At 58.6% G+C, this 57,257-nt stretch carries 55 protein-coding genes, 2 rRNA genes and 1 other RNA gene (1 of these 58 running past the window's edge); 13 read left to right on the top strand and 45 right to left on the bottom strand.

Annotated features, from left to right (window positions below):
- Positions 1-364 carry the 5' portion of an HDOD domain-containing protein gene (locus tag BLV11_RS16205; RefSeq protein WP_091816771.1) on the bottom strand. 890 nt of this gene lie to the left of the window's left edge, so the window shows 364 of its 1,254 coding nt (coding positions 1-364); the start codon lies at positions 362-364; its stop codon lies beyond the left edge, outside the window.
- Between the two features lie 159 nt (positions 365-523).
- On the opposite strand from BLV11_RS16205, the gene ilvD reads away from it, so the two are divergent.
- On the top strand, positions 524-2,359 hold the full coding sequence (ilvD, locus tag BLV11_RS16200) for a dihydroxy-acid dehydratase (protein ID WP_091816768.1): 1,836 nt from the start codon (positions 524-526) through the stop codon (positions 2,357-2,359).
- 100 nt (positions 2,360-2,459) lie between these two features.
- On the opposite strand, the gene BLV11_RS16195 is transcribed toward ilvD, so the two are convergent.
- Positions 2,460-3,563: an AI-2E family transporter gene (locus tag BLV11_RS16195; protein ID WP_091816765.1), complete on the bottom strand. Its 1,104-nt coding sequence runs from the start codon at positions 3,561-3,563 to the stop codon at positions 2,460-2,462.
- Positions 3,564-3,710: 147 nt separating this feature from the next.
- Here BLV11_RS16195 and BLV11_RS16190 point away from each other — a divergent pair, with 147 nt between their 5' ends.
- The 4 genes from BLV11_RS16190 (at position 3,711) to BLV11_RS16170 (ending at position 7,339) form a co-directional block, all read left to right on the top strand.
- The gene (locus BLV11_RS16190) at positions 3,711-4,055 is read left to right on the top strand and encodes a hypothetical protein (protein ID WP_091816761.1); all 345 of its coding nucleotides are present in this window, start codon (positions 3,711-3,713) and stop codon (positions 4,053-4,055) included.
- A gap of 88 nt (positions 4,056-4,143) precedes the next feature.
- Positions 4,144-4,392 carry a hypothetical protein gene (locus tag BLV11_RS16185; protein WP_091816758.1) on the top strand — a complete coding sequence of 83 codons (249 nt, stop codon included), beginning with the start codon at positions 4,144-4,146 and terminating at the stop codon, positions 4,390-4,392.
- A gap of 126 nt (positions 4,393-4,518) precedes the next feature.
- Positions 4,519-5,430: a haloalkane dehalogenase gene (locus BLV11_RS16180; protein WP_091816755.1), complete on the top strand. Its 912-nt coding sequence runs from the start codon at positions 4,519-4,521 to the stop codon at positions 5,428-5,430.
- A 391-nt stretch (positions 5,431-5,821) separates the two neighbouring features.
- Complete coding sequence (locus BLV11_RS16170) at positions 5,822-7,339, top strand: DEAD/DEAH box helicase (RefSeq protein WP_091816749.1); 1,518 nt, start codon at positions 5,822-5,824, stop codon at positions 7,337-7,339.
- On the opposite strand, the gene BLV11_RS16165 is transcribed toward BLV11_RS16170, so the two are convergent.
- The 4 genes from BLV11_RS16165 to BLV11_RS16150 are packed head-to-tail and all read right to left on the bottom strand — an operon-like array spanning position 7,318 to position 10,282.
- Positions 7,318-7,833 carry a dihydrofolate reductase gene (locus BLV11_RS16165; RefSeq protein ID WP_091816746.1) on the bottom strand — a complete coding sequence of 172 codons (516 nt, stop codon included), beginning with the start codon at positions 7,831-7,833 and terminating at the stop codon, positions 7,318-7,320. The two genes, BLV11_RS16170 and BLV11_RS16165, sit on opposite strands and share 22 nt — an antisense overlap.
- A gap of 13 nt (positions 7,834-7,846) precedes the next feature.
- Positions 7,847-8,686, bottom strand: coding sequence for a thymidylate synthase (locus tag BLV11_RS16160; protein ID WP_091816743.1), 840 nt, complete (start codon positions 8,684-8,686; stop codon positions 7,847-7,849).
- Positions 8,683-9,471 (bottom strand): prolipoprotein diacylglyceryl transferase, encoded by a 789-nt coding sequence (lgt, locus tag BLV11_RS16155; RefSeq protein ID WP_091816740.1) that lies wholly within the window; start codon positions 9,469-9,471, stop codon positions 8,683-8,685. The genes BLV11_RS16160 and lgt overlap by 4 nt, the downstream gene beginning before the upstream one ends.
- 16 nt (positions 9,472-9,487) lie before the next feature.
- The gene (locus BLV11_RS16150; RefSeq protein ID WP_091816737.1) at positions 9,488-10,282 is read right to left on the bottom strand and encodes a sulfite exporter TauE/SafE family protein; all 795 of its coding nucleotides are present in this window, start codon (positions 10,280-10,282) and stop codon (positions 9,488-9,490) included.
- A 113-nt stretch (positions 10,283-10,395) separates the two neighbouring features.
- Here BLV11_RS16150 and BLV11_RS16145 point away from each other — a divergent pair, with 113 nt between their 5' ends.
- From BLV11_RS16145 to dxs, 4 genes are all read left to right on the top strand, one after another.
- The gene (locus BLV11_RS16145; protein WP_091816733.1) at positions 10,396-11,175 is read left to right on the top strand and encodes an NRDE family protein; all 780 of its coding nucleotides are present in this window, start codon (positions 10,396-10,398) and stop codon (positions 11,173-11,175) included.
- A 38-nt stretch (positions 11,176-11,213) separates the two neighbouring features.
- A complete protein-coding gene (locus BLV11_RS16140) occupies positions 11,214-11,468 on the top strand; it encodes an exodeoxyribonuclease VII small subunit (protein WP_091816730.1) in 255 nt (84 codons plus the stop codon).
- Entirely contained in the window at positions 11,468-12,367 is a 900-nt protein-coding gene (ispA, locus tag BLV11_RS16135; RefSeq protein ID WP_091816727.1) for a (2E,6E)-farnesyl diphosphate synthase, read from the top strand. Before BLV11_RS16140 ends, ispA begins: the two co-directional genes overlap by 1 nt.
- A 120-nt stretch (positions 12,368-12,487) precedes the next feature.
- Positions 12,488-14,425: a 1-deoxy-D-xylulose-5-phosphate synthase gene (gene dxs / locus BLV11_RS16130; RefSeq protein ID WP_091816724.1), complete on the top strand. Its 1,938-nt coding sequence runs from the start codon at positions 12,488-12,490 to the stop codon at positions 14,423-14,425.
- Positions 14,426-14,449: 24 nt separating this feature from the next.
- Here the strand turns inward: dxs and ribA are convergent, their stop codons facing one another.
- The 7 genes from ribA to BLV11_RS16095 form a co-directional block, all read right to left on the bottom strand.
- A complete protein-coding gene (ribA, locus tag BLV11_RS16125) occupies positions 14,450-15,061 on the bottom strand; it encodes a GTP cyclohydrolase II (RefSeq protein WP_091816721.1) in 612 nt (203 codons plus the stop codon).
- A gap of 109 nt (positions 15,062-15,170) precedes the next feature.
- A complete protein-coding gene (gene moaA, locus BLV11_RS16120; protein WP_091816718.1) occupies positions 15,171-16,181 on the bottom strand; it encodes a GTP 3',8-cyclase MoaA in 1,011 nt (336 codons plus the stop codon).
- Positions 16,182-16,194: 13 nt separating this feature from the next.
- On the bottom strand, positions 16,195-16,713 hold the full coding sequence (moaC, locus tag BLV11_RS16115) for a cyclic pyranopterin monophosphate synthase MoaC (protein WP_091816715.1): 519 nt from the start codon (positions 16,711-16,713) through the stop codon (positions 16,195-16,197).
- 25 nt (positions 16,714-16,738) lie between these two features.
- Entirely contained in the window at positions 16,739-17,677 is a 939-nt protein-coding gene (locus BLV11_RS16110) for a Nudix family hydrolase (RefSeq protein WP_091816712.1), read from the bottom strand.
- Positions 17,678-17,680: 3 nt separating this feature from the next.
- Complete coding sequence (gene argJ, locus BLV11_RS16105) at positions 17,681-18,898, bottom strand: bifunctional glutamate N-acetyltransferase/amino-acid acetyltransferase ArgJ (RefSeq protein ID WP_091816708.1); 1,218 nt, start codon at positions 18,896-18,898, stop codon at positions 17,681-17,683.
- A 102-nt stretch (positions 18,899-19,000) separates the two neighbouring features.
- Positions 19,001-21,742, bottom strand: coding sequence for a preprotein translocase subunit SecA (gene secA, locus BLV11_RS16100; RefSeq protein WP_091816705.1), 2,742 nt, complete (start codon positions 21,740-21,742; stop codon positions 19,001-19,003).
- 124 nt (positions 21,743-21,866) lie between these two features.
- Complete coding sequence (locus BLV11_RS16095) at positions 21,867-22,805, bottom strand: M23 family metallopeptidase (RefSeq protein ID WP_245726055.1); 939 nt, start codon at positions 22,803-22,805, stop codon at positions 21,867-21,869.
- 326 nt (positions 22,806-23,131) lie between these two features.
- Between BLV11_RS16095 and BLV11_RS16090 the strand changes: the two genes are divergently transcribed.
- Positions 23,132-23,578 (top strand): DUF721 domain-containing protein, encoded by a 447-nt coding sequence (locus BLV11_RS16090; protein WP_091816698.1) that lies wholly within the window; start codon positions 23,132-23,134, stop codon positions 23,576-23,578.
- A gap of 13 nt (positions 23,579-23,591) precedes the next feature.
- Here BLV11_RS16090 and lpxC read toward each other — a convergent pair whose 3' ends face one another.
- From lpxC to rsmI, 18 genes are all read right to left on the bottom strand, one after another.
- Positions 23,592-24,509, bottom strand: a complete 918-nt coding sequence (gene lpxC / locus BLV11_RS16085; RefSeq protein ID WP_091816695.1) for a UDP-3-O-acyl-N-acetylglucosamine deacetylase — start codon at positions 24,507-24,509, stop codon at positions 23,592-23,594.
- Between the two features lie 204 nt (positions 24,510-24,713).
- On the bottom strand, positions 24,714-25,871 hold the full coding sequence (gene ftsZ / locus BLV11_RS16080; protein ID WP_091816692.1) for a cell division protein FtsZ: 1,158 nt from the start codon (positions 25,869-25,871) through the stop codon (positions 24,714-24,716).
- 110 nt (positions 25,872-25,981) lie between these two features.
- Complete coding sequence (gene ftsA / locus BLV11_RS16075; RefSeq protein WP_091816689.1) at positions 25,982-27,217, bottom strand: cell division protein FtsA; 1,236 nt, start codon at positions 27,215-27,217, stop codon at positions 25,982-25,984.
- 33 nt (positions 27,218-27,250) lie between these two features.
- Positions 27,251-28,090 (bottom strand): cell division protein FtsQ/DivIB, encoded by an 840-nt coding sequence (locus tag BLV11_RS16070; RefSeq protein WP_091816687.1) that lies wholly within the window; start codon positions 28,088-28,090, stop codon positions 27,251-27,253.
- Positions 28,083-29,039: a D-alanine--D-alanine ligase gene (locus BLV11_RS16065; protein ID WP_091816684.1), complete on the bottom strand. Its 957-nt coding sequence runs from the start codon at positions 29,037-29,039 to the stop codon at positions 28,083-28,085. Before BLV11_RS16065 ends, BLV11_RS16070 begins: the two co-directional genes overlap by 8 nt.
- A 1-nt stretch (position 29,040) precedes the next feature.
- Positions 29,041-30,486, bottom strand: coding sequence for a UDP-N-acetylmuramate--L-alanine ligase (gene murC / locus BLV11_RS16060; RefSeq protein WP_091816679.1), 1,446 nt, complete (start codon positions 30,484-30,486; stop codon positions 29,041-29,043).
- Positions 30,479-31,561 carry an undecaprenyldiphospho-muramoylpentapeptide beta-N-acetylglucosaminyltransferase gene (gene murG, locus BLV11_RS16055; RefSeq protein ID WP_091816675.1) on the bottom strand — a complete coding sequence of 361 codons (1,083 nt, stop codon included), beginning with the start codon at positions 31,559-31,561 and terminating at the stop codon, positions 30,479-30,481. The genes murC and murG overlap by 8 nt, the downstream gene beginning before the upstream one ends.
- Entirely contained in the window at positions 31,551-32,753 is a 1,203-nt protein-coding gene (gene ftsW, locus BLV11_RS16050; RefSeq protein ID WP_091816671.1) for a putative lipid II flippase FtsW, read from the bottom strand. Before ftsW ends, murG begins: the two co-directional genes overlap by 11 nt.
- The gene (gene murD / locus BLV11_RS16045) at positions 32,753-34,093 is read right to left on the bottom strand and encodes a UDP-N-acetylmuramoyl-L-alanine--D-glutamate ligase (protein ID WP_091816668.1); all 1,341 of its coding nucleotides are present in this window, start codon (positions 34,091-34,093) and stop codon (positions 32,753-32,755) included. The genes ftsW and murD overlap by 1 nt, the downstream gene beginning before the upstream one ends.
- A gap of 27 nt (positions 34,094-34,120) precedes the next feature.
- A complete protein-coding gene (mraY, locus tag BLV11_RS16040; protein WP_091816663.1) occupies positions 34,121-35,206 on the bottom strand; it encodes a phospho-N-acetylmuramoyl-pentapeptide-transferase in 1,086 nt (361 codons plus the stop codon).
- Positions 35,191-36,573 (bottom strand): UDP-N-acetylmuramoyl-tripeptide--D-alanyl-D-alanine ligase, encoded by a 1,383-nt coding sequence (locus BLV11_RS16035; protein WP_091816660.1) that lies wholly within the window; start codon positions 36,571-36,573, stop codon positions 35,191-35,193. The genes mraY and BLV11_RS16035 overlap by 16 nt, the downstream gene beginning before the upstream one ends.
- A complete protein-coding gene (locus BLV11_RS16030) occupies positions 36,570-38,054 on the bottom strand; it encodes a UDP-N-acetylmuramoyl-L-alanyl-D-glutamate--2,6-diaminopimelate ligase (protein ID WP_091816657.1) in 1,485 nt (494 codons plus the stop codon). The genes BLV11_RS16035 and BLV11_RS16030 overlap by 4 nt, the downstream gene beginning before the upstream one ends.
- 4 nt (positions 38,055-38,058) lie before the next feature.
- Positions 38,059-39,792: a peptidoglycan D,D-transpeptidase FtsI family protein gene (locus tag BLV11_RS16025; protein ID WP_091816654.1), complete on the bottom strand. Its 1,734-nt coding sequence runs from the start codon at positions 39,790-39,792 to the stop codon at positions 38,059-38,061.
- 19 nt (positions 39,793-39,811) lie between these two features.
- Positions 39,812-40,213, bottom strand: coding sequence for a cell division protein FtsL (gene ftsL, locus BLV11_RS16020; RefSeq protein ID WP_091816651.1), 402 nt, complete (start codon positions 40,211-40,213; stop codon positions 39,812-39,814).
- A 1-nt stretch (position 40,214) separates the two neighbouring features.
- Positions 40,215-41,192 (bottom strand): 16S rRNA (cytosine(1402)-N(4))-methyltransferase RsmH, encoded by a 978-nt coding sequence (gene rsmH, locus BLV11_RS16015; RefSeq protein WP_091816649.1) that lies wholly within the window; start codon positions 41,190-41,192, stop codon positions 40,215-40,217.
- Positions 41,189-41,641: a division/cell wall cluster transcriptional repressor MraZ gene (gene mraZ, locus BLV11_RS16010; protein WP_091816647.1), complete on the bottom strand. Its 453-nt coding sequence runs from the start codon at positions 41,639-41,641 to the stop codon at positions 41,189-41,191. The genes rsmH and mraZ overlap by 4 nt, the downstream gene beginning before the upstream one ends.
- 407 nt (positions 41,642-42,048) lie before the next feature.
- Positions 42,049-42,398: RNase P RNA component class A (gene rnpB, locus BLV11_RS16005), an RNA gene on the bottom strand.
- Positions 42,399-42,450: 52 nt separating this feature from the next.
- Complete coding sequence (rsmI, locus tag BLV11_RS16000) at positions 42,451-43,305, bottom strand: 16S rRNA (cytidine(1402)-2'-O)-methyltransferase (RefSeq protein WP_091816643.1); 855 nt, start codon at positions 43,303-43,305, stop codon at positions 42,451-42,453.
- Between the two features lie 163 nt (positions 43,306-43,468).
- Between rsmI and BLV11_RS15995 the strand changes: the two genes are divergently transcribed.
- The 3 genes from BLV11_RS15995 to BLV11_RS15985 are packed head-to-tail and all read left to right on the top strand — an operon-like array spanning position 43,469 to position 46,343.
- Complete coding sequence (locus BLV11_RS15995) at positions 43,469-45,328, top strand: penicillin-binding protein activator (RefSeq protein ID WP_091817023.1); 1,860 nt, start codon at positions 43,469-43,471, stop codon at positions 45,326-45,328.
- A 59-nt stretch (positions 45,329-45,387) separates the two neighbouring features.
- Entirely contained in the window at positions 45,388-45,756 is a 369-nt protein-coding gene (locus BLV11_RS15990; RefSeq protein ID WP_091816640.1) for a YraN family protein, read from the top strand.
- Positions 45,753-46,343, top strand: a complete 591-nt coding sequence (locus BLV11_RS15985; RefSeq protein ID WP_091816638.1) for a D-sedoheptulose-7-phosphate isomerase — start codon at positions 45,753-45,755, stop codon at positions 46,341-46,343. The genes BLV11_RS15990 and BLV11_RS15985 overlap by 4 nt, the downstream gene beginning before the upstream one ends.
- Before the next feature lie 27 nt (positions 46,344-46,370).
- On the opposite strand, the gene BLV11_RS15980 is transcribed toward BLV11_RS15985, so the two are convergent.
- The 14 genes from BLV11_RS15980 to BLV11_RS15915 all read right to left on the bottom strand — a co-directional run.
- Positions 46,371-46,778 (bottom strand): ClpXP protease specificity-enhancing factor, encoded by a 408-nt coding sequence (locus BLV11_RS15980; RefSeq protein WP_091816635.1) that lies wholly within the window; start codon positions 46,776-46,778, stop codon positions 46,371-46,373.
- A 53-nt stretch (positions 46,779-46,831) separates the two neighbouring features.
- Entirely contained in the window at positions 46,832-47,461 is a 630-nt protein-coding gene (gene sspA / locus BLV11_RS15975; protein ID WP_091816631.1) for a stringent starvation protein SspA, read from the bottom strand.
- A gap of 108 nt (positions 47,462-47,569) precedes the next feature.
- Positions 47,570-48,325 (bottom strand): cytochrome c1, encoded by a 756-nt coding sequence (locus BLV11_RS15970; protein ID WP_091816628.1) that lies wholly within the window; start codon positions 48,323-48,325, stop codon positions 47,570-47,572.
- A complete protein-coding gene (locus BLV11_RS15965; protein WP_091816624.1) occupies positions 48,325-49,557 on the bottom strand; it encodes a cytochrome b in 1,233 nt (410 codons plus the stop codon). Before BLV11_RS15965 ends, BLV11_RS15970 begins: the two co-directional genes overlap by 1 nt.
- Positions 49,557-50,153 (bottom strand): ubiquinol-cytochrome c reductase iron-sulfur subunit, encoded by a 597-nt coding sequence (petA, locus tag BLV11_RS15960; RefSeq protein ID WP_091816620.1) that lies wholly within the window; start codon positions 50,151-50,153, stop codon positions 49,557-49,559. The genes BLV11_RS15965 and petA overlap by 1 nt, the downstream gene beginning before the upstream one ends.
- A gap of 238 nt (positions 50,154-50,391) precedes the next feature.
- A complete protein-coding gene (gene rpsI, locus BLV11_RS15955) occupies positions 50,392-50,784 on the bottom strand; it encodes a 30S ribosomal protein S9 (RefSeq protein ID WP_091816617.1) in 393 nt (130 codons plus the stop codon).
- Between the two features lie 12 nt (positions 50,785-50,796).
- Positions 50,797-51,225 (bottom strand): 50S ribosomal protein L13, encoded by a 429-nt coding sequence (gene rplM / locus BLV11_RS15950; RefSeq protein ID WP_091816614.1) that lies wholly within the window; start codon positions 51,223-51,225, stop codon positions 50,797-50,799.
- A gap of 193 nt (positions 51,226-51,418) precedes the next feature.
- Entirely contained in the window at positions 51,419-52,201 is a 783-nt protein-coding gene (locus BLV11_RS15945) for a TatD family hydrolase (RefSeq protein WP_091816610.1), read from the bottom strand.
- A gap of 14 nt (positions 52,202-52,215) precedes the next feature.
- Entirely contained in the window at positions 52,216-53,796 is a 1,581-nt protein-coding gene (prfC, locus tag BLV11_RS15940) for a peptide chain release factor 3 (RefSeq protein WP_091816607.1), read from the bottom strand.
- A gap of 84 nt (positions 53,797-53,880) precedes the next feature.
- Positions 53,881-54,366 (bottom strand): ribosomal protein S18-alanine N-acetyltransferase, encoded by a 486-nt coding sequence (gene rimI, locus BLV11_RS15935; RefSeq protein WP_245726054.1) that lies wholly within the window; start codon positions 54,364-54,366, stop codon positions 53,881-53,883.
- Positions 54,363-55,175, bottom strand: a complete 813-nt coding sequence (locus BLV11_RS15930; protein WP_091816604.1) for a hypothetical protein — start codon at positions 55,173-55,175, stop codon at positions 54,363-54,365. Before BLV11_RS15930 ends, rimI begins: the two co-directional genes overlap by 4 nt.
- Before the next feature lie 42 nt (positions 55,176-55,217).
- Complete coding sequence (locus tag BLV11_RS15925) at positions 55,218-56,768, bottom strand: 2-isopropylmalate synthase (protein ID WP_091816601.1); 1,551 nt, start codon at positions 56,766-56,768, stop codon at positions 55,218-55,220.
- 186 nt (positions 56,769-56,954) lie between these two features.
- Positions 56,955-57,069: ribosomal RNA gene (gene rrf, locus BLV11_RS15920) — 5S ribosomal RNA — on the bottom strand.
- A gap of 78 nt (positions 57,070-57,147) precedes the next feature.
- Positions 57,148-57,257, bottom strand: a 23S ribosomal RNA gene (locus BLV11_RS15915); the annotation flags it as partial.

The raw sequence follows: 57,257 nt of genomic DNA, 5'->3' as shown, positions 1-57,257 counted from the left end.
GCTCCATCGGCGCGGCCCGAAGCAACTGGTTGAGGATATCCTGATCAACCACGACAAATTCGCAGGTTTCCACCGCCACCACATCGTACATCCGTGGCTGCAACCGGGCGATGGCATTGAAGGACGTTTCAGTGTCTGCGGTCACCGTGGACTTACGACCGTCCGCTGACTCCAGTTCCACCACCCCCGAAAGCAGGAACAGATCCTGACCATCCCGGATGCCGCGTTCAGCCACGCGCTGGCCCGGAGAGAACGACTTGCGCTCGACCCGGCTGGCCAGTATCACCAGCTGTTCATCGGTAAGGCGTCCAAGGGGATTAAATTGCTTGAGACGGCGAACTGGCAGGCTTTCCTGGCCACCCATGAGCATGCTCCTTCAAAAGCGTGAAGTTTTTCACAGTTGCTATTGTAGCGATGCCCAGGCACTTCCACCATCGGCTTTGGTCGAAGGAGCGGTGCTGCAGCGCCTGTGGAATCTGGTATGCTTTGACTTTCGAACCAACGAAGATGAGATCACACCCCGATGCCACAGTATCGCTCCAAGACCTCCACCGCTGGCCGTAACATGGCAGGCGCCCGCGCACTCTGGCGCGCAACCGGCATGAAAAACGAAGATTTCGGCAAACCGATCATTGCGGTCGCCAACTCCTTCACCCAGTTCGTGCCCGGACATGTCCACCTCAAAGACCTCGGCCAACTGGTCTGTCGCGAGATCGAGGCCGCCGGTGGAGTGGCCAAGGAGTTCAACACCATCGCTGTGGATGACGGCATCGCCATGGGTCATGATGGCATGCTCTACTCCCTGCCGTCCCGGGAAATCATTGCCGACTCCGTCGAGTACATGGTGAATGCCCACTGTGCCGACGCCCTGGTCTGTATTTCCAACTGTGACAAGATCACACCGGGCATGCTGATGGCAGCCCTGCGCCTGAACATCCCGACCATCTTTGTCTCCGGCGGCCCGATGGAAGCGGGCAAGACCAAGCTGTCCGAGCACAAGCTCGACCTGGTGGACGCCATGGTTATCGCTGCCGATAGCAACGCCACCGACGAGGAAGTGGCCGAGTATGAGCGCAGCGCCTGTCCGACCTGCGGTTCCTGTTCCGGCATGTTCACCGCAAATTCCATGAACTGCCTGACCGAAGCCATTGGGCTTTCGCTGCCCGGCAACGGTTCTCTGCTCGCCACCCACGCTGACCGTGAAGCGCTGTTCCTCGAGGCCGGTCGCCGCATCGTCGAGAATGCCCGCCGCTATTACGAGCAAGACGATGCCAGTGTGCTGCCGCTGAGCATCGCCTCCATGGCGGCCTTTGAAAATGCGATGGTGCTGGATATCGCCATGGGCGGATCCACCAACACGATCCTGCACCTGCTGGCTGCGGCCCAGGAAGCCGGTGTGCCGTTTACCCTGAACGAGATCGACCAGCTGTCCCGCAAAGTACCCCAGCTGTGTAAGGTGGCCCCCAACTCACCGAAATACCACATGGAAGATGTCCATCGGGCTGGCGGCATCATGGGCATTCTGGGCGAACTGGACCGCGGCGGCCTGATCAGGACCGACGTCCCGACCGTTCACTGCCGCACCCTCGCCGAGGCCCTCGACAAGTGGGACATCATGCGCCAGCCAAGTCCCGACGTTATTGAAATGTACAAGGCCGGACCGGGCGGCGTTCCGACCCAGACCGCCTTCAGCCAGAACACCCGCTGGCCGTCACTGGACGGTGATCGCGCCAATGGCTGCATTCATTCCGTGGAAAACGCCTTTTCGCAGGAAGGCGGACTCGCCGTGCTCTACGGCAACATTGCCCAGGATGGCTGTGTGGTGAAAACCGCCGGCGTGGACGAGAGCATCTATGTCTTCAAGGGCAAGGCCCGGGTGTTTGAGAGCCAGGACGCCGCGGTGCAAGGCATCCTGAACGACGAAGTGCATGAAGGCGACGTTGTGATTATCCGCTACGAAGGCCCGAAAGGCGGCCCCGGCATGCAGGAAATGCTTTATCCCACCAGCTATCTGAAATCCAAGGGGCTGGGCAAGTCCTGTGCGTTGCTGACCGACGGCCGCTTCTCCGGCGGCACGTCTGGCCTCTCCATCGGGCACGCTTCTCCGGAAGCCGCTGCCGGTGGCGCTATCGGTCTGATTGAGGACGGCGACGCCATCGTGATCGACATTCCCAACCGTTCCATCAATGTCGAGCTGGATCAGCGGGAACTGGATAAACGCCGTGAGGAACGTGATGCCAAGGGCTGGAAGCCCGAGCAACCGCGGCCGCGGAAAGTCTCCGCCGCTCTCAAGGCTTACGCTCTGCTGGCCACCAGCGCCGACAAAGGCGCGGTCAGGGACCTGAGCAAGCTGGACTGATCGCTTTGCCAGGCGCCAACAGGCGCCTGGCTTTCTCATCTCAAGCCGGCAATAGTGCAACGCTGAGCCAGCCCCCCCCAAGACGTAATCCCCCCAGCGCTTAATCCGGCACCCGGTCGTCAGCCTCTTCACGTGCCTCCTGAGTCAGAGCCAGATCTGAGTCATGCTCACTGAACTCGCGGATAAAGATACCCCAGAAGGCCATGAACAGCGCCGCCACAAGCGGCCCCATGACAAAGCCGTTAATCCCAAACATGACGATGCCGCCCAGCGTGGACAGCAACACCATGTAGTCAGGCAGCTTGGTATCCCGGCCGACAAAGATCGGCCGCAGAAGGTTATCCGCCAGCCCGATCACGATGACCCCAAACGCGGTCAGCACGGCGGCGGCAACCATGTCACCAATGGCAGCGAGGTAAATCGCCACCGGCACCCAGACAATAGCCGCCCCGACCGCAGGCAGCAGGGAGACAACGGCCATCACCACCCCCCATAGCAGCGCGCCCTTGATACCCAGCACCCAGAAGATCAGCCCACCCAGGGCGCCCTGAATAATGGCAATCAGCAGGTTACCTTTCACCGTAGCCCGGGTAACCTCCGCAAACTTCGCAAACAGCAGACGCTCACGCTCATCCCCCAGGGGCAGCGCCTTGATCAGCAGTTCAACCAGGCGAGAGCCGTCCCTGAGCAGGAAGAAGGCGAGATAGACCATTAACGCCAGGCTCAGGAAAAACTGGAACGTGTTCTGACCGACGCCCAGCGCCTGTTTTGCAAGAAACTGGCTGCCCCCCACGACCGCATTGACCGCCCGCTCCCTCAGCCCGGAAAAATCGATGTCAAACTGCGACAGCAGCGACTGGATCGCGGGAAACGACTGATTGATTTTGTCGAGATACTCACCCGGCTGGAGTTCACCGCTCTGGATCTGCTGATAGAGCGAAACCCCTTCGGCCACCAGGGACGACACCAGCACAATAACCGGAATCACCACAATCACCATGCACAAGGTCAGGGTCATCAACGCCACCGTGTTGGGCCGATCCCCCACCTTGCCCCGCATCCACTGCTGAACCGGGTGAAAAATCAGGGCAATGGCCACCGCCCAGAAAATAGGCCCGGTAAATGGCTTCATCAAAAACACAAAGGCCAGTGATACCAGCACCAGCATGGCGAGAAACGTTCGCCGCTCCAGCTTTTCGTACATTCCGTGCACATCCTTCTCAATCGACGTTTCATGGGGGAAGAGCCGGACTCCGGCCCGGCTCCTAGCCTACCATGGCCCCATGGCAACGGAAGCGTTGTTGAGGGTATAGTGGTGGGTTATTGAGCAACCTCAGAACAGGTCAGGGGTTTGGATACCACAGACTTTACCATCGAGACCGCGCTGGAAGCGGCTATTTCGCTAACGCAGGTGCTGGCGGCGCGACGCCATCGACGCAAGGTCATGGGCCAGGACGTCCTGGTTCCGGGCCAGCTGGGCGAGGCCCTTCACCTGCCGCGCATCATCCGGCGCCTGCAAAGCAAGCAGATTCGCCAACGGGATCTCGGGCTGGAAGACTTCCAGAGCCTGTGGCCGACCCTGTCCGCCAGCACTCGCGACAAGGTACGCCAGAACCTGGGCTGGTACGACCCCAGCAAACTCGACTGGGACGACAAACGATCCAATCGCCGTCCACTGCCTGGCGCCGAAGACTGATCCAGAGTCCCGTCCCTACCAGAAGCCAGGCTGACTACGAATTGTCACATTACCCCCGTACATTGATACATTGCGAGGAGGAAATATCATGACCATACACGAACACTATGAAGCCACGCTGGCCCCCGGCAGTGCGGTACCAACCCTGCTATGCGGGCACTGTCAGTCCACTTTGTCACGAGCCAGAATGTTCGCCAACGACGGCGACAACCGATTTGATATCGCTTGCCAGATTGTGGCGCTGTGCCCAGCCGATGACTGTGGCGCCCTGAATTGCTGCGATGCGGCCATGGCAAAGCTGGACAATCCGCAAAGTGCGATGCAAATCGCGTCCTGAAGCAAACACCCTACGCACTGTTACGCAAACCAAACACTACTGGACGCCATCTGATTTATCCTGAGTACTTTACGACCACTCCTATTTTCATGGTCGCGCTACCACTCAGTCAGGACAGTCGATGGCATGCGAATTCTGAGAACCGACGAGGCCCGTTTTATCGGCCTCCCGGACTACCCTTTCACTCCCAACTATCTGGATGTCGAACCGGACCTGCGAATGCACTACGTCGAGCAGGGTCCCAAAGAGGCAGCCCCGGTAGTCATGCTGCACGGCGAGCCATCCTGGTCGTATCTGTACCGTCACATGATCCCCCTGGTCGCCAATGCCGGTCACCGGGTACTGGCGCCGGATCTGATCGGATTCGGAAAATCCGACAAACCGGCAGAGATGAACGCATACAGCTACGAAAGCCACATGCGCTGGCTGACCTCCTGGCTGGAAGCACTTGAGCTCACCAACATTACCCTCGTGTGCCAGAACTGGGGTTCCTTGCTGGGCCTGCGCCTGGTGGCGGAGCACCCAGACAAATTTGACCGGATCATCGTCGGCAACGGCACCCTGCCCACCGGAGAGACCCGGGTCCCGGCCGCTTTCAGTCTGTGGAAAACCTTTGCTACCTACAGCCCCTGGTTTCCGGTGAGCCGCATCGTGCAGCTGGGTACGGCCCGCGCACTCAGCACAGGGGAACTGGCTGCCTATGAGGCCCCATTCCCCACCAGCGATCACAAAGCCGGCGCACGGGCCTTCCCGAAGCTGGTGCCAAAATCGCCCCACGACCCGGTCAGCGAGGCCAACAGGATCGCCTGGCAGGCGCTGGAGAAGTGGCGCAAACCGTTTATCACCTGTTTCAGCAGTGGCGACCCGATTACCCGTGGCGGTGACCGTCATATGCAAAGACGCATTCCCGGTGCGCATGGGCAGCCCCACATCACACTCCGTGGTGGCCATTTCCTGCAGGAAGATTCCCCAACCGCGTTTGCCCGCATCATCACGGATGCCTGCAAAGCGGAGTTGAACCCGGCATCCGCCGCCTAGCCAAACACCGTCACGGTCTGACAACTGAGCGCCTTGCCATTGAGAACTACTTCGACCTCAATATGTGCAGGCCCCCCGGCATCACAGGGCCAACAAAGGAAACCTGCAGCAGCCGACAGCCCACGGAAGGTCGCACGCCTCCCCCAACTGCCTGGAAACGTGAGAGTATTATCGGCCGTGGCCGCAATCAGCGGCACAAACGCCATAAAAAATCCCGGGGACAAAAACCCCCAGCCAACCCGAACCTGGCCCTCGCCATAAGACTGGCCCGGCATCTACCTATGCCCGCGCGGCCGTTTTACGTATTAAAGCGTCGTTAAAGCGGCTATAATGTCGCCAGCTTGCATCATCCATTGATGCCTTACCTACCTTCCGAATCCCGAGTATTTCGATGTCAACACAATCTTTTGCCGAGCTCGGCCTTGATGCGTCCGTTTTGGAGGCCGTCACTGCCATTGGCTATGAAACCCCTTCTCCAATCCAGGCCCAGGCCATCCCCGTACTGTTAAAAGGCGAAAACCTGCTGGGTATCGCCCAAACCGGTACCGGTAAGACCGCTGCCTTTGCCCTGCCGCTGCTGAGCCGCATCGATGCGACGTCTAACGCGCCGCAAATCCTTGTTCTGACACCGACCCGGGAATTGGCCATTCAGGTTGCGGAGGCATTCAACAGCTACGCCAGCCATTTCCGCAACTTCCATGTTCTGCCCATCTACGGCGGCCAGGACTTCTATCCGCAGCTCAAGGCCCTGAAACGCGGCGCCCAGGTCATCGTTGGCACCCCCGGACGGACACTTGACCATTTGCGTCGTGGCACCCTGAAACTGGATGCCCTGTCGTCGCTTGTTCTCGACGAAGCCGACGAAATGCTGCGCATGGGCTTTATCGACGACGTCGAAGCCATCCTCGCTGCAACGCCGGACGACTGCCAGCGCGCGCTGTTCTCGGCGACCATGCCAGGCCAGATTCGTAAGGTGGCCCAGACTTACCTGAGCAATGCCCAGGAAGTGAAGATTGAAAGCCAGACCCGGACCGTGGATCGCATTTCCCAGTTCATGCTGCCGGTCTACGCCGAGCGCAAGCTGGATGCCCTGACCCGCATCCTTGAGGTGGAGCCCTTCGACGCCGCCATCATCTTCGTTCGAACCAAGGCCGAGACTGCTCTGCTGGCCGATAAGCTCGCCGCTCGCGGCCATGCTGTTGCCCCGCTGAATGGCGATCTTAACCAGCGCCAGCGCGAACAGACCGTGGAAGACCTCAAACGCGGCAAGAAAGACATTGTGATCGCAACCGACGTTGCCGCCCGAGGCCTCGACGTACCGCGGATCACCCACGTCATCAACTATGACGTCCCCTACGACAGCGAAGCCTACATCCACCGGGTTGGTCGTACCGGTCGTGCCGGTCGTACCGGCAAGGCCATCCTGCTGGTGACCCCTCGCGAGCGCAGCTGGCTGCGGACGCTGGAGCGCGCCACCAACTCACCGATGGAAGCCTACGAGCTGCCGTCTCCGGCGGATCTGCAGAAGCTGCGGGAACAGCAGTTTGAAACCCAGCTGCTGGCGTTTGTGGACGATCCCAAGCTGGCCAAAGCCATGGCCCTGCTGGATGAGATTGCCGAGCGCAATGACATGGATATCGCCATGATCGCAGGCGCTCTGGCCTGTGGTATGGAAGCCGCCCAACCTGGCGCTCTGCCGCTGGAGCAGCCAGCAGCGCTGCCGATTCCCAGCGCGGCGCCGAAACAGCGTGAACGTCGGGGCGGACGCCCGGGTGAACATCGCCGGGGCCCGAAGCCTGGTGGCTTCAAGAACAAATCCGGCTATCGCAAAGATGGTAAGAGCCGCCCGCCCCGTCCTGGTGGCAACAAGGGCAAGCCGGCAGCGCGTCAGCCTGACCGCAACCGCTGATAGACGACAAAACTGTAGTCGTATGGATTGTTATCGGACGCGGAGAAATCCTCCCGTCCGATTTCTTCCCACTCATCCCAGTTTATTTCCGGGAAGCAGGCATCTCCTGCCACTTCCGCATGAACCTGGGTGATGTACATCCGGTCGACCAGCGGCAACGCCTCGGCATAAATCTGACTGCCACCGATCACCATCACTTCCTCGATACCATCCAGCTCAGCCTGAGCCTCTGCCTGCACCAGCGCGGCGTCCAGCGAGCCCGCAGCCCGCGTTCCCGGCACTGCCTGCCAGCCTTCATTGCGTGAAATCACCACATTGAGGCGCCCCGGCAGAGGTCGGCCAATGGAATCCCAGGTCTTGCGACCCATAATGATCGGCTTGCCCATGGTTACCTGCTTGAAATAACGCAGGTCCTCCGGCAAATACCACGGCAACGCATTGTTGCGGCCAATGACCCGGTTACGGGCCATGGCGACGATCAGGGCTTTTCTCATAACGCTCTCCGGATCAGATGGCGATGGGCGCGCGAATCAGCGGCCAGGGCTCGTAACCCTCGAATTCAAAATCTTCCAACTCATAGTCAAAGATACTGCCCGGCCGACGACGAATGACCAGTTTCGGCAGTGCCCTTGGCTCACGCCGGAGCTGCTCAAACACAATCTCGTCGGTCAGGTGATTCTGATACAAATGACAGTCACCAAAGGTATGCACAAATTCTCCGACCTCCAGATCACACTGCTGGGCAATCATGTGGGTCAGCAGGCTGTACGAGGCAATATTGAACGGCACGCCGAGAAACAGGTCCGCACTGCGCTGGTAAAGCTGACAGGACAGGCGGCCATCCGCGACGTAGAACTGGAACAGGCAGTGGCAGGGAGCGAGTGCCATTCTCCCCTGCTCCACATTCGCCTGAGGACCAATGGACTCATCCGGCAGTTCCGCAGGGTTCCAGGCCGATACGATCAGGCGACGGGAATTAGGCTTGCTGCGAATCTGCTCAATCAGCTCGCTGATCTGGTCAACAACGGTGCCATCAGGGCACTGCCAGCTGCGCCACTGCTTGCCATAGATCGGCCCCAGCTCGCCATTGTCCAGAGCCCATTCGTTCCAGATCGACACCTTCCGCTCTTTCAGCCAGTTATTGTCCGTGGACCCCTTGAGGAACCACAACAGCTCGTAAATGATGCTGCGCAGGTGAATCTTCTTTGTCGTCACCAACGGAAAGCCCTCAGCCAGATCGAACCGGATCTGGCGACCAAATACCGAGCGGGTACCAACCCCGGTGCGGTCCCCGCGATCGCTTCCGTGATCAACAACGTCCTTCATCAGGTCGAGATAGGCCTTCATTTCGCATCTCTCCGGTAAGCAAACAGTACCAGCGCGAGGCCGGCAATGATCATTGGCAAGGACAGCAGCTGCCCCATGGTGACCCAGTCAAATGCAATGTAGCCCAGCTGGGTATCCGGCTGACGCACAAACTCCACCAGGAAACGGAAGGATCCATACAGCGTCAGGAACAGTCCGGATACCGCCATTCGCGGGCGCGGCCTGGCGGAAAACCACCACAACACCACAAACAGCACGACCCCCTCGAGAGCAAACTGATACAACTGGGATGGGTGACGGGCCAACTGGTCAGGCGCATGGGGAAAGACCATGCCCCAGGGCACATCCGTGGTACGCCCCCACAGCTCGCCGTTTATAAAGTTACCAATGCGGCCCGCACCCAGCCCAACCGGCACCAGCGGCGCAATAAAGTCGGCAAGCTGAAAGAAGGTTCGCCCGATCTTGCGACCGTACCACCACATGGCCGTCATCACCCCCAACAGTCCGCCGTGGAAAGACATCCCGCCTTCCCAGACCCGGAATAGCCAGAGTGGATCCTGCAGAAACTGGTCGAAGTTATAGAACAGCACATAGCCGAAACGACCACCAAAGATCACCCCCAGGGCAATGTAGAACAGCAGGTCACCCATCTGCTCCTCAGTAATCGGCGACCAGGGCTTGCGAGCGCGGATACGGCCAAGCCACCAACCCACCACAAAACCGACCAGGTAGGTCAGTCCGTACCAGTGAATCTTCAGCGGTCCCAGCTGGATGGCGACCGGGTCAAACTGGGGATGACGAAGCATCGAAAACCTCTTTGGTTCAGAACAGGAAGCGAATACCGATAATGATCAGCATGAGCGCAAATATCCGTTTCAGCAGAGCCGCATCCAGGCGGTGCGCCAGATTAGCGCCGAAACGGGCAAACAGGACACTGGTCAGCACAATGCCCACCAGCGCGGGCAAATAGATATAACCCAGACTCATCTCCGGCAGCTGGGCGTTCTGCCAACCGGTCAACACATTGGTGGAAGCGCCGGCAATGGCAATCGGCAAACCACAGGCCGCGGAGGTCCCCACCGCCTGCTGCATGCGGACATTACACCAGCTCAGGAACGGTACCGTCAGTGTGCCTCCGCCGATACCGAAGATGGCGGAAGCCCAGCCAATGCCCGCCCCCGCGCCAACCAGCCCGCCGGTACCCGGGACATCCCGCTCAGGCTTGGGGTCGACGCCGAGCAGCATTTTCAACGCAACCAGAATAACAAACACGCCGATGATCAACTCCAGCGCCCGACCGCTCAGCAAAGAGGCCGTCCAGGCCCCCACCATGGCGCCAACAACAATACCTGCCGTCATTGGCCGAAACACATCCCAGCGCACACCGCCTTTGGCGTGATGGGACCGCACTGAACTGATGGACGTGAACACGATGGTTGCCAGAGACGTACCCACGGCCAGATGGACAGCCACCCCGGGGTCAACGCCCTGCAGCCCGAAACTGAAGATCAGTACCGGCACGATCACCAGACCGCCGCCAATACCGAACAGCCCCGCCAGGGTTCCGGCAAAAGCGCCCAATACCAGATAGATTACAAACAGAGTCACCAGCGTCATTCGACTTCACATCCTGCCAACGTCGGGAAGGCTGGTATGATACACAAGCAAGGCCGTGATTATCATCTCTGGCCTCATTACCAATCTCTTCGCAGCCCCAAGGATTTGCCCAGATGTGCCTGATTGTCTTTTCGCTTGGCCAGCACCCGGACTTCCCCTTGGTGGTCGCCGCCAACCGCGATGAATTCCACCAGCGGCCAACCGCCGCCATGCACTGGTGGCCAGAAGACAATGTTCTTGCCGGGCAGGATTTGCAATCCCGGGGCACCTGGCTCGCGGTTTCCCGTGACGGGGCAGTGGCGGCCGTGACCAATGTCCGGGAAGGCACGCCGGAATCCGGACAGCGCTCCCGGGGCGAACTGCCATTGCGGGCATTGGTTACCGGGCACCACTCGATGCACCATGCACTGGCCAATGAGCCCGGCGCCTACTCCGGTTTCAATCTGATTCATCTTGCCCCTGGCTCAGGCTGGTACTACAGCAACCGCGACGCCCACCCCGGCCGCCACATTCATCGCGGTATCTTTGGCCTCAGCAACCACCTGCTGCAAAGTCCCTGGCCCAAGCTGCTGCGATTGCGCAATTCCGTGGCAACCCGACTGTCGCGGGAGCGCAATCACGATACCCGGGCCCTGCACGAGGACCTGATCACGCTCCTGCAGGACACCACACCCGCGCCAGACTCAGCGCTGCCCGACACAGGGGTCGGCGTAGCCACGGAGCGCTTCCTGTCACCAGCTTTTATCTGTGCACCGACCTACGGCACACGCGCCAGCACCATTGTTACCCTGCGCCGTGACGGCGAGATGACCGTCACTGAGCAGTCGTGGACACCGGAAGGGACCAGTGACGGCCAACGAGTGTTCTGCTGGCAGCGGGAACCTCTGATATAATCCGCGCAATTCCGTCGATCAACCGGAGAACCGGCATTATGGCTGACCAGCCAAGCACAACATCCATCGCCGACTTTGAAAAATCCCTCAACGATCTCGAGCAATTGGTAAGGGATCTGGAACAGGGCGAGCTGTCCCTCGAGCAGTCCCTGAGCGCTTTTGAACGTGGCGTCAAGCTGACCCGAACCTGTCAGCAGGCACTGAAATCCGCCGAGCAGCGGATTGAACAACTGGTACAGCTGGAAGATGGCGGCCTGCAAACCAAACCTTTTACTCCGGACGACACGCTCTGATGCAGGACACGCCCACCCTTGCCCTGACCTTTCTTGAAGGCTGCCAGGCTCAGGTCGACACTGAACTGGAACGACTGCTGAGTGACAGCCCGGCGCCTTCCCTGCGTCTGCAGGAAGCGATGTCCTATAGCCTTCTAGGCGGCGGCAAGCGCATCCGTCCCGCGCTCTGCCTGGCAGCCGCCCAGGCCATGGGCCAGGATGCCGGCAAGGCCCTGGTTCCGGCCTGCGCAGTGGAGGCCATCCACGCCTATTCCCTGGTCCACGACGACCTCCCAGCGATGGATGATGATGACCTTCGGCGTGGACGCGCCACGGTCCATATCGCCTTTGATGAGGCGACGGCCATCCTGGCCGGCGATGCCCTGCAAACCTGCGCGTTTGGCTGGCTGGCCGAGGCACCGGGACTGAGTGACGCTACCCGCCTCCGCATGGTCTCGGAGCTTGCCCGCGCCAGTGGCCAGGCCGGTATGGTTGGCGGTCAGGCCATTGACCTGGCTTCAGTCGGAAAATCCCTGACCATTGACGCCCTCGAAACCATGCACCGCCACAAGACCGGCGCACTGATCGAAGCCAGCGTTCGCCTGGGCGCAATGACCGCAGACCCGGCATCTGCTGACCAGTTGGAACGGCTGACCGACTATGCCCGGGCCCTTGGTCTGGCCTTCCAGGTTCAGGACGACCTGCTGGATATCGAAGGGGACACCGAGATTATCGGCAAACCACAGGGCTCAGACCTTGCCCGTGACAAGCCCACCTATCCGGCCCTGCTGGGCATTGACGGTGCCAGAGCACACCTGACCACCCTGCTGCACCGGGCACTGGAGCAGCTGGATGGCTTTGGTGCGGACGCCGACCCATTGCGGGCCATCGCCAACTACATCGTGGTACGTTCCCACTAAGCGCTTTACAGGCCCAGCACGTCGAACATGCAACATTCGGTATGAAAGTCCCACCCTTCATCCCGTATAATACGACGTTGGCATTGTGTAACAGCTGAACCACCGGAAAAGACCAAGCGAATGCAGGACACTTACACCTTCAAGGAAATCCCGCCCCAGCGCCCCAATACCCCGCTGCTGGACCGGATTGATACGCCCGACCAGCTTCGCCTGCTGTCCGCCGATCAGTTGCCTCAACTGGCCCGGGAACTCCGCTCCTTCCTGCTGTGGTCCGTTGGGCAGACCGGCGGCCACTTCGGAGCCGGGCTGGGGGTTCTCGAGCTGACCGTTGCCCTCCACTATGTGTTTAATACTCCGGAGGACCGGCTGGTCTGGGATGTTGGCCACCAGGCCTACCCCCACAAGATCCTGACCGGCCGTCGTGAGCGTATGGGCAGCATCCGTCAGAAGGGTGGCCTGGCAGGCTTTCCGAAACGGGGTGAGAGCGATTACGACACCTTCGGCGTCGGTCATTCCAGCACCTCCATCAGCGCCGTTCTGGGCATGGCCGTTGCTGCCAAAATGCAGCAGAGCCCCCGCAAGAGCATCGCGGTGATCGGTGACGGCGCGATGACCGCCGGCATGGCCTTTGAGGCCCTGAATCACGCGGGCCATCTGCGCGCCAACATGCTGGTGATCCTGAACGACAACGACATGTCGATTTCCCATAACGTGGGCGGCCTGTCGAACTACTTCGCCAAGCTGCTGGCCAGCCGCACTTACAACCAGATGCGAGATGGCAGCAAACGGGTACTCCAGGGCGCCCCCAACCTGATGGCGTTGGCCCGCAAGACCGAAGAACACGTCAAGGGCATGATTTCTCCTGGCACCCTGTTCGAGGAGCTGGGCTTTAACTATATCGGCCCGATCGACGGCCATGACCTGCCCTTGTTGGTGGAAACCCTGGAAAACATCTGCGAACTGGATGGCCCCCAGTTCCTTCACGTTGTGACTAAGAAAGGCAAGGGCTTCGCGCCGGCCGAGGCTGATCCGATCGGCTATCACGCCATCAACAAGATTGACCCGGCACCGGAAAAGAAGCCGACAGCGGTGGCCGCCAAGGCCCCAGCCAGCCCCAAGTACGCCAACATCTTCGGCCAGTGGCTGTGCGATGCCGCCGAGCAGGATCCACGGGTGGTCGGCATCACGCCGGCCATGTGTGAAGGCTCTGACCTGGTCGCCTTCTCCCGCCGTTTTCCTGAGCGTTACTATGACGTCGCCATCGCCGAACAACATGCCGTCACCCTGGCCGCCGGGATGGCCTGCGATGGCGCCAAGCCGGTAGTGGCCATCTATTCCACCTTCCTGCAGCGGGGCTATGACCAGCTGGTGCACGACGTTGCCATCCAGAACCTGGACGTACTCTTTGCGATCGACCGCGCCGGACTGGTCGGCGAAGACGGCCCTACCCACGCCGGCGCCTTCGACATCAGCTACCTGCGCTGCATTCCCAACATAGTGGTCATGACGCCCTCGGACGAGAACGAGACCCGCCAGCTACTGCACACCGGACTGCTCCACGCAGGCCCCGCCGCCGTCCGCTACCCGCGGGGAAGCGGCCCTGGCAGCGAGATCCAGGCGCAACTCCAGGCCTTGCCTCTTGGCAAGGGGCGCCGGGTACGTGAAGGCAAGCGCGTTGCCATTCTCAATTTCGGAACCCTGCTGTCAACTGCACTGACGGCCGCCGAAGCGCTTGATGCCACCGTAGCGGACATGCGTTTCGTCAAACCGCTGGATGAAGCCCTGACGCGGGAACTGGCCGATGAACACGACCTGCTGGTGACTCTGGAAGAAAACACCATCGCCGGCGGCGCAGGCAGCGCGGTAGCGGAATATCTGAACCAGCAAGGCATCGTCCAGCCCATCCTGCACCTGGGGCTGCCCGACCGCTTTATTGATCATGGAAAACACAGTGAGTTGCTGACCGAGTGCGGCCTGGACGCCGCTGGCGTGCTTGCAGCCATCGAGCGACGGCTGGAATTGATGTCCGCGGGTCAATCCCTGCAGGCTGTCCGATAAGCCTGCAGGCGCAGCCTGCTGAGATCAGGCCGGATCGTCGTCCTGATGGGTTTCGAGCCAATGCCCCAGCTTGCTCTGCTTGGTGTTGAGGTAGCCTTCATTGTGCGGATTTCGGCCAACGTGCAGGGGAACCCGCTCAACAATATCGATGCCGTAGGATTGCAGTGCGGCAACTTTACGAGGGTTGTTGGTCATCAGCTTCAGGCTGGAGATACCCAGGTGGGAAAGCATGTCGCGACACATGCTGTAGTCCCGCAGATCTGCCGCAAAGCCCAGCTTTTCATTGGCTTCCACGGTGTCAGCACCCTGATCCTGCAAGTGGTAGGCGCGAATCTTGTTCAGCAGACCAATACCGCGACCTTCCTGGCGCAGGTACAAAAGAATCCCCCGACCTTCCCGGGCAATGCTGCGAAGCGCCTCTTCAAGCTGATAACCACAGTCACACCGCATACTGTACAACGCGTCGCCAGTCAGGCATTCCGAATGGGTGCGCGCCAGCATCGGCTCATCACTGTCCAGCTCCCCCAGAGTCAGAGCAACATGCTCCTTCCCGGTGTCGGGTTCCTCGAAACCGTGCATATCGAAAACACCAAAGGGTGTCGGCAACCGGCAGGTCTGAACATAGCGAACAGCCACAGCGAATCCTCGTGGTCAATTTCAGTAGGTCGCGCATTTTAGCAGAAGGGCGGGAATTGGCGTAGTAGTACAATCCCTTCAGCAGGGAATGGCCCCAATCTACGTGACGTCAGCCACCCGTTGCGTTCATGAAACGAAGGATTTGTGGCTCATCCTTGAGATCGAAGTGGTGACGCTCCGGCTTGATCGCCATGGCATCATGGAGCAGTTGACGAACTCTGGCGTCCACCTCAGCCGCGGACGGGTCGCCCTCGCGAATGGCCGCCCGCAGGTCAACAGAATGCTCGTTACCGAGGCACAGCAGTAACCGCCCCTCGGTGGTTACCCGCACCCGGTTACAGTCTCCACAGAAGTTATGGCTATGGGGAGAAATAAAGCCAATGCGAACCTGCTCGCCGGGAATACGGTAATAGCGGGATGGTCCGCCGGTTTCATCGGCCACAGCTTCCAGCGAAAATTCCTGCCGGATCCGCGCCCTGACCTCGTCACTCGACATGTACGCTTCGGCACGGTCGTGATCCGATATCTGCCCCAACGGCATTTCCTCGATAAAGGTCAGGTCCAGCCCCCGCTTCAGAGCAAAACGGACCAGCGGCAATATCTCATCGTCGTTGCGCCCCTTGAGTATGACCGCATTCAGCTTGGTATGCTCAAAGCCCGCATCCCGGGCCGCCTGAATACCCGCCAGCACCCGACCTAGCCGGCCGGTGCGGGTGAGATCGTGAAAGCGGCCCTCGTCCAGGCTGTCGAGGCTGATATTGAGACGGTCAACTCCCGCCTCCCTGAGCGGGGCGGCCAGGTCCTGCAAACGACCGCCATTGGTGGTCATACACAGCTCATCCAGCCCGGGCAACGCCCTGATCTGGCGCGCCAGACCAACGATGCCGGGTCGCACCAGGGGCTCGCCACCGGTGAGGCGGATCTTGCGCACACCGCAGGCCACCAGGTTGCGCGCAACAATCAGCAACTCCTCAAGGGACAGCACCTGGGCCTTGGGCAGAAATGTCATCTCTTCCGCCATGCAGTAGACACACCGAAAATCACAGCGATCCGTTACCGACAGCCTGACATAGGTCACCTGGCGGCCAAAGTTATCGATAAGCGGTGCTGCAGTTGCCATGGTCAATGTCCTGTCAGGATTCCGCCTGCCAGTGGCCACTGCGGCCACCCTTCTTTTCAAGCAACCGGACCTGCTCTACCACCATCCCCCGGTCAACGGCCTTGCACATATCGTAGAGGGTCAGGGCCGCGACACTGGCGGCTGTGAGCGCTTCCATCTCCACACCGGTTGTCGCAGCCAGTTTGCAGGTGGCCTCAATATGCACCGCGGCGGGGTCAGACTGAGGCGTCAGCTCCACCTTGACCGACGTCAGGTTGAGCGCATGGCAGAGCGGGATGAGTTCATGGGTTTTCTTTGCCGCCATGATTCCGGCAATGCGGGCCACGGCCAGCACGTCGCCCTTCGGATGCGCGCCATCAATAATCATTGCCAGGGTTTCCGGGGCCATGCGGATCAACGCTTCCGCGGTTGCTTCCCGCTCGGTAACCGCCTTCGCGGTTACATCCACCATCCTGGCGGCACCCTTGTCATCGAGATGGGTCAGTTTGCTCACTCGTTCCTGCGCTCCTGAAAAATTAGCCTTGCTTGTCATTCTCCCAGCATACCAGATGCTGAACTCACCACCAGCTACTGATACCCGCACACCCCTGGCCACCGCACTGCTGGGCCACTGCGATATCGTCCGTGGCCATACCCCCAAGAGCATACAGCGGTATCGACGCTTGTGCTGCCAAGGCCTGAAAACGGGACCAGCCAATCGGATCAGCATCAGGATGGGAGCTGGTGGCCTGAACCGGCCCCAGGGTGGCATAGTCGGCCCCGAGGGCGACCGCATGGGCGAGCTCTTCCGCATTGTGGCAGGAAACACCCAGCCAGACGCCTTCCGGAACAGGCCTGCACGTCAGTTGGCTGGCCTCGGCCCAGGACAAATGAATCCCATCCGCCGCCACCGGCTCCAGACGCTGCACACCACCATGAAGGATCAGCGACACGCCCATTTCACGACAGAGATTACGAGCGCTCAGGGCCAGTTCGCGGTAATCGGAATCCCCCAGCCAGGGCGCCCTCAGAATAACCATTCCGGGACGCTGCTGCTCCAACTGGCCCTCAAGGTGACGAAGCCCGTCGACCAGATTGCCGAAAACACCGGAGATCGCCAGGTACGGCGGCAGCTTGAGAGCCCGGATAATGGGTCTGTTGGCCGCAGGAAAATCCTCATCCTGCAATGTGTCCACCGCCATCCAGTCAACGGGCTGCCCCTCCCGGCCGACCGGCTCGCCCTCAACCGCTGAGGTCCGCCACACGTCCAGCAACACCCGCTTGTCGCCATAGTCATGGCGAATCGCAATGACCGGGCTCAGTGACTCGGGGGGCACCCGCAGCCCCGTTTCCTCATCGATCTCCCGGACCAGCGCTGCCTGCACGGTTTCTCCGGGCTCGACCTTGCCACCGGGAAACTCCAGCAGCCCACCCTGGTGAACGTGATCCGGGCGCCGGGCAATCAATACCCGGCTACCACGGACGATGACAGCAACCGCAACATGCACTTCTTTCATGACTCAGGTCCGATACTCGGCATTGATGGTCACGTAATCGTGAGAGAAATCACAGGTCCATACCCGCTCGCGAACAGCCCCCCGCTTCAGGCTGATGCCAATGGTGATTTCTTCCCGATCCATCACGGCCTGGCCGCGCTCCTCACTGTAGTCATCCGCCCGCCCCCCATTGCGAACCAGGCAAACGTCACCAAGCCAGATTTCAATGGCGTTCAGATCCATGCCCTCAACGCCGGCCCGGCCAACCGCCGCAAGGATACGCCCCCAGTTAGGGTCCGAGGCGTAAAGCGCGGTCTTCACCAGGGGCGAATGGGCAACGGTGTAAGCCACCGCCAGCGCCTCGTCCTGGCTGGCGGCTTCGCTGACATCGAGGGTCACAAACTTGGTCGCCCCTTCACCGTCGCGAACAATCGCGTGGGCGAGTTCCATAAACACGTCCGCCAGTGCAGCCCTGAACGGCGGCAGACAGGGGCTGTCTGTGGTGATGAGCTCGCCTCCGTTCTGACCGGTGGCCACCAGCATGCAGGCATCGTTAGTCGAGGTGTCGCTATCGATGGTGATCCGGTTGAACGACTGGTCTCCCAGCTCAGCGACAAGCGTCTGCAGCAACCCCGGCTCGATATTGGCGTCCGTCGCCACGAAACCGAGCATGGTGGCCATGTTCGGACGGATCATCCCGGCACCTTTGCTGATTCCGGAAATAGCGATGACCTGATCGCCGACCTTCACCTGCCGCGAGGCTCCCTTGGGGCGGGTATCGGTGGTCATGATCCCGGCAGCCGCCTGCGCCCAGTTTCCTGCGGACAGATCCGCCAGAGCCGCTGGCATCGCCGCAACCAGCTTATCGACGGGCAGGCTTTCACCGATCACACCGGTGGAAAACGGCAAGACCTCAGCGGCGGCCACGCCAACCTCACCTGACAGCGCAGAACAGCAACGCAGAGCATCGTTCAGGCCCTGCTCGCCGGTACCGGCATTGGCGTTACCGGTATTGATCAGGAGGTAGCGCGGGGCAGCTTCCGCCAGATGCTGCCGCGCCACCGTGACCGGCGCTGCACAGAACTGGTTGGTGGTAAATATACCCGCCACACGGCTACCTTCCGCCAGCTCAAACACCACCAGATCCTTTCGCCCTGGCTTTTTGATGCCCGCACTGGCAATACCGAGACGAACCCCTGCCACGGGGAAAAACTCCGGTAACGTTCCTGGCCCTACCGCCATCTTGGTTCTCCTGTTCCTGCTTGCAGCCGCCTTACCGGCCATAAACGAAAAACCCGCAACCCGAGGAAACTCAGGATGCGGGCCATGATCCTCACGATTTGATCAGCTGACTTTACCGTGACACTGCTTGTATTTCTTGCCAGACCCGCAGGGACAGGGCTCATTTCGTCCCACTTTTCGCTCCTGGCGGACAAAGGTATCCGGCGTTCCCGGCGCCGCTGAGGACTCACCCTCCGGTCCCGGTGCCGCCTTCTGGGCAGCCCCACCCTCGTCATGACGCATCCGCGCAGAAGCCAGCTCCCGCTCCAGAGCTTCCTTGCGGCGACGTTCAACCTCTTCCATCTCCTCCCGGCTCTGCACCTTGACGTGGCACAGCACTCGGGTGACATCCCGCTTCATGGCATCCAGCATGGATTCAAACAGGTTAAACGCTTCACGCTTGTATTCCTGTTTAGGATTCTTCTGCGCATAACCCCGCAGGTGAATACCCCGGCGCAGGTGATCCATATTGGACAGATGTTCCTTCCAAAGTGTATCCATCACCTGCAGGAAGACCTGCTTTTCGAAGCGGCGCATGGACTCTGCACCCACAATGCTCTCTTTGCCGGCGTAAACCGTCACAATCTCATCGAGAATCTTCTGACGCAGGCTTTCTTCGTAGAGCTTGCTGTCTTCGTCCAGCCACTTCTGAACGGGCAGTTCAACCGCCATCTCCGACTGCAGTTGCGCTTCGAGACCGGCCACATCCCATTGTTCAGGCATGCTCTGAGGCGGAATAAATTCACTCACCAGCGAATCAACCACGTCTTCGCGGATGCTGGCTACCATGTCGGATACATCTTCCGACGCCATCACTTCGTTCCGCTGCTCGTAGATCACGGTACGCTGATCATTGGCGACATCATCGTACTCAAGCAGCGTTTTCCGCATATCGAAGTTGCGGCCTTCGACCTTGCGCTGTGATTTTTCGATAGCGTTGGTCACCATCCGATGCTCGATGGCCTCGCCCTTCTTCATTCCCATAGCCTGCATCAGGCTCTTGACCCGGTCCGGGGCAAAAATCCGCATCAGGTTGTCTTCGAGGGACAGGAAGAAACGAGAGGAACCAGGGTCGCCCTGACGACCGGCACGTCCCCGCAACTGGTTATCAATGCGGCGGGATTCATGACGCTCGGTGCCAATGATATGCAGGCCGCCGGCTTCAAGCACCTGACCATGACGTTCAGTCCAGGCCGCCTTGATCTTGGCAACCTCTTCCTCACTTGGATTCTCGAGTTCAGCGACCTCAAACTCCCAGTTACCGCCAAGTACGATATCCGTACCCCGGCCAGCCATGTTGGTCGCAATGGTAACCGCGCCAGGACGTCCGGCCTGAGCGATGATATGGGCTTCACTCTCGTGCTGCTTGGCGTTGAGGATCTTGTGCTCAATGCGGGCCTTCTTGAGCAACATCGACAGCAGCTCGGAGGCTTCAATGGAGGCAGTACCGACCAGGATCGGGCGGCCCTCCGCCATCACATCCTTGACCTCGTCAATGATGGCGTGGAACTTCTCTTCCTGAGTCAGGTAAACCAGATCGTTATAATCAATACGCTGAATCGGCCGGTTTGGCGGAATGACGACCACATCAAGGCCGTAGATCTGGCGGAATTCGAAGGCCTCAGTATCAGCCGTACCGGTCATGCCGGCAAGCTTGTCATAGAGGCGGAAATAGTTCTGGAAGGTGGTTGAAGCCAGGGTCTGGCTTTCGGCCTGAATCTTGACCCCTTCCTTGGCTTCGACCGCCTGGTGCAGCCCTTCACTCCAGCGACGCCCCGGCATGGTACGGCCGGTATGTTCGTCAACGATGACGACCTGACCACCCTGAACGATGTAATCAACGTCCTTCTGGAAGAGGTGATGCGCCCGCAGGGCAGAGTGAACGTGATGCAACAGACTCAGGTTGGTAGCCGAGTATAGGCTTTCGCCCTCTTTCAGCAAGTCAGCCGCAAGCAGCAGTTCTTCAACCTTTTCGTGACCGGCTTCTGTGAGCTCTACCTGGCGGGACTTCTCGTCTATGACGAAATCGCCTTCCGGCTCGCCGTCTTCCTGCGGCTCTCCGCGAACCAGATTCGGCACCATGGCGTTGACCGCCTGATACAGCCGTGAGCTGTCTTCGGCGGCACCGGAAATAATCAGTGGTGTCCGCGCCTCATCGATCAGGATCGAGTCCACCTCATCGACAATCGCAAAGTTCAGGCCGCGCTGCATTTTGTCGGCAGCACTGAATGCCATGTTGTCCCGCAGGTAATCGAAACCGAATTCGTTGTTGGTACCGTAGGTTATGTCAGCCTGGTACGCAGCCCGCTTTTCCTCCGGCGACTGACCGGCGACAATCACCCCAACCTGCAGCCCGAGGAAGTTGTAGAGCTTACCCATCCATTCGGCATCCCGCCGGGCCAGGTAGTCGTTCACGGTGACGACATGAACGCCTTTGCCGCTGAGGGCATTGAGGTAAACCGCGCTGGTCGCAACCAGAGTTTTACCTTCACCGGTCTTCATCTCGGAAATCCGGCCCTCATGGAGGGTAATACCACCAATCAACTGAACGTCGTAGTGGCGCATGCCCATGCAACGGCGGCTGGCCTCACGAACCGTGGCAAAGGCTTCCGGAAGCAATGCATCGAGGGATTCGCCTTCCTCAACGCGGCGGCGGTACTCAACCGTTTTCCCTTGCAATTCGGTGTCGGACAACCCACCCAGCGCCTCTTCAAGCTCATTGATGCGCATGACTTCCTTGCGCATTCTTTTGATCTCTCTGGCGTTTTTACTGCCGAACATCTTCGTTGCAAGTTTTCTGAACATAAAACACTGCTTCTTTGATTAAACGGAGGAAGCGGGCATTCTAACCTTATTTTGCGAAAGGAAAAAAGGCAGCGGGCACAGAACTGCTCTGGACAGGGGAAGGAATCGGGGAAAGGGCCAGCCGTTAACGGCTGGCGCGCTGAATATAGTGCTCGGGGTTTTCGGACTTACCGTCACGCAACACTTCGAAATGCACATGAGGCCCGGTAGAACGACCGGTACTGCCCATGAGGGCCACGGTCTGGCCTTTCTGGACCACATCTCCGACCTGCACGCTGATGGTCTTGCAGTGACCGTAGCGAGTCACCAGACCATCGCCATGATCCACTTCCACCAGATTGCCATAACCGCTTCGCTCACCGGCGTAGGTCACGACCCCGGCTGCAACCGCTATGATATCGCTGCCATCCTTGCCGGCCAGGTCCACACCGGCGTGCCACGCCCGCCGACCGGTAAACGGATCGGAACGGTAGCCATAACGGGACGACAACCAACCCCAGGTTATCGGTCGACCCGCAACAAAACGCTCGTCCTCGAGACGCTTGTGAGAGATCAGGGTATCCAGAAGATTCAGCTGCTGCTCCCGATCCTCAATCCGACGCTCCAGCTGACCAATCATCTGCTCAAGCTCGGGCGCCTGAAACGATTCGCCAACCAGACCGTCTTCCGGCCCACCCACCGCAGCGGGCTGGTCGAAGTCAAACTCCTCACTGGCAACCAGACCGGATTCAACCAGTCGCTGCCCCATGGCATCCAGACGCAGCAATCGCCCCTGCATCTCGCCAAGCCTCAGGGTGAGCGCATCAACCTGCTGTCCAGACAGCGTGCGCAACGCTTCGAGCTCCTCACGCTGGGTGTCGAGACGGGACTGCCATTGCTCCACGACCGGGCCAGAGACCCGAACGGTTGAGGTCTCGGGCTGACCGCTTGCAAGCCGATAGCCAAGCCAGGCCGCGCTTGCCGCAATGCCAAGGATACATGCGAAAATCAGCAGTGCCACGGGCAGACTGACCGGAACGACACGGGATTGGCCATGTCGCTTTCCAACAATAATAATATTCATGCCATTATCTGGGTTCATACAGGAGCCGCCATCGTCGTCCTTGTCGTCAGCGCCCTGTCGTATTACTGAAACTGCCGGGCTTCCGGTCCCAGATTACGGGGAGTCCTTCCCCGACTACTCAATCACAGGCAGTATGTACCTCAGCTACCAACATCGAGGTGCATCACGTGATGACAACAACTGCGCTTTGGAATTAACAAGGTCCAGTAGCACCGTAGACACACCCTTAACATTCAATGTAAAACGAGTGTAATACAGGACCTACTGAAGATACGTACCGAAGTGTAACCTAACGTAACTGTCGCCATAGAGTATACAACGATTCCATGAAGAAAAAAGCCAGCCTCGGATTGACCCCGGATAGCGGCGGCCGCTCTCCGACACTCAACGATCTGCTGCAAAAAGCGGAATGGCATCGCCAGGCCGAAACCCGGGTACTGAAGGCCCTGCCGGAACAACTGCAGCCGGGCACCCGCTTTGTCAGCTGCCACGACGGCGAGCTGATTCTGAGCACTGAAACCGCATCAGTCGCTACGCAACTGCGTTACCGCCAGCATGACATCATGGCCCGCATACGTGAGGATGAACTGTTCCGTTTTGTCTGGAAGCTCACCGTCAAAGTCGCTCCGCCACGCTTTTCTGCGGCGCGGCCACGGTCCATGCCTCTGCTCAGTAACGAAAATGCCCGACTCCTCCAAGAGGAAGCCGGGCACACGAAGGATAAAAAACTGCGCGAGATTCTCGAAAAACTCGCAAGCCACACTCGAGGCTAGGTCGTCCTGACCCTTACCCCTGAACCGCCAACACAGGCTTCAGATAGGAGATTGGTGCCGTGGACTCGTCATCAAACGTAACCACTTCCCAAGCATCCGTTTCCGCCCGCAGCTTACGGAGCAGCTTGTTATTCAGGTCATGACCTGACTTAACACCGCGGAATTCACCAATCAGGCTATTCCCCAACAGGTACAGGTCACCGATGGCATCAAGCACTTTGTGCTTCACAAATTCATCGTCGTAGCGCAGACCGTCTTCATTGAGGATCTTGTAATCATCCACAACAATGGCGTTATCAACGCTACCACCCAGGGCCAGGTTCATGGCACGCAACTTCTCGATGTCGCGCATGAAACCAAAGGTCCGTGCACGGCTGACTTCCTTCACGAAGGAGGTGCTGGAGAAATCCACAGAAGCCGTCTGGGCCCGTCCCTTGAAGACCGGGTGATCGAAATCAATGCCGAAACTCACTTTGAAGCCTTCAAACGGCAGGAAGGTAGCCTTCTTGTCGCCATCTTCTACCGTGACTTCCCGCTTGATCCGGATGAATCGCTTGGCAGAGTCCTGCTCCGCGATACCCGCGGACTGAAGCAGAAATACAAATGGACCGGCACTGCCGTCCATAATAGGCACTTCCGCCGCGCTCAGTTCCACATAGCAGTTGTCGATGCCCAGACCAGCCATGGCTGAGAGCAGGTGCTCAACCGTTGCTACACGAACACCGTTTTTTACCAGCGTCGTCGACAGCATGGTTTCACCGACATTTTCTGCACAGGCCTTGATTTCAACGGCCGGATCCAGGTCCGTCCGCCGGAAAACAATGCCAGAGTCCACAGGAGCAGGCTTCAGGGTAAGATACACTTTCTCACCCGAATGCAGGCCAACACCCGTCGCACGAATGGTGTTTTTAAGGGTCCGTTGTCTGATCATCGGTACATATACCCGTAACAATAAGTCGATATCTTCGGGAAAAAACTGGCCGAAGAATATCAAAGAACGTAACTGAATACCATTTAACCAGCCCGGCGTTACGGGATGGTCATTATGGTTGCCTATATTACATCAGCAGCCACTCATAGGTGTTGGCCCTCGCGCCCACACCTGGCAGACAGCAACGCATGTTTCGCCAGACTATCAGTCAGCCTGGCGACGGAGGAATGCGGGAATATCGAGATAGTCCACGCTTTGTTCCTCACTTTCCTTGCTCTGATCGAGAGCAACATTGCCATTTGACACCGCACGACGACGCAGCACTGCAGGACGGTCCAGCTGATTGTAGTCCGTAGTACCATCCAGTGTGCGGGTGTTGTCCACCACCTTTGTCGGCTTGTCACGATCGCCACCGAGACCGGTTGCGACCACGGTAACTTTCAGTTCATCGGTCATTTCAGGATCGATGACGGTACCGACAACAACGGTTGCGGAGTCAGAAGCGAACTCACGGACAATATCACCGACTTCAGAGAACTCACCGAGGTTGAGATCCATGCCAGCAGTAATGTTGACCAGGATACCCTTGGCGCCCTGAAGGTTGATGTCTTCGAGCAGCGGGCTGCGAATGGCTGCTTCGGCGGCTTCCTGAGCACGGTTTTCACCGGACGCCCGGGCCGTACCCATCATGGCCATACCCATTTCCGACATGACCGTCTTCACGTCCGCAAAGTCGACGTTGATCATACCGTTTCGGGTAATCAGGTCGGCGATACCCTGTACGGCACCCAGAAGGACATCGTTCGCGGCGGCAAAAGCGTCGAGTAGACTAGTCTTTTTACCCATGACCGCCAGCAGTTTTTCGTTCGGAATTGTAATCAGCGAGTCAACGCTCTCTTCCAGATCCTTGAGCCCCGACTCGGCAACACTCATCCGCTTGCCGCCTTCAAAGATAAACGGCTTGGTAACAACCGCCACGGTCAGCACACCCATTTCACGGGCAACTTCTGCGACAATCGGCGCAGCACCGGTTCCGGTACCACCACCCATGCCAGCGGTGATGAACACCATATCGGCGCCTTTGATCACTTCGGCAATACGGTCCCGGTCTTCCAGTGCTGACTGGCGGCCCACTTCCGGATTGGCCCCCGCCCCCAGCCCCTTGGTGATGTTGCCACCCAACTGGATAATCTGACGGGAATCCAGGTCGGTCAATGCCTGGGCATCCGTGTTTGCACAGACGAATTCAACACCTTCGATATCACTGTTAAGCATGTGACGAACCGCGTTACCACCGCCGCCGCCAACACCAATTACCTTGATCACAGCGTTTTGCTGGACATTATCGACTAGTTCAAACATTCCCCTACTCCTTCGTGCAGTTTTCAGCCTGTTGCCGGCCGTTTTTTACGTTTCGTTTTCGAGATACCTTCGCAATCCGGCACAAAAGGCCGGACTCACCACTGGTCCACCTAGAAGTTCCCGGTAAACCAGCTCTTCATGCGATCAACCAGCGAGGTCTGTTCCTCGCTCTTGACCGCAGGCTCTCCCCCCAGATCCATCTGGCGGAAGCCATAGATCAACAGCCCGACACCGGTTGCATAGATCGGGTTATTGACCACCTCCGTCATACCCGCGACCGCCTGGGGACAAGCCAGACGTACAGGCATGTGGAAGATTTCCTCAGCCAGTTCCACCACCCCTTCCATCGTGGAGGAACCGCCGGTGATCACGATGCCGGCCGGAATCAGTTCTTCGAATCCGGACCGACGCAGTTCCGACTGGACCAGCGTGAACAGTTCTTCGTATCGAGGCTCTACTACCTCGGCGAGCGCCTGACGAGACAAATCCCTTGGGGCGCGGTCGCCGACACTCGGGACCTTAATGGTTTCGTCCGCACCAGCCAGCTGAGTCAGCGCACAGGCGTATTTGATCTTCAGCTCTTCGGCGTTCTGGGTCGGCGTCCGCAACGCCATCGCAATGTCGTTGGTTACCTGATCCCCGGCGATCGGAATCACCGCGGTATGGCGGATGGCGCCACCGGTGAAGACCGCAATATCCGTGGTGCCGCCACCGACATCCACCATGCACACACCAAGCTCTTTTTCATCATCAGTGAGCACCGCATAGCTGGACGCCAGCTGCTCCAGGATGATGTCGTCTACGTCCAGGCCACAGCGGCGTACACACTTCTCGATGTTCTGAGCCGCGTTGACCGCACAGGTGACCAGGTGAACCTTGGCTTCCAGGCGCACCCCGGACATGCCCATCGGCTCTTTGATCCCCTCCTGGTTATCAATGACAAACTCCTGGGGCAGGATATGCAGCACCTTCTGGTCGGCCGGAATGGCCACCGCCTGGGCTGCATCAATCACCCGATCAATATCTGCCTGGGTCACTTCACGATCGCGAATAGCGACAATGCCGTGGGAGTTCAGACTCTTGATGTGGCTCCCGGCAATTCCGGCGTACACCGAATGAATCCGGCAGCCAGCCATCAGCTCAGCCTCTTCCACTGCGCGCTGGATCGCCTGCACAGTGGTCTCGATATTGACCACCACACCCCGCTTGAGCCCGCGGGACGCGTGTGAACCGATCCCGACCACCTCAATCGTTCCGTCCAGCTTGCGCTTACCGACAATCGCAACCACCTTGGAGGTTCCGATATCGAGGCCAACAATCATGTTTTCCGTATCAACCGATGACATGTAATTCACCAACTCGTGGTTCTGATAAATGCTCTATGATTTATTGCCCGATGATTCATCCAGTGGCTTCCACTGAACCGCCACACCATTGGTGTAACGCGCATCAATTCGTTGCACTTCATCCGCCCGCGGTGCCAACTGCTCCTGGTACACCGCCATAAAACGCTCAAACCGAAGTTCGACCAGGTCGCGACCAAGAGACACCTCGATGCCGTTAGCCAGCAACAGGGTCCAGGCGCCGCGCGGCTCCAGGGTCAGGCCGGCAAAACCCACCCCCTTCTCCGCCAGTGTTTCAGCCATCGTCCGCGCCATGGCAATGACATCGCTGACCCGCTCATCGGGCCCCGCCAACAGCGGCAAACGACCGGCAACCTCGCGATTTCCGGGCTGAAACAATTGCCCGGAACGACTGACCAGCTGATCCTGATTCCAGTACGCCAACGGTTTTTTCTCGCGGATATCGACCACCAGTCGATCAGGCCAGACCCTGCGAACCGCCGCGCTCTGCACCCATGGCCGCTGTTCCAGCGCCTGCTTGACCTCAGCCAGGTCAGTGGCAAAGAAACTCCGGCCGACCCATTGTCCGACCTGGCGCTCCAGCTCAATCTGGCTTTCGCCGACCAGCTCTCCACGAACATCAATCGCCATGATCTGCCGGTCCAGCGTCGTCAGCACTTCACTGGCACCCCAAGGCACCATGGCGGCTAACACCACCACCACAGCGCCCAGCCCAACCTGTAACCAGGGAACGGCAGCGAAAAGTTCCCTCAAGGGATTGAAACCGTCACCGTCCGGTTCCAGCGAGGTTGCCCCCCGCCGCCTCGGTGGCTCGGGGGGAACGGCGCGCCCACGCACCATTACCCGATCAAGCACGGCTCTCTCCCAAGGTATCTTCTAGTATCCTGACCACCAGTTCCTCGAAACTGATGCCCGCAGCACGTGCCGCCATTGGTACCAGACTGTGATCGGTCATCCCCGGCGAGGTGTTGACCTCCAGCAGCCAGAACTGACCATCCCGATCCTGCATCACATCTACCCGCCCCCAGCTGCGGCAGCCAATCACCTGGAACGCGTCCACCGCCAGGTGCTGCAACGCCAACTCCTGGTCCGGCGACAATCCGCAGGGGATCCGGTACTGGGTATCGTTCGCGAGATACTTGGCGTCGTAGTCGTAGAACTCATGATCGGTACTCAGCCCAATGGCCGGCAACGCCCGTCCCTGAAGTACGCTGACGGTAAATTCCGGACCTTCAATCCATTCTTCCACCAGCACCAGCGAATCATGACGGCTTGCCGCTTCATAGGCCTCGATCAGCTCATCACGGGTCGTTACCTTACGGATACCAATGCTGGACCCTTCCCGGGAGGGCTTTACGCTGAGCGGAGCCGTCAGCGCCGCCAACACATCATCGGCCTCCGCAGCGGAGGCCATAGCCCGAAACCGCGGCGTTGGCAGGTTGCAGCCCGCAAATACATACTTGCTGCGCAATTTGTCCATGGCCAATGCGGATGCCAGTACTTCACTGCCGGTATAGGGGATACCCGCCTGCGCCAGAATGGCCTGCAAGGTACCGTCTTCTCCGCCACGTCCGTGAAGGGCGATAAACACCCGGTCAAAGTCGGGGTTTTCCACAGTCTTGAGCAGACAGCCCGTGACATCGATGGCAAACGCATCCACACCCGCAGACTGCAAAGCACTCACGACCGCGGCACCGCTGTTGAGGGACACCGCTCGTTCAGCGGAGTCGCCCCCCATAAATACGGCCACTCGCCCAAGTGCGTCTCGGGTCGCGGTATCCACGCGGTAAATCGGTTCTTTCATCTCACTCACTTGCAATTACCCCTGCAGCGGCAAGGCGGCTGGCCACACCACCAATATCTCCGGCACCCTGAGTGATCAGCAGGTCACCATCCTGCAGGGTGGTCGTCAGCAGATGTTCGATTTCTTCGTTCTTCTCTACAAACAGAGGCTCAACCTTGCCCCGCTGGCGGATACTGCGACACAAAGCCCGGCCATCGGCGCCAGGCACCGGCACTTCGCCCGCAGAGTAAACTTCCATCAGCAACAGCCCGTCCACTTCCGACAGCACCCGGACAAAGTCTTCGTACAGGTCCCGGGTACGGGTATAACGATGCGGCTGATACAGCATGACCAGTCGCCGGCCCGGATACGCCTGACGTGCAGCCTTGATGACCGCCGCGACTTCCGTGGGATGATGACCGTAATCGTCGACCAGAGTGACCGTGCCCACGGCGGTGACGAAATCACCGTAAACCTGGAACCGACGGCCCACACCGGCAAAGCCGGCCAGTCCCGCACAGATGGCGGCATCATCCACGCCTTCATCGGTGGCAACCGCAATTGCGGCCAGGGCATTCAGCACGTTGTGACGACCGGGCATGCGCAGCTGGACCTGGAGGTCCGGACGCCCGCCCGGGCGCTTGGCAACAAAGTGGGTGACCAGTCCATCGCTGACGATCTGTTCCGCACGATAGTCCGCTTCGGGGTTATCGATACCGTAAGTAATGATGGCGCGAGAGATGCGAGGCAGGATTTCCTGCACATAATCGTCATCAATGCACATGACAGCGATACCGTAGAACGGCAGGTTGTGGAGGAAATCCACAAACGTCTGTTTCAACTTCTCCACATCGCCACCGTAGGTGTCCATGTGGTCGGCTTCGATGTTGGTGACCACCGAGATAACCGGGGTCAGGTGCAGGAACGAGGCGTCGCTTTCATCCGCTTCAGCGACCAGGTAGCGGGAACCGCCGAGCTGGGCATTGGTACCAGCGCTGTTGAGCTTGCCGCCAATAACAAACGTCGGGTCCAGCTTCGCCTCACCGAGAATGGAAGCAATCAGGCTGGTGGTGGTCGTCTTGCCATGGGTACCGGCCACGGCGATACCGTGGCGGTAGCGCATGATCTCGGCCAGCATTTCCGCCCGCGGAACAATCGGTACCCGGCGGCTTCGTGCAGCAGTCACCTCAGGGTTGTCACCCGCGACGGCCGTCGATACCACCACGACATCGGCATCAGCGCTGTTTTCTTCGGCGTGGCCAATGAAAACCTTCACCCCCAGAGATTCCAGGCGATCGGTTACCGCCCCACGGCGAATATCTGAACCCGAGACATCGTAGCCCTGGTTTTTCAGAACTTCAGCAATGCCGCACATGCCGGCACCGCCAATACCCACAAAGTGGATACGACGGATTCTGCGCATTTCCGGCACCTGGTAAACCAGGGGGGGTTGGGTCAGATCAGGCATTGGCTGCCTCCAGACAATAGTTCACGACTCTCTCCGTTGCGTCGGGACGGGCCAGTGCCCGGGCCTCGACGGCCATGTTCGTGACCCGCTCCCGGTCGCCACACAGGTCCGCCAGTGTGGTCGCCAGGGACTCAGCGGTCAGAAGATGCTGAGGAATGAGAATGCCTGCTTTGGCCTTCACCATTTGCTGGGCATTACGGGTCTGATGATCATCCACCGCATGGGGAAACGGCACCAGGATGGCGCCAACCCCCGCGACACACAGTTCAGAAATGGTCAATGCGCCAGCCCGGCATAACACCAGGTCGGCCCATTCGTAGGCTGCCGCCATATCCTTGATAAATGGCTCTACACTCGCCTCTACACCGGCATCCTGATACGCCTGCCGGGCCATTTCGAGATTCTTTTCGCCACTCTGGTGACGAACCACCGGGCGTTGTTCCTCCGGCAGCAGCGCCAGCGCTTCTGGCATTTTCTGGTTGATCGCCTGAGCTCCCAGGCTACCGCCGACCACCAACACCCGAACCGGCCCCTGACGGCCAGCCAGCCGGACTTCAGGCTCGGCAATCGCCGTCAGATCCTGACGTACCGGATTACCGGTACAACGGGTCACCCGGCCGTTGCCGAAGCTGCCTGGGAAAGCCTCCAGGACCGTACTGGCAAACCGGGCAAGAATTCGATTGGTCATCCCGGCCACGGCATTCTGTTCGTGGATAACCAGCGGCGTCCTGGTCAGCCAGGCCGCCAGCCCCCCTGGGCCAGTCACAAATCCACCCATGCCAATCACACAGTCCGGCTTTTGCTGACGAACCACAGCAAGAGCCTGCAACAACGCACGCATCAGCCGGAAGGGCGCAGCCAGAAGCGCCAGCCGGCCCTTGCCTCGCAATCCGGTGATTGCAATCAGCGACATCGCGATTCCGGTATCGTTGATCAGCCGCTCTTCCATGCCGCCCTGCGAGCCCAGCCAATGCACCTCATGGCCGCGGGCCTGCAGGGCTCTTGCGGTCGCCAGGGCCGGAAACACGTGGCCACCGGTTCCACCGGCCATGATCAGGAAGCGCTTAGTCGTCATAGGACGCACCTCCTCTCACTCCGGCCTTGGACCCGGTTTCGGGGTTTTCCTGTTGATCAATACGCTCCATCTCAACTCTGATCAGCACGCCAATACAGATACACATCACCAACAGGCTGGACCCGCCGTAACTCATCAGCGGCAAGGTCAGCCCCTTGGTTGGCAGCAGGCCGGTGTTGACCCCGATATTGATGGTCGCCTGCAAGCCAATGATCAATGTGATGCCGTAAGCGAAACAGCTGGCGAAGTCCATCCCGGCCTTTTCCGCCCGGCGGGCGATGACAAAGCCCGACACCACCAGGGTGACAAACAGCCCCAGGACCAACAGCGAACCGAGAAGCCCGAACTCTTCTGCCACAATGGCAAAAATAAAGTCCGTGTGGGCCTCGGGCAGGTAGAACAACTTCTGGATCGAATTCCCCAGGCCAACACCAACCCATTCCCCGCGCCCGAAAGCAATCAACGACTGGGTAAGCTGGTAACCGGTGTCGAACTGGTCTTTCCATGGATCCAGATAGCTGACCACCCGCTTTAACCGGTAGGGCTGGGTCACCACCAGCACCACGCCCATGACCACGCAGATCGCGATCAGCGGCAAGAACCGGCTCAATTTCACGCCACTGAGAAAAATCATGCCCAGTGAGGCCGTCATCAACACCACGGTGGCCCCGAAATCAGGCTCAATCACCAGCAGTACGGAAGCAACTGCCAGCACCGCCACCGGACGCATAAAACCGATCCAGGTATGAACCAGCTCTTCGCGACGGCGAACCACATAGCCCGCCAGGTAAGCAATCAGGCACAACTTCGCAATTTCAGAAACCTGGATATTGAACAGGCCAAAGGGGATCCAGCGGGTTGAGCCGTTCACTGTGCGCCCCACCGGCGTCAACACCAGTACCAGTACCAATAGACCCACACCAAGCAACAGCCATCCACTGCGTTCCCACCAGGCCAGCGGCACATTGACCGCCCCCAGGGCAAGGCCACAACCGATGGCGGCAAAAATGAGCTGACGCGCTATATAGTGATAACTGTTACCCAGCGTTTCGGCAGCCATGTCCATGGACGCCGAAGAAATCATGATCACACCCAATACCAGTAACGCCGATGCACTGAGAATCAGGCAATGCAGCGGCTGGATACGGGTCAGTATCCCGGATCGGGACATCATCGGCATTGTCGCGTCCATTACAATGCCTCCACCTGCTGACGGAACTGGTCCCCACGGTCAAGGTAGTCCCGGAACATGTCAAAACTCGCGCAGGCCGGAGACAGCAACACCCGGTCGCCACTTTGCGCCAACGCTTTGGCTTGCTGGACGGCATCGGCCAGAGAACCGGCTCTGGATACCGCAATCCGGTCACCGACCGCCAGCTGAATCTGCTCGGCGTCCGCGCCCATCAGTACGACACCGCGGCAATAGTCCGCCACCGGCGACGCCAGCGGTTCAAAGTCCGCCCCCTTACCATCGCCACCTGCGATTAGCACAATTTTCCCTTTGGCCGGTGCCAGGCTCTCAATCGCCGCCACCGTGGCGCCCACATTGGTGCCCTTGGAATCGTTGATAAACTCCACACCGTCCAGCTCGCGGATAAATTCGCAGCGATGGGGCAAACCCTGGAAATTACGGGCGACGTCCAGCATGACGGCCATTGGCAAGCCTGCGGCTTGGCCCAGGGCCAGAGCAGCCATCACGTTACTGATGTTGTGACGACCAAGCAGGCGGAGCGAATCCACCCGCACGAGGTTGTCAAAACCGAAGGTGATCCAGGTGCCCTCGCTGTCATCACGGGTACTGAAGGTATCCGGATTGACCCGATGAAAACCAAAACACAGGAATTGCACTGAGTCGTGCACCATAGGCGTACTCAGAGCGTCGTCCAGATTCACAATGGCGTTCTTGCAGCCGCGATAGATCCGCTGCTTGGCCATGAAATAGTCCATTCGGGACGCATAACGATCCATGTGATCGTCGCTCACGTTCAAGACTGTAGCGGCCAGTGCACCCAACTCTTCGGTGGTTTCGAGCTGGAAGCTGGACAGTTCAAGCACGTACAGCTCGACCCCGGAATCCAGCAACTCCAGCGCCGGAGTCCCAATGTTGCCACCCACTGCAACATTGAGCCCGGCAGCCTTGGCCATCTCCCCCAACAACGTCGTAACGGTGGTTTTACCGTTGGAGCCGGTAATGGCCACAATTGGGGCTTCGGCCGCTTCACTGAACAGGTCAATGTCGCCACGAATCCGGGCACCATGTTCAATAGCCGCCTGGATGGCGGGTTCGGCAACGGCAATCCCGGGGCTGACAATCAGCTCGTTAAATGAGGCGAAAACACTGGCATCGAATTCGCCGAGGTACAGCGGGATATCCGGAAACTCCGCGCGGAGCTCATCGATTCCCGGCGGAGACTGACGACTGTCGGCCACCGCCAGCTCGCGGCCTTGCGCACACAGGTAGCGCACGCAGGAAAGCCCGGTTTTACCGAGCCCTACGACCAATGTGCGGCGATCCGATGCAATGACAGTCATGGTTACCTGCTATACGTCCTGTTGTACTTAACGAATTTTCAGGGTGGCGATGCCAATAAGCACCAGCACCACGGTAATAACCCAGAACCGGACAATAACCCGGGGCTCCGGCCAGCCTTTGAGCTCAAAATGGTGATGCAATGGCGCCATTCGGAAGATCCTGCGACCTGTCAGGCGAAAAGACCCGACCTGAAGGATGACCGAGATGGTTTCCATGACGAACACCCCTCCCATGATGAACAGTACAATTTCCTGGCGCACAATGACCGCCACCACACCAAGGGCCGCGCCCAGTGCCAGCGCACCGACATCGCCCATGAATACCTGAGCCGGATAGGTGTTAAACCAGAGAAACCCCAGCCCGGCTCCGACGATGGCGCCGCAGAAGACAATCAGTTCACCGGTCCCGGGCAGGTGCGGAATCAGCAGGTAATTGGCGAACTGAACGTGACCAGAGAGGTAAGCGAAAATGGCCAGCGCACCAGCCACCATGACGGTGGGCATGATCGCCAGACCATCAAGCCCGTCCGTCAGGTTGACTGCGTTGCTGCTGCCAACAATCACGAAGTAGGTCAGCAGTACGAACAACACCGGCCCCAGGGTCAGGGTGACATCCTTGAAGAAGGGAACGTAAAGCGACGTTTCCTGAGGCAGTGATGCACTGTAGTAAAGAGCAATAGCCGCCCCCGCACCAATCACCGACTGCCAGAAGTACTTCCAGCGTGCCGGCAGGCCGCGCGGATTACGCTCCACCACCTTGCGATAATCGTCCACCCAGCCGATCGCGCCAAACAACAGCGTCACCAGCAAAGTGATCCAGACGTAGCGATTACTCAGATCCGCCCACAACAGCGTGCTCACGCCGATTGCCACCAGAATAAGCGCCCCGCCCATTGTCGGCGTACCTGCTTTGCTGAGATGGGTCTGGGGACCGTCGTCCCGCACGGCCTGGCCAATCTGGTATTGGCTGAGCTTACGGATCATCACCGGCCCGATCAGCAGTGAAATCACCAATGCTGTGAGAACGCCGAAAATCCCACGCAGGGTCAGATACTGAAAGACCGTCAGCGAGGAAAAATATTGTGAGAGAATCTCTGTCAGCCAGAGCAGCATGAATCATTCACCTTTTCTTTTAGTCCCTCCGCCACGCGCTCCATGGCGGAACTACGAGACCCTTTGACCAGCACCGTGATCGGGCCACTTTTTTGTTGCATCACATAGCTTACGGCGGCAGCGTGATCTGCACAGGCTTCCCCGCCAACACCAAAACCGGCGAGATAGCCTTCACAGCCTTCACCGACCACCACCAGTTTTTCGATTCCCAGTGCCGCAGCAACTTCGCCCACGTCACGGTGCAGCCGTTCGGAGGCTTCTCCGAGTTCAGCCATCGCCCCCAGCACCGCAATCCTGGTGCCGGGAAATCCGGCCAGAACTTTCAGCGCGGCCTTTATGGACGACGGGTTGGCGTTGTAACTGTCGTCAATCAGGGTGATCCCATTGCCAATATCCATCTGGCTGAGCCGCCCCTTTACCGGGCTCATGCCCTGTAGCCCCTGGGCAATCTCGCTATCTGCAATCCCCAATACCCGGGTCGCCGCCAGCGCCAGCATGGCATTCAATGCGTTGTGTTCACCCGGCAGGGGCAACTCAAATGTTCCGGTCCAACCGTCCGGCCCAGCCACCTCAAGCCTCAGACCATTGCCAGAGGGTTCCAGCGACTGCAATCGATAGGTCGCACCACTGTCGGCGCGGGCACTGACCGAAATGACCTGCCGCTCGCCTGCACGCTTGCGCCAGACCGGAAAGGCCGGATCGTCCCGATTAAGGACCACCGCGCCATTGGCCGCGACGCCGTCGATGAGCTCGCCCTTGGCGAGCACAATGTTGTCGTAGCTGCCAAAACCTTCGAGGTGAGCCTCGGCAGCGTTGGTAATGATGGCTACGTCAGGCCTTGTCAGGGCCACAGTCTGGGCAATTTCACCCACCCCACTGGCGCCATGTTCGACCACCGCGTAGCGATGCTCGTCGGCAATACTCAGCAAGGTCAGCGGCACCCCGATGTGATTATTCAGGTTACCCCGGGTGGCCAGGGTTGACGCCCTCTTGACCAGAATGGCCGCCAGCATTTCCTTGACGGTGGTCTTCCCGGAACTCCCGGTGACGGCAACAAATGCCGCCTGACTGCGATCCCGGTTGGCCGCTGCCAACGCAGACAGTCCCGCAAGGGTGTCGTTAACTTTCAGCTGCGGCAGCTCGACCTGTTCATCAACAGCATCAACCACCGCCGCGAGGGCGCCGGCATCACGGGCCTGGGCCAGGAACCGGTGACCGTCAAAATGCTCTCCCCTGAGCGCCACAAACAGGTCGCCGCGCTCGAGACTCCGGGAGTCCGTTGAAACCCCGCTAAAGGTTCCGTTCAGGTCGAAAGCCTCCGCCCCCATGACCTGGGCAGCTTCAGCCAGAGAGAAAACCCCGATCACGCGACTCCTCCGTTGAGTTCAAGTGCATGACGCACCTGTTCAACATCACTGAATGGCAAGCGCTGGCCGGCCATTTCCTGCCAGCTTTCATGGCCCTTCCCGGCAATCAGCACCACATCGCCAGCCTTGGCACCGGATACGGCAGTACGAATCGCCTCGGCGCGGTCGTGAATCACCAAAACCCGCTCTGGTTCGATGAACCCCTGCATGATGTCGGCGGCAATGCTCTGAGGCGATTCACTCCGAGGATTGTCATCCGTCACAATCACCTGGTCAGCACCAGATTCCGCTTCTCCGGCCATTTCCGGACGCTTGCCGGCATCCCGGTCACCGCCACAACCAAACACACAGATCAGCCGACCACGAACATGAGCCCGCAAGGCTGCAAGTGCATTGGAAAGCGCGTCCGGTGTATGGGCATAATCCACCACCACCTGAACCCCATTGGCCCCGGTAAACGACTCCAACCGTCCTGGCGGGGGCGTCAGACGAGCTGCCGCAGCGACCACCCGGGAAACCGGAACACCCAGACTCAACACCGCGCCCATCGCCGCCAGCAGGTTGCTGGCATTGAAGCTGCCCATCAGGGGGGCTGACACATCAAAGCTGCCCCAAGCGCCATCGACGGAAATATCCATGCCGCAGGACGTCGGCTGGAACCGTGTCAACCAGAGTTCCGTCTGGGACTCGTGAAGGCTGTAACGCACCCGGTCACAGACGCCATCCAGCTGTTTGTATAGCTGGCGTCCGAACGGGTCGTCGAAATTAATCACCGCAAAATGCAGCTCTTCCCGGGTGAACAACCGGGCCTTGGCACTGCCATAAGCTTCCATGGTGCCGTGATAATCCAGATGATCACGGGTCAGGTTGGTATAGACCGCACCGGTCATGGTGAGGTTGTCGATACGCCCCTGATCGAGAGCGTGAGATGACACCTCCATGGCTGCCGCCCGCCCCTCTTGCTTCAGGATCTGCCCCAATGTGCGATTGACCTTGACCACATCCGGCGTCGTGTGGGTAGCCGTCTGTAAACATCCTGGCATGCCATAGCCCAGGGTTCCGATTACCCCGCACGGCGTGCCTGTCTCATTCAGCAACTGGGCGATGTACTGACTGACTGACGTCTTGCCATTGGTACCGGTCACCCCGATCAGGCGCAGACGCTGAGAAGGGTGCTCATAAAAACGATCCGCGAGCAGCCCCAGACGGGCCCGTAGCGACGGCACCGGAACCAGCAGCGCACCATGATGCTCACGACAGCTGGCCGGTGCATCAACATCCAGCAGTACGACCGAGGCGCCAGCCGCAATCGCCTGATCTACATACTGTTCGGCGGGCGTTCGCTCACCCGCCAGGGCAACGAACGCATCACCCTTGGTCACTGTCCGGCTATCGGTCGCCAGTCCATGGATGGTGACATCGAAGACCGATGGCACCTCAACGATTCCGTGCAACAACGTACTCAGGGATGCAATGCACATAGGATTACCCCCTCTCTCCAGCGGCAGCGGGTTCGGACACAGCCTCACCCAGCTCCAGCTCCGGCTTGACGTTCAGCAGCCGTAACGCGTCGCTCATGACTCGGGCAAACACCGGGGCCGCCACTTCACCACCGTAATACTCTCCCGCCTGCGGCGCGTCTACCGCCACTACCGTTACGATTCTTGGATTATCAATCGGTGCCATTCCGGCAAAAATCGCCTTGTATTCACTGTCTTCGTAGCCACCCTGGCCAACCAGATGTACGGTGCCAGTCTTACCACCGGCGGAATACAACACCGGCTGCGCCCTGCGGCCGGTTCCGTGCTCTACCACCGTCTGGAGCATACCCCGGATCTGCTCCGTCACATGCTCTGACAGAACCCGGTCGCCAGCCGGCGACTGATCCAGTTTCAGCAGACTCAGTGGGTACCTCACACCACCATTCGCCAGCACCATATAGGCCTGCGCCAACTGCAATGCATTCACACTGAGACCATAGCCATAAGACAGTGTGGCCTCTTCAACCGGACGCCAGCGGGGCGGCGCCGGCAATACACCCACCGCCTCACCCGGGAACCCGATGCCGGTGGCCTGCCCCAGCCCCAGGCGGTAGTACAGATCACGAATCACATCCCCACCCAGATCATTGGCAATACGACTGATACCAACGTTGCTAGATTTTGCGATGATGGTCGTCATATCAATAACGCCATAATTCCTGGAATCACGGATCGTAAAACGACCAAATCGCCGGAAACCCGGCGATGTGTCGATGGTACTGGAGACGCTGTACTGTCCCGATTCCAGGGCCGCAGCCATGGCTATCGGTTTCATCGGCGACCCCGGCTCGAACAGGTCGGTTATCGCCTTGTTCCGTAATCTGTCCGGACTGAGCTGACTGCGATCATTGGGGTTGTAAGATTGCTGGTTGACCATGGCAAGCACCTCGCCGGTGCTCACATCCAACATCACCAGCGTTCCGCCCTTGGCGTTATGGGCGGTCACCACCGCCTTAAGCTCCCGGTAGGCCAGATACTGCAGCCGAAGGTCGATACTCAGTTCCAGGTCACGTCCCGGGCTGGCATCACGGATCAGAGACAAGTCACTGATTGTTCGCCCCCGGTTATCCCGCAGTACCCGCTTGGCCCCCGGCACACCTTCCAGCCAGTCGTCGTAGGACAACTCCATACCTTCCTGGCCATGCTCATCAATATTGGTGAAGCCAACCACATGGGCCGTGACTTCCCCTGCCGGATAGAAGCGCTGGTATTCACGGCGGCTGTACAGCCCCGGAATGCGCAAGTCCATCACCTGACGCGCAACACTCGGCTGCATCTTCCGCTGGACGTAAATGAACCGGCGTGAAGCATATTCCCGAATACGCTGGCGCAGCTCGGCCTCGTTAAGCTCCAGCAGCCGCGCGGCATTGGCCAGACGAGGGTCATCCGGGTCCATTTCACTGGGGTTGGCCCAAATGGTCTGAACCGGCGTACTGACCGCCAGGGGTTCGCCATAGCGATCAGTAATCATGCCCCGGTGGGCATCCACCGCCTCAACCCGAATGGTCCGCACGTCGCCCTGACGGCGTAGAAATTCCTGATCAACAACGTGCAACCCAACAAGGCGCCACGCCAGCACCCCAGCCACAGCAAGAAACACCGCCAGCACAAAGCCGAACCGCCAGGCTTCAAGCCCGGCAGCCAACCTGTGCCGCCATGTATGCTGTTGTTGGGACACTGCTCTTTCCCCTGTTTGACTAGCGAGAACCCTGCGCTGGCAACTGAACCAGCACAATGTCCTGTTTGCCCGGCACCACCAGACCTAACTGGTCGGATGCCAGCCGTTCAATCCGGCCATGGGCACTCAATGCACTCTGTTCGAGCAGCAACTGGCTCCACTCACGGTGGTAGCCGTCACGCTCACCCTGCAACTGGGACAACTCATTAAACAGCCCACGGTTGGTATGCACACTGGCGACCACGCCAATAGCTGACGCAACCAATACGGCCACCAAGCCCATTGTCACCAGCACATCCTGCTGACCCAGGGCCGCGAAAATCCGGCGGGACAGGCGGTAGGCGTTATTGAAGCCAGCCCGAACAGTCTCGGTTGTTAATTTCGACGTCCGGGTGGGACGCTCGATGGTTACGGCTCCCATTTTACGCTCCTTCCCCTGTCTGTTTATCCCGTCTTTCCAGAACCCTCATCACTGCGCTGCGAGCCCGGACATTGTCACTGACTTCTGTGATATCCGCCTTCAGGGCCTTACCGACGAGGCGAAAGTCGGACTCTGCGTCACTCGCAGTCACCGGTAACCCGCGGGGCAGCTGAGGACCACGGGCGAGATCCCGCATAAAACGCTTCACCATGCGGTCTTCCAGCGAATGAAAACTGATCACCACCAAACGGCCGCCCGGCGCAAGACGCTCAGCGGCAGCCGCCAGCCCGGTTTCCAGATCGTCCAGCTCGCGATTGATAAAGATGCGAATAGCCTGAAAAGTCCGTGTGGCCGGGTGTTTGTGCTTTTCTTTCCTTGGAACAGCGGAACTGACCAACTCCGCCAGATCACGGGTTGTCTCCAGCGGCTCCTCCACCCGACGACTGATGACTGCGCGGGCAATACGACGGGAAAAGCGCTCCTCGCCGTAGCGCCAGATGACGTCAGCGATCTCCTGCTCTTCGGCGGTCGCGAGCCACTGAGCCGCGCTCATGCCCTGTTCCGGATTCATCCGCATGTCCAGCGGACCCTGACGCATGAAACTGAACCCACGGGCAGCATCATCCAGTTGCGGCGACGAAACCCCGAGGTCCATCAACACACCATCCAGCATTGGCCAGCCCTGCTGATCGGCAGCTTCGGCCAGCTGGGCAAAGGAACCATGAAATACAGAGAAACGCGGGTCTTCGGCCGCAAGATCATTGGCAAACGCAATGGCTTCCGGGTCCTTATCGATACCCAACAGATGCCCATGCTCACCCAGTCGGCCAAGCACCAGACGACTGTGCCCGCCGCGCCCAAAGGTGCAGTCGACGTAGTTGCCGTCCGGAATGTTGACAAGAAGATCGACCGCCGCTTCAAGGAGCACGGATTGATGTAGCTTCTGGCCATCCGCCTCCTTCCTGCGCCGGGCGGTCATAGCGACAATGCCTCCATTTCCGGTGGCATTTCATCATCATCGGCGGAATCATCCAGCCATTCGAACCACTGCTCTTCGCTCCACAGTTCCAGCTTTTTACCCTGGCCAACGAGCATCAGCTTCTTCTCCAGATTGGCAAAACTTCTCAGCGTGGGCGGAACGAGCACGCGCCCGGCACCATCCAGCTCCAGGGGCGTGGCATATCCGAGCATGATTCTTTGCAACCGGCGCACGGACTTTTTCATCGTCGGCAAGGCATTGATCTGAGCCTCCACGGACTCCCATTGGGATTCCGGATAAATCAGCAAACAGCGCTCTTCCCCCGCACTGGCGGTCAACACAATGCGGCCGCCACAAAGCTGCGCGAGTTCTTCACGCACCTTGGCGGGGATCGCCAGGCGACCCTTCGCATCCATGTTGATGGCATGACTGCCAAGAAAATTGCTCATTTATCAGGCTCTTATCCGATTTCAACTTGAATCATCGGCTTTGGTTGTGCGGGTAATCAGGGCCAGCGGTAACCGGAAAAAGAAAGAGGCACGCCCCAATCTCCCACCTCAGTGCCTCCTGGCACCACAAAAAACCACTACTAACCACTTTTACCCACTTTCGCACACTATAGAAACACGCAAAACACAATGCAAGCGCCGCCGGGGACGACGTACCTACAAAAGTTTCTTTAATGACAGTGAGTTACAGAAGATCTCGCAGGAGCGGGGGGAGATTACAAAGAAGAAAAACAACCAAATCAAACACCTGCACCAAAAAGTGAAGATGACAAGTGAGGTTTAAGAATATTTGGCTATATCAGAAGGGTGATCTGTCGCAATCGAAATCACATCTGAGGAGAAAAAGAAAAGAGAGCTCGCCGATAAGCCGGGTTCTGTCGTGGACAGTCATTCATCTAGGGCCTGCGTCACCACAGGCCTCAAGCAACCTACCCGAGTCCAGCGCGGGCCACGCCATAGGACTCCTATTTGGTCTTGCTCCAGGTGGGGTTTACCATCGCCGTGAACTGTTGCCAGTCACGCGGTGCGCTCTTACCGCACCATTTCAACCTTACCGGCGCCCGAAGGCACTTAGGCGGTATACTTTCTGTTGCACTTTCCGTCGACTCGCGCCGCCCAGGCGTTACCTGGCACCTTGCCCTGTGGAGCCCGGACTTTCCTCCCCCAGCATGCTGGCGGCGACTGTCTGGCGAGCTCAGGCGAGACAATACTCGCCCACCCCCGCCGACGCAAGCCTAAATCGCTGCAGCTCACTCCCCTTTCAGAGCCAGCGCGCGCTGATACAGCTCATTTCGGGAGAACCCGGTCAACTCAGCGCCAATGCGGGCAGCCTTCTTGACCGGAAGCTCTGCACACAGCAGTGCCAGCAGCTTGTCGACATCAATCCCGGGCAACGCCTCGGCGCGAGGCACGGCCCCCTGAACCATGACCACAAACTCACCCTTGGTGGCATTGGCGTCACTCTCGAGCTGCTCCAATACCTGCTGCGCCGTGCCGCCATAAAACGACTCAAAAGTCTTGGTCAGCTCCCGGGTGATAGCCATCTCACGCTCAGCGCCCAAAACCGCCACCACGTCCTGCACCATATCAATGATTCGGTGAGGGGATTCATAAAACACCAGGGTCGCAGACTCCTGCTCCAGAGACGACAGCGCCGACTGGCGACCACTCCGCTTCGCAGGCAGGAAGCCGATAAAAGTAAAGCGATCCGTCGGCAAGCCGGCCACACTCAGCGCCGCCGTCAGCGCACTCGCCCCCGGTACCGGAACAACCCTGATACCGCGCTCTCTGGCCTGACGAACCAGCACATAGCCGGGATCAGAGATCAACGGCGTACCGGCATCGGATATCAGCGCCATAGTTTCCCCGGCGGCGACCCGATCCAGCACTGAGCCCGCCCGATCACGCTCGTTATGGTCATGGAGTGCAACCAGCGGCTTGCGAATCACCAGGGACTGCAACAGGCGACCACTGTGGCGGGTGTCCTCGGCAGCGATAAAGTCCACGCTCGCCAGAACCTTCTCGGCACGGGTGGTAATGTCCTCAAGATTGCCAATCGGTGTCGCCACGATATACAACACACCACTACCGGATTCAGAACCCACAGTTTACCTCTCAAGAAATGAAGTGAATGACGGCAACGTCATGTGAAATGCCCCGGGAGCTGGTAAACTTGCGGGCCAGAAAATGCTTACCGTACCACCCAAGCATGATGCCGCCGATTATACGGCGCCACAAGCCCAACGCCCGGAGCTGTACGAGCGAGACATGACCAAAACATTTCAGAATTCGCCGGTGGTTGCCGCCTTGCTGGCCGCAACACTGCTGGGGGGATGCGCCTCCATCAACCTGGAAACACACACGCCGCTGTCCGCCTCTGAAGCCGTGACCCTGGCCGCTGATGAAAGCGATCAGGCACTCGCTCAAAGCTACCTGCTGCGGAGCGCTGGCAGGTTCCAGCAATCCGGCGATCATGCCGCCGCTCGCCAGATCCTGCTGAGCCCGGCCCTGACCAACCCGCTGCCCCAATTCAATGACCAGTATCTGCTGCTGGCCATGGCCAGCGCTGTCGAACTCAATGACAGCAACTGGGCCGAGCAGCTGACAGACACTCTCAGCCCAAGCCAGTACCAGAATTATGAGGATGACCTTACCACCCGAGCCGGTGGACTGCAGACATCGACTTACCTGCTCGCCCGGCGCCCGCTGGACGCCGCACTGACGTGGATGGTAATGCTGGATTCGGGCATTATCGGTGACATTCAGGGTACCCAAGACAAGATCTGGCAGGCATTGAAGCAAACCTCTGACGCCACGCTCGCCAGCGAGGCGCAACGGCTCGTAGGCTATACTCCTCAGGGCTGGCTGGAACTGGCGGCCATCATGCGCGAACCCGGCACCACCCTCGACAGCCAGGGTCGTAGAATCCGGGAATGGCAATATAACTGGACGAGCCACCCCGCCGCCGCCACACTGCCCAGCGAACTCCAGCTGATTACCACTCTGGCTCAGCAACGACCGGAGCACATTGCCCTGGCCCTCCCCCTCAGCGGGCCGCTGGCAAAAGCGGGCGAAGCCATTCGTGACGGGTTCCTGTCGGCATTCTACCAGGACGACAGCAGTCAGGACTCAGAGATCGAGATTACGGTCTTTGATACCAACGCCACCCCCTTTGGCGAGCTCTATCAGAAGATCCTGGCCGCCAGCCCTGATCTTATCGTCGGACCGCTGATTAAAGACTCCCTGACCGAGCTTAGCCAACAGCAGCCCTTACCCGTACCGGTTCTGGCGCTAAACTACTTGCCAGAAACCGCCGCAGCACCTGACCGCTTCTATCAGTTCGGCCTCGGCGCTGAAGACGAAGCCCGCCAGATCGCTGCGCGCCTGCATGCGGAACAAAAGGATCAGGTGCTGGCCCTGTTTCCGGATGGGGACTGGGGCAATCGCTTTGAGCAGGCCCTCAATGCAGCCTTGGCCGAACAGGGAGGGCAGATCCTCCACAGCGTCCGGTTCCTGAATGCCGAAGACCTGCGCACAGTGACTGCCGATCTGTTAGGCATCAATACGTCCAGACAACGGGCCATCACCATAGAACAAACCATCGGCCTCAATGTCGAATTCGAGCCCCGTCGACGCCAGGATGCCGACGCCATCGTCATGGTCGCCCCGCCGACCATCGCTCGCCAGTTCAAGCCACTGTTTGCGTTCTACTTCGGTGGCGATCTGCCGGTCTATGCCCCCTCACTGATCTATGAAGGCGATGCGGCGCTCTCCCGGGATCGCGACCTGAACGGCGTTCTTTTCACCGATATCCCCTGGATTCTTGGTGACGACAACCCTTTCAGGAACGAATCCATGCAGGCATTCGGGGCATTCGGCGGCCAACTGGGGCGTCTCTTTGCCATGGGTGCGGATGCCTACCAGATTGGCAATCGCCTGGCACTGCTGGATCAGGTGGATAATGCCAGCCTGGAAGGCCAGACGGGGCGCCTGTCGATGACCGCAGATGGCAAGGTACAGCGAGAGCAGCACTGGGCGCAGTTCCAGAATGGCGTCCCCATGCGCCTGGACGATACCGCGCCCACCCATGACACCGAAGCCCCCGCGGACGGTACAGGCACCCAATAGAGCGAGATATCTCCATCCGGCTGCCAGAGCGACCGGATGTTCAGCAAGCCAGGGACGGCATGAATCAGAGAAAAGTGATTGGCGACCGTGCGGAGCAGGTCGCCGCCAGGTACCTATCCCGCCACGGCGTAAAAATTATTGCGCGGAACGTATTCAGCCGGGGCGGCGAGATAGATCTGATCGGGCAGGACGGCGCCACCCTCGTATTTTTTGAGGTTCGCTTTCGAGGCAAAGGCTCCAGGACAGCACCCGCCGAGTCCATTGGCTACCACAAACAGCGGCGCCTGCTGCGCGCCGCGGAGTATTACCTCCACCGCCATGGTAAGTGGGACTGTGACGCCAGGATCGATGTCATTGCGATATCGCCAGGCAATTGGGCCAGATATGACATTCAGTGGATAAAAAACGCTATTCAGGGCACAACATGACCGACGCTTACAGCTTGATCAATGGATGGTTTGCCAACCACATGGAGCAGACTGCCCACGCCGCCAGCGATACCGGCGAGGCGATCATTAACTCTGCGGATGCGGTTGTCGAAACCCTCCTTGCAGATGGAAAGATCATCGCCTGCGCCAACGGCAGCGCCAACATTCTCGCCCAGTATTTCTGTACGGCCCTGCTGAACCGGTTCGATCAGGACCGCCCGGCCCTGCCGGCCATCAACCTGGGCGCAGATGCCACGACGTACTCGGCTATTTGCCGCGACAATCGCTTTAACGATACCTTCTCGCGCCAGGTCCGTGCCGTCGGCAAGCCCCATGACCTGCTCATGGTCTTTGTCGACGATGGCCACAAAGCCAACCTGATCCAAGCCATTCAGGCCGCCCATGACCGGGAAATGCGGATCGTGGTTCTAAGCGCCAAAGAGAAGACCGACATCACGTCCCTGCTCCATCCCGAGGACCACGAGATCACCCTGCACAACCTGGCATCCAATGAAGCCAGCCCGCTCATGCTGGTCATTCTCAACGCCCTCTGCGCGCTTATCGATAACAAGCTGTTCGGCGCATAAAAAAAGCCAGCGTACGCTGGCTTTTTCTTATTTCACAACTTTGAGCGTCGGCCGCCCACTGGGCCTGTCGCCCCCACCCCCGGAGTTGATGGTGTCGTCACCAGGGCCATCAGGGTCCGGCGCTCCAGGCTCACTGCCGAACGCCATACCCTCGCCATTTTCCTTAGCATAGATAGCGGTCACAGCCTGCAAGGGAATGAACACCTGCATCGGAACACCGCCAAAACGCGCACTGAACTCAAGCGCAGAGTTTCCGACAACCAGTCCCTTGACCGCAGAAGGGCTGATATTCAGCACGATTTGGCCATTGGCAACATGCTCAGTGGGAACCTGAACACCCTGCACCCCCGCATCAACCACAATATAGGGAGTGCAGTCATTATCCAGAATCCACTCGTTGAAAGCCCTTACCAGGTAAGGACGACTGGACATCATTCTGACGTTATTCTCAGCCACGCATTCCCCCGCTATCCGGCAGCCGCCAGAAATCAGTTGCGAATATCTTCTTCCAGATCAGACAGGCTGGCCTTGAAGCTGTCACGGGCAAAGATCTTGTCCATGTACTTCAATACCGGCTTGGCCTGCTTGTCCTCAAGCTCAATACCCAGCGCCGGCAGGCGCCAGAGGATCGGAGCAATGCAGCAGTCCACAATGGTGAACTCCTCGGAGAGGAAATACGGCATCTCAGCGAACAGAGGCGCAGTGGCCAGAAGGCTTTCACGCAGTTCTTTACGAGCCGCATCGGCAGCCTTTCCGGTCGGCTGAGTCAGAATCTGATCAACCAGTGCACACCAGTCTTTCTGGATGCGATGGATCATCAACCGGCTATTGGCACGAGCTACCGGGTATACCGGCAACAACGGCGGATGTGGGAAACGCTCATCCAGGTACTCCATCATGATGTTTGGCTCGTACAGAACCAGATCACGATCAACCAGGGTTGGCAGAGCATTGTACGGATTCAGGTCAGCCAGCTCCTCCGGGGGATTGTCTGGATCAACATCGACGATATCCACCGTAACGCCTTTCTCTGCAAGGACAATCCTCACCCTGTGGCTGTAATGGCTAGCAGGGTCAGAGAAGAATGTCATTGATGACCGCTTGGTCACAACGCCCATAGAGTTACCTCACGTTTAAACAAACCGAATGGATCCTGAAACGCAAAAATCCAGCGGGCCACTTCTGTAGCCCGCTGGAGTTCAAGCGCTCGGATTATACCCGAATTCTCAGTGTACGTCTTTCCAGTACTCGCGATTGAGCAGGTAAGCAAACACGAAGAAGATAGCGATAAAGATAAGAACAAAGATCCCCAGACGCTCACGCTCAACCTTGACCGGGTCTCCCATGTAGGACAGGAAGTTGGTCAGGTCGTAGGCAAGGCTGTCATATTCCGCGGAACTCAGCTCACCTTCCAGCGCCCACTCGGTACAGGCCTCACCGTTACGAACGTCGCCGCTCAGCGGATCAATGTTGGCTTCCTGGCCAATGTGCGGAGGAGTCGCGCACAGACCTTGCAGCTCAACCAGCACGTGAGGCATACCAACGTTCGGGAAAACCACGTTGTTTACGCCCAGCGGACGGGTCTCGTCCTTGTAGAAGCCACGCAGGTAGGAATAGATCCAGCTTTCACCACGCAGACGAGACTCAAGCGTCAGGTCTGGAGGCGTGTTACCGAACCAGGTCGCAGCCTGCGCCTTGTTCATCGAGATATGCATCAGTTCACCGATCTTGGCACCGGTGAAAATCAGGTTCTCTTCATACAGAGGCACAGGAATACCAATGTCATCAGCCACCCGCTTGTAACGGGCATACTCCGCGGAGTGGCAGCCCATGCAGTAGTTGGTGAACAAGGCAGCGCCACGCTGCAGCGATGCTTGATTGGTATGATCCGGCTCCATCGGATCCAGATGCACGCTACTTCCCGCAGCCATTCCAAGGGCGGGCAGGAATGCGATAAACAGACCAACAATCAGTTTTCTCATTATCCTGTCACCCTCTCTGGTACTGGCTTGGTTTTCTCAATCCGCGTATAGAACGGCATCAAAATGAAGTACAGGAAGTACAGAGTGGTCAGGATCTGAGCCGCCACAGTACGCTCCGGAGTTGCCGGAACAACACCCAGATAGCCGAGAATCACGAAACTGACGACGAGGATGGCCAGGGCAATCTTGCTCAGCCAGCCCTTGTAACGAATGGACTTAACCGGGCTACGATCGAGCCAGGGCAGCACAAACAGAATCGCGATTGCAGCACCCATGACCACAACACCCCAGAACTTCGCTGGCAGGCCGAACAGATCAACTGTAACCGCACGAAGCATCGCGTAGAACGGCGTGAAGTACCAGACCGGCGCAATATGCTCAGGCGTCTTCAGGCTGTTGGCTGGCTCAAAGTTCGGCTTCTCGAGGAACAAACCGCCCATTTCCGGGAAGTAGAACACCACGATACAGAAGATGAACAAGAACACGCCAACGCCCAGCAGGTCGTGAACGGTGTAATACGGATGGAAAGGAATGCCGTCTTTCGGAATACCGTTCTCGTCCTTGACCTTTTTGATGTCCACACCCTGTGGGTTGTTGGAACCCACTTCGTGCAACGCCAGCAGGTGAAGTACAACCAGGCCCAGCAGTACGATCGGCAACGCGATAACGTGCAGGGCAAAGAATCGGTTCAGGGTAATGCCGGAGATCAGGTAATCGCCACGAATCCACAGAGACAGGTCGTCACCGATCACCGGAATGGCACCAAACAGGTTAACAATAACCTGAGCACCCCAGTAGGACATCTGACCCCAAGGCAGCAGGTAGCCCATAAAGGCTTCAGCCATCAGCGCCAGGTAGATCAGCATGCCGAAGATCCAGATCAGCTCGCGAGGCTTCTGGTACGAGCCGTACATGATGCCGCGGAACATGTGAAGGTAGACCACAACGAAGAACGCCGAGGCACCTGTGGAATGCAGGTAACGCAGGAGCCAGCCCCACTGCACATCACGCATGATGTACTCAACGGAGGCAAAGGCGCCTTCCGCAGACGGGTTGTAGCTCATGGTCAGCCAGATACCGGTAACCAGCTGGTTCACCAGCACAAGCATCGCCAGCGAGCCAAAGAAGTACCACATGTTGAAGTTCTTCGGCGCGTAGTACTTGCTCATGTGCTTTTCGTAGGCTTCTACGATAGGCAGACGAGCGTCAATCCACTGAATCAGCTTTTGCATTACGCGGCCTCCGGATCGAGCCCAACGGTAACCGTCGAGTCGTTATCGTAACGATAGGGGGGAACTTCCAGGTTCAGCGGAGCCGGCTGGCTCTTGAATACCCGCCCAGCCATGTCGTACCGGGAGCCGTGACACGGGCAGAACATGCCACCCAGCCAGTCCGCACCCAGGTCTTCCGGAGCCACTTCCGGGCGATAGCTTGGCACACACCCCAAGTGGGTACAGATACCCACGAGCACAGCCAGTTCCGGCTTCAGGGAACGGGTTTCACCCCGAATGTACTCAGGCTGCTGTGACGCTTCCTCAGACTGCGGATCCTTGACCCGTTCATTCATGTCTGTCAGGTTGGCAATCATTTCCTCAGTACGGCGAATCAGCCATACCGGCTTGCCTCGCCATTCCACGGTGATCTGCTGACCCGGTTCCAGTTTGCTGACATTGACGGTGACCGGTGCCCCCGCTGCTTCCGCTTTGGCACTGGGATTCCAGGATGCCACGAAAGGAACAGCCGCACCGACGGCGCCGACACCACCCACTACCGACGTTGCACCGATCAGAAACCGGCGCCGGCCTTGGCTTACGTCGCCATTACTCATTATGGTTTTCTCCCATCAGGCGAGGCGCAGCCCGTCAATCCGACAGATGCGCATCGAAAAGGACTTCACGACCCAAAATTATAAGCGCACAAATGGTAATGAAATTGCCCCGGCCTTACAAGTCGCAAAGGCTTCCGCCACAAGGCTTTGCCGAACCAATTCATGACCTGAGGCAAGTCCACAAACAAAAAACCCGGCACAAAGCCGGGTTTTCTGGATGCCACTTTCTCCAGCGAAATTAACGCTTGGAGTACTGTGGACGCTTACGGGCCTTACGCAGACCAACTTTCTTACGCTCAACCTTACGAGCGTCACGGGTAACATAACCCGCTTTGCGCAGAGCCGGACGCAGAGTTTCGTCGTAATCCATCAGTGCACGGGTCAGACCGTGGCGAATCGCGCCAGCCTGGCCACTGATGCCACCACCTTTAACGGTGATAGTGATGTCGAAACGATCTGTGGACTCAGCAATAACCAGCGGCTGACGAACGATCATCCGCAGAGTCTCACGACCAAAGAATTCCTCAATGGAACGACCATTGATGGAGATGTTACCGCTTCCCGGCTTGATAAACACCCGAGCCGTGGATGTCTTGCGGCGACCAGTACCGTAATTTTGTGCTACAGACATATCCGCCTTCCGTTAAATGTCGAGTTCTTTGGGCTGCTGGGCTGCATGAGGATGCTCAGCGCCGGCATAGACTTTCAGCTTCTTGAACATGGCGCGACCCAGAGGTCCTTTCGGCAACATGCCTTTGACTGACTTCTGGATGATTTGCTCGGGCGCCTTGTCGACCAGCTTCTCGAAGCTGATGGATTTGATTCCACCCGGAAAGCCGGTGTGACTGTAGTACATCTTATCAGATGGCTTACGGCCAGTTACCCGCACCTGACTGGCGTTGATAACAACGATGTAATCACCAGTGTCGACGTGGGGGGTATACTCAGGCTTATGCTTGCCCCGCAGACGACGGGCGATTTCGGTTGACAGACGACCCAGCGTCTTGCCGGCTGCGTCTACAACGTACCAGTCACGCTTTACTGTTTCTGGTTTCGCACTCAGAGTCTTCATTGATTCCGCCTTGAACGCTATAAAGTAACGTTAAAAACCGCCCAATAGCCTCGGGAATTAGGCCTGCGGACAGCTTTTTACCTAAAGTTTAGTTGGCAGAGACATCATTCGGGGCTGAGATAATGTCATCGCCTTGAAAAGCCAGGGCGCGAAGTATATCCGAACTGCCCTTTAAAGCCAACCCTGCCCCGACCTATTTCGAGATTCCCTTATCCCACCCGAACAGCCGCCGCGTATTTTCGGTCAAGGCCATCGCCAGTTCCTCGACAGGCTCCGGACGCAAGGCCGTCAGTACCTCAAAGATGCGAGGCAGATACAGGGGGGAATTCTTGCCCTTCGCAACCCCTTCCGGCGCCATGTCTGGCGCGTCTGTTTCCAGCACCAGCGTGTCCAACGGCAAACCGGCAATAGCTTCGCGGGTTTTGCGGGCACGCGCATGGGTAATCACCCCCCCCACCCCGATCAGGCACCCCAGTGCGACCAGTTTCTTTGCCTGGTCAGCACTGCCGGAAAAGCCGTGAACCAGAATCGGAACCTCTGGCTTGGCCCTGCGCAATACAGCACAGACCTCTTCGTGGGCGCGGACCGAATGGATCACCAGCGGCAACTCCAGCTCGGCGGCCAGCCCAACCTGCCGCTCAAACCATGGTAACTGTTGCGACAGATCCCCGCGCAGGCGATCTAGCCCGCACTCCCCGAGCGCGACACAGCGGTTACCGCCCCCGACCAGCAATCGCCGCAAGAGATCCAGGTCACCGTCTGCGTGTTCGCCAATAAACCAGGGATGTATGCCAAGGCAATAGCTTAACCGGTCTGACATCGACGCGGTCTCGATCACCCGAAACCAATCCCCCTTCCGCACGCCAGGTATAACCAGACGGGTTACCCCGAGTCGCGTCATTTGCGCTAAAGTCGACGCGCGCTGCCCGTCAAACTCCGGAAAATCAAAGTGGCAATGGGCATCGACCAGCTCCATTTCAGCCTCGCGAATCAGTGCTCCCGGGTTTTATGGAACGTCACATCAGGGTAACGCTCCTCTGCCAACTGCAGGTTTACCATCGTCGGGGCAATATAGGCGAGCTGATCAGCGCCATCCAAGGCCACAAACTCATTGGCCTTACGCTTGAATTCGTCGAGCTTCCTCGCATCGCTGCTCGTCACCCAGCGCGCTGTCGCGACGTTGATCGGCTCATACACAGCCTCGACTTTGTATTCACTCTTGAGGCGAGCAACGACGACATCAAACTGCAGCACTCCGACCGCACCAACAATCAGGTCGTTGTTCTTCATCGGCCGGAAGACCTGCACCGCGCCCTCCTCAGACAATTGCACCAGTCCTTTCTGCAATTGTTTAGCCTTCAGAGGATCTTTTAGGCGGATACGGCGGAACAGTTCCGGCGCGAAGTTGGGGATACCGGTGAACTTCATGTTCTCACCCGCTGTAAACGTGTCCCCCAACTGAATCGTACCGTGGTTGTGGAGCCCGATAATATCGCCAGCAAATGCCTGCTCAGCGTGAGAACGGTCGCCCGCCATAAAGGTCAGCGCATCCGCAAAACGTACGTCTTTTCCAATCCTCACGTGACGCGCCTTCATGCCCTGGGCGTACTGACCGGAGACAATACGAAGGAACGCAATCCGGTCCCGGTGCTGAGGATCCATATTGGCCTGGATCTTGAAAACAAAGCCAGAAAACCCTTCATCCGTTGGGCTGACCGTGCGTACATCGGTCGCCCGCGGTTGTGGCGTGGGAGCCCACTCAACCAGTCCGTCGAGCATATGATCCACACCAAAGTTGCCCAGTGCGGTACCGAAGAAAACCGGTGTCAGTTCGCCAGCCAGGAAGGCCTCCAGGTCAAACTCGTGGGAGGCCCCTTTGACCAGTTCGATCTCATCGCGCAGATCACCAGCAAGGCTGCCCAGCACTTCGTCCAGCTCCGGGTTATCAATGCCACCGATGATCCGCTTTTCCTGAATCTTATGCCCCTGCCCGCTCTGATACAGAACCACTTCATCCCGCAGCAGGTGATAAACCCCCTTAAATCCTTTGCCCATACCGATCGGCCAGGTGATGGGCGCACAGGCGATGCTGAGAACGTCTTCTACCTCATCCATCAATTCGATCGGGTCTCGGGTGTCACGATCCAGTTTGTTCATAAAGGTCAGGATCGGTGTATCCCGAAGGCGGGTGACTTCCATCAGCTTGATGGTCCGCTCCTCAACACCTTTGGCGCTGTCGATGACCATCAGGCACGAATCAACGGCGGTCAGAGTACGGTAGGTATCCTCGGAGAAGTCTTCGTGACCCGGCGTATCCAGGAGGTTGACCAAGCGCCCGCCATAGGGAAATTGCATGACCGACGTGGTTACCGAAATGCCCCGCTCTTTTTCCATTTCCATCCAGTCAGACTTCGCATGCTGGCCCGACTTCTTGCCTTTGACGGTACCGGCTTTCTGAAGTGCCTGACCGAACAGCAATACTTTTTCAGTGATCGTGGTTTTACCGGCATCCGGGTGAGAGATGATGGCAAAAGTCCGGCGATTGGCAACTTCCTGAGCAAGAGTAGACATAAAAGACAACGACCTGATTCGGTAGCGAAAAATTGGAGCGCTAAAAGCGCGGTATTATAGAGTGCCCGGATGCCCGACGCGAACTCAGGATTGGCCCAGCGACAAAGACATCACCCGCGCATCTTCCCGCCCGGAGCCATCAGGATAATATCCGGGACGCCGCCCGATCTCCTGAAACCCTTCACTCAGATAAAGCCGGGCGGCCTGTTCATTGCTGGCACGAACTTCGAGAATGACGGCGACCATACCGTCATGGGCGGCGCTGGCAACCACATGCCGCAGCAGACGTCGACCTAACCCGCACCGGTGACTTGCCGGTGAAATACAGATGTTGAGCAAATGCGCTTCATCAAACTGGTAGGAAACGATCGAATAGCCAACCAGGCCGGCACTGCCTTCCAACGCCCACAGCCGGTAGTTTGGGTGAAAACAGTCGAGAAACACGCCCTTGGCCCAGGGGTGGGAGTAACTCTGCCGCTCAATGTCGATCACAGCATCCAGGTCAGTCTCAGTCAGCGGGCGCACAACCAGGCCGACCTCTGCCACACGCTGGTAATCACCAGCTCTCACCGGACCAGCCCCGGGAAATGTTTGAGACGCTCCCAAAGGGAACGCTTGGCATTGGGATCCGTCGACAACCCGGCAAGCGACGTTTCAAAGTCAACGAAGCGCTTACCGGGCAATGCTTTGAGCAGCCCCTCGCGCTCATCATCGGAGATCCCGGGTAACACACCGAGCAACACCAGTTCGCGATCGGGGTATTCCCGACACTGATCCCCGACAACCCGGCGGAAACCGTCGCGATCATTGCCGGGAACCAGCGGATTATTGAACACCGGCCACTGCACCCGAAATCCTCGAACGTCGGTCTGATTCAGCGCCTTGAGGATGTTCCTCGCCAAGGCTTCCTGCAACTGGTAGCTGGCATCGTCGCTGATCGCGCTGATCAGCATCACCCGCGCCCCAACCCAGAAGCCCCAGTGGGCCTCGAGAGGTTGCAGGTGGCCGTTTCCGGCCACCGGGAATTCTGGCTCGGCGTCCGGGAGCAATCCATCAGCGGCTTCCCCGGCCGATACCTTATCCGTGGCAAGCTTAGGGGCGGCCGTTGGCTCTGAAATAACAGGCGCTGGTGCCGTGGCCTCCTCAGCCTTTCCCGCCATAAGGCCCTGAATACGAGCCAGACGGTCGGCGCGTTCGGCGGCCTTGAGCTCTCCCGAAGGGGCCATTTCAGCAACAGGCTGAATGCTGACAGCCTCAGGCTCCGAAAAATCAAAGTCCGGGCTCGGGGCTGCCCCGGGCAAGGGTGCCCGCGCATACCAGAGCTGGATTCCCGCCTGACCGAGATAATACTGCCTGGCGGCCTCATCAAGCGGAGCCATTAACACCCCTTTCTATACCCACCTCACGCGCTCCGGAGATACTCAGACGTCAGCGCCTTGGGGGTGCTGACGGGTACCACCGCGACTGATCAGGTTAAGTGCCTCGATATAAGCCTTTGCAGACGCGATGATGATGTCGGTATCCGCACCCACACCGTTGACGATACGGCCGCCGCGCTCGAGCCGGACAGTGACCTCGCCCTGGGCATCGGTTCCGCTGGTGATGTTATTGACCGAATACAGCTGGAGGTTGCAACCGGAATCCACTAACGACTCAATTGCCTTGAATGTCGCATCAACCGGACCACTGCCCTCGGCTTCAACCTTGTGTTCCTTGTTCTCAACTTTCATGGTCAGCGAGGCCCTGGGAACAACCCCGGTTTCAGAACAGACCTGCATACAGACCAGTTCATACAGACCATCTTCGTCATTCTGCCGGGTGTCGCTGGCTATGGCCTGAAGATCTTCATCGAAGATTTCGTGCTTGAGATCGGCCAGCGCCTTGAAGCGGGTGAACGCCTCATTCAGCTCAGACTCTGTCTCGAACTGAATACCCAGCTCCTGTAAGCGGGTACGGAACGCATTACGACCTGAGTGTTTTCCCAGCACCAGGCTATTGGTATGCCAACCGACGTCCTGGGCCCGCATGATTTCGTAGGTTTCCCGGTGTTTGAGGACACCGTCCTGATGAATCCCGGATTCGTGGGCAAAAGCGTTCGCACCGACAATGGCTTTATTCGGCTGAACAGGGAACCCGGTAATGGTAGAGACCAGTCTTGATGCTGGCACGATATGCTGAGTATCGATACCCGTCTCGACCTTGAAGAGATCCTGGCGTGTACGTACCGCCATGACGACTTCTTCCAGTGAGGCATTACCAGCACGCTCACCCAGACCGTTGATCGTACACTCAACCTGACGGGCGCCGGCGTTCACCGCCGCCAGAGAGTTTGCCACCGCAAGGCCCAGGTCATTGTGGCAATGAACGGAGAAGATTGCCTTGTCTGCGTTGGGAATCCGGTTGAGGAGCTGCCGAATGGTTTCGCCAAACTGTTCCGGGATTGCATAACCCACAGTGTCCGGAATGTTGATTGTGCGGGCACCGGCATCAATGGCGGCTTCGATGATCCGGCACAGGAAATCAAGCTCCGAACGCCCGGCATCCTCGCAGGAGAACTCGACATCGTCGACGTGACCACGCGCCCGTGTTACCGCTTTTACGGCCTGCGCGACGACGTCATCCGGATCCATCTGGAGCTTGTGCTTCATGTGAATCGGTGATGTCGCAATAAACGTATGGATCCGGCCACGAGCGGCAGGACGGATCGCTTCAGCCGCCCTATCGATATCTTTATCAAGCGCACGGGCCAGGCTGCAGATGGTGGATTCCTTAATGCTCTCGGCAATGGACTTCACCGCCTCGAAATCACCCTGACTGGCGATCGCGAAACCCGCCTCAATGACATCGACCTTCAGCTTTTCGAGGGCTTTGGCGATACGCAGTTTTTCCGCCTTGGTCATGGTCGCCCCGGGACTTTGTTCCCCGTCCCTCAGCGTGGTATCGAAAATGACCAGTTTGTCTTTCTCGGACATGGCGTACTCCATCAGAAATTGTCGGTATCGTTTCTCGGGGAGTATATCACTGATTACAGCGGTTGGATTCTATGGAAGATGAGGGTGATCAGCACTGGTCATGGGGCCAACGTAGCGCTCGGCAGGTGTTCGAATTCGACATAAAAAAACCCCAGTACCATTCGGTACTGGGGTTTCGTATTAAGAGCCTGACGATGACCTACTCTCACATGGGCAACGCCACACTACCATCGGCGCAGGACTGTTTCACTTCTGAGTTCGGGATGGGATCAGGTGGTTCCAGACCGCTATGGTCGTCAGGCAAAACTGATGATCACTGGGAAAGGATGAGAAAGAAATGAGCGATTTCGTCGTTATCCGCAATTGTCTTGGGTGTTATATAGTCAAGCCGCACGAGCAATTAGTACTGGTTAGCTCAACGCCTCACAGCGCTTACACACCCAGCCTATCAACGTCCTGGTCTTGAACGGCTCTTAAGAAGGCTCGAGG

The organism is Marinobacter mobilis, assembly GCF_900106945.1.
In the GTDB taxonomy this organism is placed as follows: Bacteria; Pseudomonadota; Gammaproteobacteria; order Pseudomonadales; family Oleiphilaceae; genus Marinobacter; species Marinobacter mobilis.
Note: the sequence above shows the minus strand (reverse complement) of the source record. Positions and strands in the feature narration are given on the sequence as shown.

What these genes read in the sequence shown, in the direction of transcription:
- ftsW (WP_091816671.1), bottom strand. Translation starts at nt 32,753, where the DNA reads ATGGACGCGACAATGCCGATGATGTCCCGATCCGGGATACTGACCCGT.
- rpsI (WP_091816617.1), bottom strand. Translation starts at nt 50,784, where the DNA reads ATGTCTGTAGCACAAAATTACGGTACTGGTCGCCGCAAGACATCCACG.
- BLV11_RS16065 (WP_091816684.1), bottom strand. Translation starts at nt 29,039, where the DNA reads ATGAAAGAACCGATTTACCGCGTGGATACCGCGACCCGAGACGCACTT.
- ispA (WP_091816727.1), top strand. Translation starts at nt 11,468, where the DNA reads ATGCAGGACACGCCCACCCTTGCCCTGACCTTTCTTGAAGGCTGCCAG.
- BLV11_RS16185 (WP_091816758.1), top strand. Translation starts at nt 4,144, where the DNA reads ATGACCATACACGAACACTATGAAGCCACGCTGGCCCCCGGCAGTGCG.
- BLV11_RS15925 (WP_091816601.1), bottom strand. Translation starts at nt 56,768, where the DNA reads ATGTCCGAGAAAGACAAACTGGTCATTTTCGATACCACGCTGAGGGAC.
- BLV11_RS16110 (WP_091816712.1), bottom strand. Translation starts at nt 17,677, where the DNA reads ATGAAAGAAGTGCATGTTGCGGTTGCTGTCATCGTCCGTGGTAGCCGG.
- BLV11_RS15945 (WP_091816610.1), bottom strand. Translation starts at nt 52,201, where the DNA reads ATGGAGCTGGTCGATGCCCATTGCCACTTTGATTTTCCGGAGTTTGAC.
- BLV11_RS15970 (WP_091816628.1), bottom strand. Translation starts at nt 48,325, where the DNA reads ATGAGAAAACTGATTGTTGGTCTGTTTATCGCATTCCTGCCCGCCCTT.
- dxs (WP_091816724.1), top strand. Translation starts at nt 12,488, where the DNA reads ATGCAGGACACTTACACCTTCAAGGAAATCCCGCCCCAGCGCCCCAAT.
- mraZ (WP_091816647.1), bottom strand. Translation starts at nt 41,641, where the DNA reads ATGAGCAATTTTCTTGGCAGTCATGCCATCAACATGGATGCGAAGGGT.
- argJ (WP_091816708.1), bottom strand. Translation starts at nt 18,898, where the DNA reads ATGGCGGTAGGGCCAGGAACGTTACCGGAGTTTTTCCCCGTGGCAGGG.
- BLV11_RS16140 (WP_091816730.1), top strand. Translation starts at nt 11,214, where the DNA reads ATGGCTGACCAGCCAAGCACAACATCCATCGCCGACTTTGAAAAATCC.
- ftsA (WP_091816689.1), bottom strand. Translation starts at nt 27,217, where the DNA reads ATGTCATCGGTTGATACGGAAAACATGATTGTTGGCCTCGATATCGGA.
- murC (WP_091816679.1), bottom strand. Translation starts at nt 30,486, where the DNA reads ATGCCTGATCTGACCCAACCCCCCCTGGTTTACCAGGTGCCGGAAATG.
- BLV11_RS16145 (WP_091816733.1), top strand. Translation starts at nt 10,396, where the DNA reads ATGTGCCTGATTGTCTTTTCGCTTGGCCAGCACCCGGACTTCCCCTTG.
- BLV11_RS15930 (WP_091816604.1), bottom strand. Translation starts at nt 55,175, where the DNA reads ATGGCTCCGCTTGATGAGGCCGCCAGGCAGTATTATCTCGGTCAGGCG.
- ilvD (WP_091816768.1), top strand. Translation starts at nt 524, where the DNA reads ATGCCACAGTATCGCTCCAAGACCTCCACCGCTGGCCGTAACATGGCA.
- BLV11_RS16170 (WP_091816749.1), top strand. Translation starts at nt 5,822, where the DNA reads ATGTCAACACAATCTTTTGCCGAGCTCGGCCTTGATGCGTCCGTTTTG.
- murG (WP_091816675.1), bottom strand. Translation starts at nt 31,561, where the DNA reads ATGACGACTAAGCGCTTCCTGATCATGGCCGGTGGAACCGGTGGCCAC.
- BLV11_RS16095 (WP_245726055.1), bottom strand. Translation starts at nt 22,805, where the DNA reads ATGAATATTATTATTGTTGGAAAGCGACATGGCCAATCCCGTGTCGTT.
- ftsL (WP_091816651.1), bottom strand. Translation starts at nt 40,213, where the DNA reads ATGGGAGCCGTAACCATCGAGCGTCCCACCCGGACGTCGAAATTAACA.
- rplM (WP_091816614.1), bottom strand. Translation starts at nt 51,225, where the DNA reads ATGAAGACTCTGAGTGCGAAACCAGAAACAGTAAAGCGTGACTGGTAC.
- BLV11_RS15995 (WP_091817023.1), top strand. Translation starts at nt 43,469, where the DNA reads ATGACCAAAACATTTCAGAATTCGCCGGTGGTTGCCGCCTTGCTGGCC.
- petA (WP_091816620.1), bottom strand. Translation starts at nt 50,153, where the DNA reads ATGAGTAATGGCGACGTAAGCCAAGGCCGGCGCCGGTTTCTGATCGGT.
- mraY (WP_091816663.1), bottom strand. Translation starts at nt 35,206, where the DNA reads ATGCTGCTCTGGCTGACAGAGATTCTCTCACAATATTTTTCCTCGCTG.
- rsmH (WP_091816649.1), bottom strand. Translation starts at nt 41,192, where the DNA reads ATGACCGCCCGGCGCAGGAAGGAGGCGGATGGCCAGAAGCTACATCAA.
- secA (WP_091816705.1), bottom strand. Translation starts at nt 21,742, where the DNA reads ATGTTCAGAAAACTTGCAACGAAGATGTTCGGCAGTAAAAACGCCAGA.
- BLV11_RS16180 (WP_091816755.1), top strand. Translation starts at nt 4,519, where the DNA reads ATGCGAATTCTGAGAACCGACGAGGCCCGTTTTATCGGCCTCCCGGAC.
- ftsZ (WP_091816692.1), bottom strand. Translation starts at nt 25,871, where the DNA reads ATGTTTGAACTAGTCGATAATGTCCAGCAAAACGCTGTGATCAAGGTA.
- BLV11_RS16150 (WP_091816737.1), bottom strand. Translation starts at nt 10,282, where the DNA reads ATGACGCTGGTGACTCTGTTTGTAATCTATCTGGTATTGGGCGCTTTT.
- moaC (WP_091816715.1), bottom strand. Translation starts at nt 16,713, where the DNA reads ATGACAAGCAAGGCTAATTTTTCAGGAGCGCAGGAACGAGTGAGCAAA.
- BLV11_RS16090 (WP_091816698.1), top strand. Translation starts at nt 23,132, where the DNA reads ATGAAGAAAAAAGCCAGCCTCGGATTGACCCCGGATAGCGGCGGCCGC.
- lpxC (WP_091816695.1), bottom strand. Translation starts at nt 24,509, where the DNA reads ATGATCAGACAACGGACCCTTAAAAACACCATTCGTGCGACGGGTGTT.
- BLV11_RS15980 (WP_091816635.1), bottom strand. Translation starts at nt 46,778, where the DNA reads ATGATGTCCAGTCGTCCTTACCTGGTAAGGGCTTTCAACGAGTGGATT.
- moaA (WP_091816718.1), bottom strand. Translation starts at nt 16,181, where the DNA reads ATGGCAACTGCAGCACCGCTTATCGATAACTTTGGCCGCCAGGTGACC.
- murD (WP_091816668.1), bottom strand. Translation starts at nt 34,093, where the DNA reads ATGACTGTCATTGCATCGGATCGCCGCACATTGGTCGTAGGGCTCGGT.
- BLV11_RS16165 (WP_091816746.1), bottom strand. Translation starts at nt 7,833, where the DNA reads ATGAGAAAAGCCCTGATCGTCGCCATGGCCCGTAACCGGGTCATTGGC.
- prfC (WP_091816607.1), bottom strand. Translation starts at nt 53,796, where the DNA reads ATGTCTACTCTTGCTCAGGAAGTTGCCAATCGCCGGACTTTTGCCATC.
- sspA (WP_091816631.1), bottom strand. Translation starts at nt 47,461, where the DNA reads ATGGGCGTTGTGACCAAGCGGTCATCAATGACATTCTTCTCTGACCCT.
- BLV11_RS15965 (WP_091816624.1), bottom strand. Translation starts at nt 49,557, where the DNA reads ATGCAAAAGCTGATTCAGTGGATTGACGCTCGTCTGCCTATCGTAGAA.
- lgt (WP_091816740.1), bottom strand. Translation starts at nt 9,471, where the DNA reads ATGCTTCGTCATCCCCAGTTTGACCCGGTCGCCATCCAGCTGGGACCG.
- BLV11_RS16195 (WP_091816765.1), bottom strand. Translation starts at nt 3,563, where the DNA reads ATGTACGAAAAGCTGGAGCGGCGAACGTTTCTCGCCATGCTGGTGCTG.
- BLV11_RS15990 (WP_091816640.1), top strand. Translation starts at nt 45,388, where the DNA reads ATGAATCAGAGAAAAGTGATTGGCGACCGTGCGGAGCAGGTCGCCGCC.
- BLV11_RS16160 (WP_091816743.1), bottom strand. Translation starts at nt 8,686, where the DNA reads ATGAAGGCCTATCTCGACCTGATGAAGGACGTTGTTGATCACGGAAGC.
- BLV11_RS15985 (WP_091816638.1), top strand. Translation starts at nt 45,753, where the DNA reads ATGACCGACGCTTACAGCTTGATCAATGGATGGTTTGCCAACCACATG.
- BLV11_RS16030 (WP_091816657.1), bottom strand. Translation starts at nt 38,054, where the DNA reads ATGTGCATTGCATCCCTGAGTACGTTGTTGCACGGAATCGTTGAGGTG.